At 66.3% G+C, this 57,671-nt stretch carries 52 protein-coding genes and 1 tRNA gene (1 of these 53 running past the window's edge); 17 read left to right on the forward strand and 36 right to left on the reverse strand.

The genetic code is table 11. The annotated features are described in order from the left end of the window. Positions 1-4: 4 nt before the first annotated feature. Positions 5-949, forward strand: coding sequence for a serine hydrolase (locus tag CW348_RS13370; protein ID WP_287463957.1), 945 nt, complete (start codon positions 5-7; stop codon positions 947-949). 52 nt (positions 950-1,001) lie between these two features. On the opposite strand, the gene CW348_RS13375 is transcribed toward CW348_RS13370, so the two are convergent. The 3 genes from CW348_RS13375 to CW348_RS13385 form a co-directional block, all read right to left on the reverse strand. Then, a complete protein-coding gene (locus CW348_RS13375) occupies positions 1,002-2,135 on the reverse strand; it encodes an acyl-CoA dehydrogenase family protein (protein ID WP_011292733.1) in 1,134 nt (377 codons plus the stop codon). Then, positions 2,132-3,367 (reverse strand): acyl-CoA dehydrogenase family protein, encoded by a 1,236-nt coding sequence (locus CW348_RS13380; RefSeq protein WP_104613046.1) that lies wholly within the window; start codon positions 3,365-3,367, stop codon positions 2,132-2,134. The genes CW348_RS13375 and CW348_RS13380 overlap by 4 nt, the downstream gene beginning before the upstream one ends. A 116-nt stretch (positions 3,368-3,483) precedes the next feature. Continuing rightward, complete coding sequence (locus CW348_RS13385) at positions 3,484-4,242, reverse strand: beta-ketoacyl-ACP reductase (protein WP_011292731.1); 759 nt, start codon at positions 4,240-4,242, stop codon at positions 3,484-3,486. Between the two features lie 593 nt (positions 4,243-4,835). On the opposite strand from CW348_RS13385, the gene CW348_RS13390 reads away from it, so the two are divergent. Beyond that, a complete protein-coding gene (locus CW348_RS13390) occupies positions 4,836-5,207 on the forward strand; it encodes an ATP-binding protein (RefSeq protein WP_258076924.1) in 372 nt (123 codons plus the stop codon). Between the two features lie 236 nt (positions 5,208-5,443). Next, complete coding sequence (locus tag CW348_RS13395) at positions 5,444-6,274, forward strand: helix-turn-helix transcriptional regulator (RefSeq protein ID WP_104613047.1); 831 nt, start codon at positions 5,444-5,446, stop codon at positions 6,272-6,274. A 208-nt stretch (positions 6,275-6,482) separates the two neighbouring features. On the opposite strand, the gene CW348_RS13400 is transcribed toward CW348_RS13395, so the two are convergent. The 6 genes from CW348_RS13400 to CW348_RS13425 all read right to left on the reverse strand — a co-directional run bounded on the left by CW348_RS13400 (position 6,483) and on the right by CW348_RS13425 (position 12,734). After that, a complete protein-coding gene (locus tag CW348_RS13400; protein WP_011292728.1) occupies positions 6,483-6,716 on the reverse strand; it encodes a DUF397 domain-containing protein in 234 nt (77 codons plus the stop codon). A gap of 298 nt (positions 6,717-7,014) precedes the next feature. Then, complete coding sequence (locus CW348_RS13405; RefSeq protein WP_016189074.1) at positions 7,015-7,950, reverse strand: zinc ABC transporter substrate-binding protein; 936 nt, start codon at positions 7,948-7,950, stop codon at positions 7,015-7,017. Between the two features lie 86 nt (positions 7,951-8,036). Further along, complete coding sequence (locus tag CW348_RS13410) at positions 8,037-8,705, reverse strand: TrkA family potassium uptake protein (RefSeq protein WP_011292726.1); 669 nt, start codon at positions 8,703-8,705, stop codon at positions 8,037-8,039. A 17-nt stretch (positions 8,706-8,722) separates the two neighbouring features. Then, positions 8,723-10,132, reverse strand: a complete 1,410-nt coding sequence (locus CW348_RS13415; protein ID WP_011292725.1) for a TrkH family potassium uptake protein — start codon at positions 10,130-10,132, stop codon at positions 8,723-8,725. A 142-nt stretch (positions 10,133-10,274) separates the two neighbouring features. Next, on the reverse strand, positions 10,275-11,519 hold the full coding sequence (gene nhaA, locus CW348_RS13420) for a Na+/H+ antiporter NhaA (RefSeq protein WP_016189072.1): 1,245 nt from the start codon (positions 11,517-11,519) through the stop codon (positions 10,275-10,277). A gap of 312 nt (positions 11,520-11,831) precedes the next feature. Continuing rightward, positions 11,832-12,734 carry a cation diffusion facilitator family transporter gene (locus tag CW348_RS13425; protein WP_011292723.1) on the reverse strand — a complete coding sequence of 301 codons (903 nt, stop codon included), beginning with the start codon at positions 12,732-12,734 and terminating at the stop codon, positions 11,832-11,834. Positions 12,735-12,835: 101 nt separating this feature from the next. Between CW348_RS13425 and CW348_RS13430 the strand changes: the two genes are divergently transcribed. After that, entirely contained in the window at positions 12,836-13,183 is a 348-nt protein-coding gene (locus CW348_RS13430) for a helix-turn-helix transcriptional regulator (RefSeq protein ID WP_011292722.1), read from the forward strand. Here CW348_RS13430 and CW348_RS13435 read toward each other — a convergent pair. Next, positions 13,180-13,992: a (2Fe-2S)-binding protein gene (locus CW348_RS13435; protein WP_041428143.1), complete on the reverse strand. Its 813-nt coding sequence runs from the start codon at positions 13,990-13,992 to the stop codon at positions 13,180-13,182. The two genes, CW348_RS13430 and CW348_RS13435, sit on opposite strands and share 4 nt — an antisense overlap. Continuing rightward, positions 13,993-14,475: a MarR family winged helix-turn-helix transcriptional regulator gene (locus tag CW348_RS13440; protein ID WP_011292720.1), complete on the reverse strand. Its 483-nt coding sequence runs from the start codon at positions 14,473-14,475 to the stop codon at positions 13,993-13,995. Between the two features lie 231 nt (positions 14,476-14,706). On the opposite strand from CW348_RS13440, the gene CW348_RS13445 reads away from it, so the two are divergent. After that, entirely contained in the window at positions 14,707-17,901 is a 3,195-nt protein-coding gene (locus CW348_RS13445) for an efflux RND transporter permease subunit (protein WP_104613048.1), read from the forward strand. Between the two features lie 217 nt (positions 17,902-18,118). Here the strand turns inward: CW348_RS13445 and CW348_RS13450 are convergent, their stop codons facing one another. Then, a complete protein-coding gene (locus CW348_RS13450) occupies positions 18,119-18,577 on the reverse strand; it encodes an ATP-binding protein (RefSeq protein WP_104613055.1) in 459 nt (152 codons plus the stop codon). Between the two features lie 582 nt (positions 18,578-19,159). Here CW348_RS13450 and CW348_RS13455 point away from each other — a divergent pair. The 4 genes from CW348_RS13455 to CW348_RS13470 all read left to right on the forward strand — a co-directional run bounded on the left by CW348_RS13455 (position 19,160) and on the right by CW348_RS13470 (position 25,696). Beyond that, a complete protein-coding gene (locus tag CW348_RS13455; RefSeq protein WP_104613049.1) occupies positions 19,160-21,229 on the forward strand; it encodes a PhoX family phosphatase in 2,070 nt (689 codons plus the stop codon). 275 nt (positions 21,230-21,504) lie between these two features. Then, positions 21,505-22,587 (forward strand): L-glyceraldehyde 3-phosphate reductase, encoded by a 1,083-nt coding sequence (mgrA, locus tag CW348_RS13460; protein WP_016189068.1) that lies wholly within the window; start codon positions 21,505-21,507, stop codon positions 22,585-22,587. Positions 22,588-22,639: 52 nt separating this feature from the next. Beyond that, entirely contained in the window at positions 22,640-23,530 is an 891-nt protein-coding gene (locus tag CW348_RS13465; RefSeq protein ID WP_104613050.1) for an ABC transporter permease, read from the forward strand. A gap of 36 nt (positions 23,531-23,566) precedes the next feature. Next, on the forward strand, positions 23,567-25,696 hold the full coding sequence (locus CW348_RS13470; RefSeq protein WP_394355904.1) for a dipeptide ABC transporter ATP-binding protein: 2,130 nt from the start codon (positions 23,567-23,569) through the stop codon (positions 25,694-25,696). Here the strand turns inward: CW348_RS13470 and CW348_RS13475 are convergent. The 3 genes from CW348_RS13475 to CW348_RS13485 all read right to left on the reverse strand — a co-directional run bounded on the left by CW348_RS13475 (position 25,693) and on the right by CW348_RS13485 (position 28,478). After that, positions 25,693-26,094, reverse strand: a complete 402-nt coding sequence (locus CW348_RS13475) for a hypothetical protein (RefSeq protein WP_011292713.1) — start codon at positions 26,092-26,094, stop codon at positions 25,693-25,695. The two genes, CW348_RS13470 and CW348_RS13475, sit on opposite strands and share 4 nt — an antisense overlap. A 15-nt stretch (positions 26,095-26,109) precedes the next feature. After that, positions 26,110-27,453, reverse strand: a complete 1,344-nt coding sequence (locus tag CW348_RS13480; RefSeq protein WP_038044037.1) for a hypothetical protein — start codon at positions 27,451-27,453, stop codon at positions 26,110-26,112. 92 nt (positions 27,454-27,545) lie between these two features. Then, positions 27,546-28,478: a MinD/ParA family protein gene (locus tag CW348_RS13485; RefSeq protein ID WP_146088121.1), complete on the reverse strand. Its 933-nt coding sequence runs from the start codon at positions 28,476-28,478 to the stop codon at positions 27,546-27,548. A gap of 370 nt (positions 28,479-28,848) precedes the next feature. Between CW348_RS13485 and CW348_RS13490 the strand changes: the two genes are divergently transcribed. From CW348_RS13490 to CW348_RS13500, 3 genes are read left to right on the forward strand one after another with little or no spacing between them, the layout of a single operon-like run. Next, positions 28,849-29,979 carry a hypothetical protein gene (locus CW348_RS13490; RefSeq protein ID WP_287463935.1) on the forward strand — a complete coding sequence of 377 codons (1,131 nt, stop codon included), beginning with the start codon at positions 28,849-28,851 and terminating at the stop codon, positions 29,977-29,979. Next, entirely contained in the window at positions 29,979-30,482 is a 504-nt protein-coding gene (locus tag CW348_RS13495) for a hypothetical protein (RefSeq protein WP_011292709.1), read from the forward strand. Before CW348_RS13490 ends, CW348_RS13495 begins: the two co-directional genes overlap by 1 nt. Before the next feature lie 11 nt (positions 30,483-30,493). Beyond that, the gene (locus tag CW348_RS13500) at positions 30,494-31,408 is read left to right on the forward strand and encodes an FKBP-type peptidyl-prolyl cis-trans isomerase (protein ID WP_155983551.1); all 915 of its coding nucleotides are present in this window, start codon (positions 30,494-30,496) and stop codon (positions 31,406-31,408) included. 65 nt (positions 31,409-31,473) lie between these two features. On the opposite strand, the gene CW348_RS13505 is transcribed toward CW348_RS13500, so the two are convergent. From CW348_RS13505 to CW348_RS13600, 20 genes are all read right to left on the reverse strand, one after another. Then, positions 31,474-32,250, reverse strand: coding sequence for a hypothetical protein (locus CW348_RS13505; RefSeq protein ID WP_104613053.1), 777 nt, complete (start codon positions 32,248-32,250; stop codon positions 31,474-31,476). 97 nt (positions 32,251-32,347) lie between these two features. Beyond that, a complete protein-coding gene (locus CW348_RS13510) occupies positions 32,348-33,016 on the reverse strand; it encodes a C40 family peptidase (protein WP_011292706.1) in 669 nt (222 codons plus the stop codon). A gap of 35 nt (positions 33,017-33,051) precedes the next feature. Then, positions 33,052-33,612, reverse strand: coding sequence for a hypothetical protein (locus CW348_RS13515; protein ID WP_159055972.1), 561 nt, complete (start codon positions 33,610-33,612; stop codon positions 33,052-33,054). A gap of 10 nt (positions 33,613-33,622) precedes the next feature. Continuing rightward, the gene (locus CW348_RS13520) at positions 33,623-34,402 is read right to left on the reverse strand and encodes an OmpA family protein (RefSeq protein ID WP_258076941.1); all 780 of its coding nucleotides are present in this window, start codon (positions 34,400-34,402) and stop codon (positions 33,623-33,625) included. A 412-nt stretch (positions 34,403-34,814) separates the two neighbouring features. Further along, positions 34,815-35,519, reverse strand: a complete 705-nt coding sequence (locus tag CW348_RS13525) for a pilus assembly protein TadG-related protein (RefSeq protein ID WP_104613142.1) — start codon at positions 35,517-35,519, stop codon at positions 34,815-34,817. Continuing rightward, positions 35,516-35,773 carry a hypothetical protein gene (locus CW348_RS13530; protein ID WP_287463943.1) on the reverse strand — a complete coding sequence of 86 codons (258 nt, stop codon included), beginning with the start codon at positions 35,771-35,773 and terminating at the stop codon, positions 35,516-35,518. The genes CW348_RS13525 and CW348_RS13530 overlap by 4 nt, the downstream gene beginning before the upstream one ends. 129 nt (positions 35,774-35,902) lie before the next feature. After that, positions 35,903-36,556, reverse strand: a complete 654-nt coding sequence (locus tag CW348_RS13535; RefSeq protein ID WP_104612621.1) for a response regulator transcription factor — start codon at positions 36,554-36,556, stop codon at positions 35,903-35,905. Positions 36,557-36,580: 24 nt separating this feature from the next. Continuing rightward, positions 36,581-37,792 carry a sensor histidine kinase gene (locus CW348_RS13540; protein WP_104612620.1) on the reverse strand — a complete coding sequence of 404 codons (1,212 nt, stop codon included), beginning with the start codon at positions 37,790-37,792 and terminating at the stop codon, positions 36,581-36,583. A 4-nt stretch (positions 37,793-37,796) separates the two neighbouring features. Next, positions 37,797-38,708: a type II secretion system F family protein gene (locus tag CW348_RS13545; protein WP_016189055.1), complete on the reverse strand. Its 912-nt coding sequence runs from the start codon at positions 38,706-38,708 to the stop codon at positions 37,797-37,799. A gap of 33 nt (positions 38,709-38,741) precedes the next feature. After that, complete coding sequence (locus CW348_RS13550; RefSeq protein ID WP_011292698.1) at positions 38,742-39,674, reverse strand: type II secretion system F family protein; 933 nt, start codon at positions 39,672-39,674, stop codon at positions 38,742-38,744. After that, a complete protein-coding gene (locus CW348_RS13555) occupies positions 39,671-41,011 on the reverse strand; it encodes a CpaF family protein (protein WP_011292697.1) in 1,341 nt (446 codons plus the stop codon). Before CW348_RS13555 ends, CW348_RS13550 begins: the two co-directional genes overlap by 4 nt. Positions 41,012-41,047: 36 nt before the next feature. Continuing rightward, on the reverse strand, positions 41,048-41,422 hold the full coding sequence (locus CW348_RS13560) for a TadE family protein (protein ID WP_016189054.1): 375 nt from the start codon (positions 41,420-41,422) through the stop codon (positions 41,048-41,050). A gap of 5 nt (positions 41,423-41,427) precedes the next feature. Next, on the reverse strand, positions 41,428-43,041 hold the full coding sequence (locus CW348_RS13565; protein WP_011292695.1) for an AAA family ATPase: 1,614 nt from the start codon (positions 43,039-43,041) through the stop codon (positions 41,428-41,430). Between the two features lie 44 nt (positions 43,042-43,085). After that, a complete protein-coding gene (gene cpaB / locus CW348_RS13570) occupies positions 43,086-43,862 on the reverse strand; it encodes a Flp pilus assembly protein CpaB (protein WP_011292694.1) in 777 nt (258 codons plus the stop codon). A 64-nt stretch (positions 43,863-43,926) separates the two neighbouring features. Beyond that, a complete protein-coding gene (locus CW348_RS13575; protein WP_104612619.1) occupies positions 43,927-45,045 on the reverse strand; it encodes a hypothetical protein in 1,119 nt (372 codons plus the stop codon). Positions 45,046-45,672: 627 nt separating this feature from the next. Beyond that, positions 45,673-45,745: transfer RNA gene (locus CW348_RS13580), tRNA-His, on the reverse strand. Positions 45,746-45,818: 73 nt separating this feature from the next. After that, a complete protein-coding gene (orn, locus tag CW348_RS13585; RefSeq protein ID WP_011292692.1) occupies positions 45,819-46,460 on the reverse strand; it encodes an oligoribonuclease in 642 nt (213 codons plus the stop codon). A gap of 97 nt (positions 46,461-46,557) precedes the next feature. Further along, the gene (locus CW348_RS13590; RefSeq protein ID WP_104612618.1) at positions 46,558-48,180 is read right to left on the reverse strand and encodes a DUF2510 domain-containing protein; all 1,623 of its coding nucleotides are present in this window, start codon (positions 48,178-48,180) and stop codon (positions 46,558-46,560) included. Positions 48,181-48,286: 106 nt separating this feature from the next. Continuing rightward, the gene (locus CW348_RS13595) at positions 48,287-48,805 is read right to left on the reverse strand and encodes a hypothetical protein (protein ID WP_227480912.1); all 519 of its coding nucleotides are present in this window, start codon (positions 48,803-48,805) and stop codon (positions 48,287-48,289) included. A gap of 256 nt (positions 48,806-49,061) precedes the next feature. After that, positions 49,062-50,852 carry a VWA domain-containing protein gene (locus CW348_RS13600; RefSeq protein WP_287463948.1) on the reverse strand — a complete coding sequence of 597 codons (1,791 nt, stop codon included), beginning with the start codon at positions 50,850-50,852 and terminating at the stop codon, positions 49,062-49,064. Positions 50,853-51,493: 641 nt separating this feature from the next. Here CW348_RS13600 and CW348_RS13605 point away from each other — a divergent pair. The 5 genes from CW348_RS13605 to CW348_RS13625 all read left to right on the forward strand — a co-directional run bounded on the left by CW348_RS13605 (position 51,494) and on the right by CW348_RS13625 (position 56,855). Continuing rightward, a complete protein-coding gene (locus CW348_RS13605) occupies positions 51,494-51,997 on the forward strand; it encodes a hypothetical protein (RefSeq protein ID WP_011292688.1) in 504 nt (167 codons plus the stop codon). 56 nt (positions 51,998-52,053) lie between these two features. Next, positions 52,054-52,860, forward strand: a complete 807-nt coding sequence (locus CW348_RS13610; protein WP_011292687.1) for an RNA methyltransferase — start codon at positions 52,054-52,056, stop codon at positions 52,858-52,860. A gap of 200 nt (positions 52,861-53,060) precedes the next feature. Next, complete coding sequence (locus CW348_RS13615; RefSeq protein ID WP_104612617.1) at positions 53,061-53,972, forward strand: 2-hydroxyacid dehydrogenase; 912 nt, start codon at positions 53,061-53,063, stop codon at positions 53,970-53,972. A 162-nt stretch (positions 53,973-54,134) separates the two neighbouring features. Next, a complete protein-coding gene (locus CW348_RS13620; protein ID WP_104612616.1) occupies positions 54,135-55,301 on the forward strand; it encodes a C40 family peptidase in 1,167 nt (388 codons plus the stop codon). Between the two features lie 534 nt (positions 55,302-55,835). Next, positions 55,836-56,855: a hypothetical protein gene (locus CW348_RS13625; protein ID WP_061783823.1), complete on the forward strand. Its 1,020-nt coding sequence runs from the start codon at positions 55,836-55,838 to the stop codon at positions 56,853-56,855. Between the two features lie 60 nt (positions 56,856-56,915). On the opposite strand, the gene CW348_RS13630 is transcribed toward CW348_RS13625, so the two are convergent. Beyond that, positions 56,916-57,671: the 3' portion of a hypothetical protein gene (locus tag CW348_RS13630; RefSeq protein ID WP_061783824.1), read on the reverse strand. 321 nt of this gene lie beyond the right edge of the window; only the last 756 of its 1,077 coding nucleotides appear in the window; the start codon falls outside the window, past its right edge; the stop codon is at positions 56,916-56,918.

Here is a 57,671-nt window from a genome sequence, read left to right on the forward strand (position 1 = left end):
GGAGATGTGTAAAAGGAACGGCCCCCACCTGCCCCCGGCGCCAGGGGCTTCCCCCCCCCCCTGGCCCTCCCTAGCCGCGGCCCCCGTCCCCGCGCTGCCCCCCCCGGGCCATGCCGGCGGCCCGCCCGCGCACCCCCCCGCCCCGGCCCGGCCCCCCCCCCCCCGGCGGGCCCCCCCCCCCCCCAAACCCCCGCAGCCCCCGCCGCTGAGCCCCGCCGAATACGACCGCCTCACCCGCGTCATCGACGACTACCTCGCCGGAGAGGACTGCCGGCTCTCCCTCGCCCTCCACGACCTGGCGAGCGGCGCCACCTACTCCTACCGGGCCGGGGAAACCTACACCACAGCGAGCCTGGTCAAGCTCAACATCCTCGTGCTGCTCCTGCTCCGCGCCGAAGATGAAGGCCGGGAACTGTCCGCTGAAGAGGAGCGGCTGGCTGCCGAGATGATCCGCTACAGCGACAACGACGCCACCAACGACCTCTATGCGCGGATCGGCTTCGACGCAGGGTTCGCCCGCGGCAACGAGCGGCTCGGCCTGCACGCCACCAGGCCCAGCGGGCGCGGTGTCTGGGGCGCTACCGAGACCACCGCCGCCGACCAGTTGCGGCTGCTCCGCATCGTCTTCACCGGGGACAGCCCGCTCTCCGAACGCAGCCGCGACTACGCCAGTCAACTGCTCGGCACCGTGGCACCGGAGCAAGCCTGGGGGATCTCCGCGGCGGCAAGCGAAGGCGACACCGTGGAACTGAAGAACGGCTGGGTGCCCCGGAGCAGCGACGGAGACCGGTGGGTGCTCACCAGCGCGGGCCGAGTCGCGGGGGCAGAACACGAATACCTGATCGTCGTGCTCTCCGACCGCCACCGCGACTACGCCGGCGGCATCGCCCGCATCGAACACGTCGTTGCCGAGGTGGCCGCCGCGCTCAGCGACGCAACGAGACAGTGACCCGGCCGAGGAAAAGTGCCGGGACCGCCCCCCTCAGGCCCCGGCACCCCCGTCACGGGGCGGGAGGAAGACCCACGAGATCCGCGATCCGCGCCCGGTGCCGGTCCGCCGTCCCCAGGCTGAGCGACGCGCTCTTGGCGCGCTTCAGGTACAGGTGGACCGGATGCTCCCAGGTGAAGCCGATCCCCCCGTGCAACTGCACTGCTTCCTCCGTGACCTTCACCGCGACCTCGGACACAAAGGCTTGAGCGAGCGCCGCAGCAAGCGGGAGGTCCTCCGAGTCAGCGGCGAGCGCACTCGCCGCATGCCGCACCACGGCTCTGGCTTGGGCGAGCAGTACCCACAGGTCGGCAACCCGATGCTTGAGCGCTTGGAAAGAACCGATCGGGCGGGCGAACTGCACGCGCTCCTTCAGGTAGGCCACGGTCGTGTCGAACGCCCACTCAGCAGTGCCGAGCTGCTCTGCGGCCAACAGGACCGCGCCGGTGAGCAGTGCGGCCTCCACTGCGTCGACCGCCTGCTGGCCGACGGCCACCCTGGTCGCTTCGGCACCGGTGAGGGTCACTTCGGCGAGCGGCCGGGTCTGGTCCAGGCTCACCACAGGACTCAGGGTCGCCTGGTCGGCGGGGAGCAGGTACAGGCCGGGTCCCTCCGCGCCGAGAGCGGGCACGACCAGCACGTCCGCGCTGAGCGCGTCCACCACGCCGGGAACCGTGCCCGTCAACTGGGAGCCGTCCGCGCGGACCTGGGAGGGGAAGCCAGACCCGGGGGCCGTGGGTAGCGGCACTACCAGTGTGGCGCAGCGCTGCCCGGCTGCCAGGTCCGTGAGCAGGGCGCGCACCTGCTCCTCTGCAGTGCCCAGCGCCACCAGGGCACCGGTGGCCAGCACGGCGCTGCCGAGGAACGGGACCGGGGCTACGGCCCGGCCCAGCTCTTCAGCGACGGACGACGCCTCCCGTGCCGTAGCGCCGGCGCCCCCGAGCGTTTCGGGAACGAAGAGGCCGAGGACGTCCAGCTCCGCCAGTTCCTGCCACAGGGCACGGTCGGTGACCTCTGCCGGAGCATGGTGCGAGACACGGTCGAGGACGGACTGCCATGGGCACCGGTGGGCCAGCAGCTCCCGGACGCTGGCGCGCAGCTCCTGCTCGATCTCGCTGTACAGCAGATTCAGCTCGGATTCGCTCAACGGGGCAGGTCCTTCCAGGCGAGGTCTTTGTCGGCCCGGGGTTCCGGGGGCAGTCCCAGGACGCGTTCGGCGATGATGGTGCGCAAGATCTCTGAGGTTCCGCCCTCGATCGAGTTGCCTTTGGCGCGCAGGTAGCGGAAGCCGGGGCCCCGACCCAGCAGGTCCGGTTTCTCCGGGCGGCGGAAGGTCCAGTCGTCGTAGGTGAGTCCTTCCACCCCGCGGAGCTCCAGTTCCAGACCGCTGATGCGCTGGTTGAGTTCAGCGAAGGAGAGTTTGGTCGCCGATCCTTCAGGGCCGGGCTGGCCCGCGGCGAGCTGCTGGCGCAGCCGCTCCTTGGTCAACCGGGCGGCTTCCGCGGCGACCCACAGCCGCAGAAGCTCCTCGTGGAGTCCACGGGTGCGCAGGTCGGGACGGCTCCGCCACAGGTCGCTGACTATGCCGATGAGCCCGCCTTCCCGGGGTTCGGGGCGGCCGCCGATGGAGACCCGCTCGTTCATCAGCGTGGTCTGCGCGACCTTCCACCCTTCCCCGACCCCGCCGAGCCGGAGGCTGTCGGGGATCCGCACCCCGTCCAGGTATACCTCGTTGAATTCGGCTTCCCCGGTCATCTGGCGCAGCGGGCGCACCGTGACCCCCGGGGCGGTCATATCGCAGAGGAAGTAGGTCAGGCCGCGGTGCTTCGGCACGTCCGGGTCGGTGCGGGCCAGCAGGATGGCCCACTGGGCCCGGTGCGCCAGCGAGGTCCACACTTTGTGGCCGTCGATCACCCAGTCTGTTCCGTCGCGGACCGCGCGGGTGCCGACGGCGGCCAGGTCTGATCCGGCTCCGGGCTCGCTGAACAACTGACACCAGACTTCTTCCCCGGTGTAGATCGGTTTGAGGAAGCGGTCACGCTGCTCCGGGGTGCCGAAGGCAGCGATGGTGGGGGCCGCCATGCCCAGGCCGATCACGAGGCCTTCCCGGTCGACGGGGACGAAACCGAAGCGTTCGAACTCCGCGTCGACGACGTTCTGCAACGCGCGGGGAGCGCCGAGCCCGCCCGCGCCTTTGGGGAAGTGCACCCAGGCAAGGCCCGCGTCGTACCGGGCGGCGAGGAACTCGGTCTGGTCGGTGGTGGCGGGGTCGTGTTCCGCGACGAATGCGGCGACGCGGGCGCGTAGTTCCGCGGCATCCGGTGGAGCCTCAGAGGACGGGGTCACGTCACAACCTTCCTGGAGGAGCGGGAGGGGCATTCCGCGCGGGAGGACCAGGGCCGTCCCGGTCCCCCGCGCGGCTCAAAACGGGAGGGGCAGCGGTACTGGCCGCGCGGGGGCGAAGCGGTCCGCGCTGCCGTCCTCCGCGGGCGGAACTAGTCCAGCGGGCCGCCGGCGACGTAGATCACCTGTCCGGAGATGTAGCCGGCTTCTTCACTGGCGAGGAAAGCCACGGTGGCGGCGATGTCCTCGGGCACACCGACCCGGCGCACCGGGATCTGGGCGGCGCGGGCCGCCTTGAATTCTTCGAAGTCCACGCCGATCCGCTGGGCGGTGGCCCGTGTCATGTCGGTGACGATGAATCCGGGAGCGACCGCGTTGGCGGTGACGCCGAATTTCCCGAGTTCGATCGCTAGCGTCTTGGTGAAGCCCTGCAGGCCGGCTTTGGCTGCGGAGTAGTTGGCCTGTCCGCGGTTGCCTAGCGCCGAGCTGCTGGACAGGTTGATGATGCGGCCCCAGCCTTGCTCGGTCATATAGGCCTGGGCTGCCCGCGACATGAGGAACGCACCGCGCAGGTGGACCCGCATCACGGTGTCCCAGTCATCGTCGGTCATCTTGAACAGCAGGTTGTCGCGGATCACCCCGGCGTTGTTCACCAGGATGGTCGGCGGGCCGAGCCGTTCTGCGGTCTCCTTGACCGCGGCTTCAACCTGCTGGGTGTCGCTGACGTCCGCACCGAGGGCGATCGCTTTGCCTCCGGCTTCGGTGATCGCGTCCACCGTGGCCTGCGCGCTCTCCTTGGTGAGGTCGAGTACTGCGACCGCGTGCCCTTCGGCGGCCAGGCGCTGCGCGGTGGCGGCGCCGATTCCACGGGCCGCACCCGTGACGATTGCGACACGAGGGGTCTGGGGCATGGTGTCTCCTCCAATGACAGTCGGTGAACCGGTCCGGACCCGGCCGTCCAGTGCACGGTTGAGGCGATCCTAACCAGTCGTACCGACTGGATGGTATGTCAGGGGTGGTTTCCTGTGCGCCTGCTGTGGGAACGCCCGCAAGGCGGGATGGGATACAGCATTCAGCGGAGCAGGCACCGCCGGCGCGGTGTGGGCCACGGGGTGGAGTCTTCCCAGTTCGTATTAGGTGGTGCCAGGAAAGTTCACTGCTGTCCTGGAAAGTGCGGCAGAATCGCAGCCTTTTTTGTTCGCTCTTCAACAGATAACCGGAGCGAATGTTCTAGGATGCCTTCCGAGAGGCACGTGCACGTGCATACGATCCTTGCATTTGCATAGTCCTCTTACCTGCGAGCGCTCGAGACGACGGCAAGGGGATCGCGGTGACCGGACATTCTTCCCAGAGGTTTGTCAAGAGGACGCCCGGACAGGAAGCGGCGCCAACACCAACTCTTGTCGCGGCAGAGCGCGCTTGGTGGCTTACCCCGCTGCGCAATGGGCTGTCACGGTGGAACTCCTACCCGGGGACAGCCAGCTACGACAGCCTGCTGTGGAGCTTGGCCCCGGATTACGGTGCCGTGAAGCTCGCCCGCGAACTCGCTATGGCAGCCCTGCGTGAGTGGGGAATGGTCCGGTACGCCAGCGACGTCGAGCTCGTGGTCTCCGAACTCGTCACCAATGCGCTGCGACACGCCGTCCCCCGGATCGGGAAAGAGCAGGAGAACATCATCCAGCTCAGCGTGATGCGCCGCGGAGCAGAATTCATCTGCGCGGTCCGCGATAGCAGCGACTTAATACCGCAGCGCAGAGAACCGGACTTTATGGCAGAAACTGGGCGAGGGCTCCAGCTCATCTCCTGTTTCAGCCGCCGCTGGGGCGTGGTCCCGACCGTGGCGGGCGGCAAGTTCGTCTGGGCGCTTTTCGGGTGACCCAGGGGAGTGAGCCGGAGAAACCGCAGCCTTCCGGTCCGTGGGGCTTTTTCAGGTGATTGCGGCATAGAACCACGGAAAACCCGGACTCTTAGGCGATATCGTGTAACCATTAGAACAACGTGGTACGGGAGAGAGTCCCGCGGGAATGGGTTTTTGACGAGCCACTGGGTGGGGAGGAAGCAGCGGTGAATGTGGCTCAGCCAGAGCCGGGGAGCGGCCCGACAGTACGGCGCATGCTGCTCGGTTCCCAGCTCCGCCGGCTGCGGGAAGCCAAAGGGATCTCCCGAGCTGACGCCGCGTACAAAATCCGCGGTTCCGAATCCAAGATCAGCCGCATCGAGCTGGGCCGCGTCGGTTTCAAAACCCGTGACGTCGAGGACCTGCTGACGTTCTACGGAGTGGAGGACGAGGCGGTTCGCGACTCATTCCTCAAGCTGGCGCGCGAAGCCAACGAGCCTGGCTGGTGGCAGCAGTACGGCGACTCCCTGCCGAGCTGGTTCCAGTCCTACGTGGGCATGGAGGAAGCCGCCACCCAACTGCGGGTCTATGAGACCCAGTTCGTCCCAGGGCTTTTGCAGACCGAGGACTACGCCCGCGCGGTGGTGACCCGCGGCGGTAGGAAGAAGCTGGACGATACGGCCCGGCACCGGATCGCCACACGCATGCGCCGGCAGGAGCGCATCCGGAAGAACCACAATGTCAAGCTGTGGGTGATCATCGATGAGCCCGCGGTGCGGCGACCGGTGGGCACGCCTGAGGTGATGCGCGCCCAGTTGGAGCACCTGTATGACCTCAGCATGGCCCCCAACATCACGCTGCAGATCGTCCCCTTCCACCAGGGCGTGTTCGCGGCGGAGACCGGGTCGTTCACGATCCTGCGCTACCCGGAGTACGACCTGCCCGACGTGGTCTACGTGGAGCAGTTGACGAGCTGTCTCTTCCAGGAGAAGCGCGCTGACGTCGAGCAGTACACCATGACTCTGGAGTGGCTGGCGGTGGTTGCGGAGCGCCCGGACCAGACACGCAAGATGCTCCAGAAGATGATCAAGGAGCTCGAGGAGTAAAGCGGTCCGTACGCCCGGGGCCGCGGGAGGCATGACCGCGTCCCGCGGGCCAGCAAGCTGAGCTGTCCTCGGGCGGGGACCGCAGCGCCGTGTGCAGCCCGCCCGCGCGGACCGATTGCGCCGCGGGTGCGCCGGCAGGCTGTGCTGCAGGTCAAGCGCAGAACAGCAAAAGCCCCGGCGCTTTCACGCCGGGGCCGATGCCCGTCGTCTAGCCGAGCAGGTTGTCGAAGTCACCGTCCTTGATGCCCAGGATCAGGGCGTTGATCTCGGCTTGGGTGTAAATCAGGGCGGGGCCGTCGGGGAAGCGGGAGTTGCGCACGGCAATAGAGCCGTCGGCCAGCCTGGCCATCTCCACACAGTTGCCGATCGAGTTGCTGCGGCGGCTCTTCTGCCAGGTGACATCGCCCAGTTCAGCGGCGGAAATGCCATTGTAAGCGTTCACTGCACGCTCCCTCTGTCAGCGTTCGTGCGGGAATACACCCGTTCGTATGCACCGCCAAATGCACGTGCACGCGCATTGGATTTCGTTCAGGATAGCGCATGAGTATGAGAGTTCTCCGAGAAATTGCTGAGATGATGGCGCCTCCCGCCGGGAGGAAAGAGCGGATGCGTGCCCGAAATTTTCGGATTTTAGGCGTGTAAAGCTGACAAAAGGGATGAAAGATTGGGTGGCTGTGGCGCGATCGTTATCTTTCCGGAAAAGGGGCGGGAGGGCGCGGAAGGCAGCAGCGGAACAAGGGTCAGGAGCAGCCCAAGGCGGAGACCAGAGCGTCGAGGTTGGCCCGCATCACCGAGAGGTAATCGGTACCTGGGGAGTCGTCGGTGAGGCTTTCGAGGGGGTCCAGGAGCGCGATCTCAGCCCCGGTCTCTGACGCAATCGTCTCAGCGATCGCGGGGTCGGCGAGCGGAGAAGTGAACACCGTGGTGACGCCGTGCTCGTCGATTTCGCGCACGACCGCAGCGATCCGGGCGGGGGAGGGGTCCTCGTGGTGGGAGTCGATCCCCGTAACGCTGATCTGCTCCAAGTCGTGCATCTCAGCCAGGTAGCCGAAGGCGGCGTGGGTGACCACGATCTCGCGCCGGGCGCAGGTGTCCAGGCTTTCGGTGTAGGCGGCGCTCAGGTCGCTCAACTCTCCGGCGACCGCCTCATGGTTTTCCTGGTAGGCCGCTGCATGGTCGGGGTCGATGTCGCTCAGCCGGTCGGCGAGCGCTGCGGAGACCTCGGCTAACCGCTCCGGGTCCAGCCACAGGTGCGGGTCCTTTCCACCGTGGCTGTGGGAGTCGGCTCCGCTGTGCTGCTCCTCGGCATGGCCGTCGTGCTCGTGGTCTGCGCTGGATACCGGAAGCAGGTCCACCACGTCCGCTGGGTCCAGGAAGCGGTCTGCGGCGTGCTGGTCCACTGCGTCGTCGACTGCAGGCTGCAACCCCCGGATGTGGAGGACGAGGTCGGCGTCGGCGACCGTACCGATCTGGCGCGGGCTCAGCTCTACTTCGTGCGGGTCGGCTCCGGCCTCGGTGAGGTTGGTGACCGTGACAGCGTCGCCGCCGACCTGGGAGGCCAGCCACTCTAGGGGGTAGACGCTGGTGACGATGTGGACCCCGGAGCCGCTCGCGCTGCCGCTTCCGCACGCGGTGAGGCTGGCGAGCAGTGTCCCCGCGACCCCTGCCGTGAGCACTTTTGTCGGTATCCCAGAATGCATGAAAACATTGTCGTGAAAGTGAAAATCATTGTCAATCTCGGGGTTTGTCTGCTTTGCCGGGACTACTGCAGCTCGGCGAACCGCTCCACGTCCTCGGTCCTCCCGGCGACGATGATGATGTCCCCCTTCTGCGGGACGGTGTCCGCGGTGGCATAGGTGAACGACCCGCCATGCCGCTTGATCGACACCACGGTGATGCCGTGGCTGGACCGCACCCCACTCTCCCCGAGCCTGCGGCCGACGATCTCCATCGGAGCCCGGGTCTTCCCCAACGCGAAGTTCTCTTCAATCTCCACGTAGTCGAGCATCCGCCCCGACAGCAGGTGGGCTACCCGCTCTCCCATGTCGTGCTCGGGCAAGACGACGTGGTGGGCGCCGATCTGCTGGAGGATGCGGCCGTGGCGCCGACTGACGGCCTTCGCCCAGATATGGGGCACCCCCATGTCCACCAGCAAGGACGTGGTGAGAATGCTCTCCTCGAGATGGCTGCCGATCGCCACCACTGCCCGGGAGAACTCGTGCGCGCCGATCTGGCGCAGCGTCTCGTCGTCCGTGGTGTCAGCGACCACGGTGTGCGTGAGGATGTCGGCATAGGACTGCACGCGGCGGGGATTGTTGTCCACGCCCAGCACTTCCCAGCCGTGAGACACCAGTGCCTCGGACAATGAACCACCGAACCGGCCAAGACCGATGACAAGCACCCGCCGGTCGTCTGCTGAACTGCGTGGCACTACCGCTCCTCGTGGTGTCAGCCGATGACAGGACGGCCCTCAGGCAGGTCGTAGCGCCGAGTGCGCTCCCGCAGCGCGAGGGCAGACGCAAAAGTAATCGGACCGAGCCGTCCCGCGAACATCAGTATGACCAACAGGACCTGGCCGTGCTGGGGCAGTCCGGCAGCGACCCCCGTCGACAGGCCGACCACCCCGAAAGCCGAGACCACGTCGAACAGGACCTCCTGGGAAGAGAAAGGGGAGACCGCGGTCAAATAGACCGTCGCAAGAGCGATCACCGTCATCGACAGGAACGTGAGGCTCAGCGCCTGGCGGATCGCCCCGGCAGACAGCCTGCGGCCGAACGCGTGCACCTGCGGGTGGCCCCGGATCTCCGCCCACACCACGAGCCAGATCACCGCGAACGTGCTGACCTTGATCCCGCCGGCGGTCCCCGCGCTTCCCCCGCCCACGAACATCAGCATGATCGTGACGAGGAGGGTGTGGGACTCCATCGCGTCCACCGGCACCACGTTGAACCCGCCGCTGCGCGGCATCACCCCGTGGAACGCGCCGTCGAGCAGCTTGTGCGGCCAGGGAAGCGGCCCCAGGGTTGCGGGGTTCCCCCACTCCAAGGCGGTCACCACGACCATGCCACCGACAAAGAGGAGGAGCGACGTCCACACCGTCATCTTCGTGTGCAGGCTCCACCGCCGCGGGGTGCGCAGATGCTTGCGCAGCTCCAAAAGGACCGGGAACCCCAGGCCGCCGAGCACTGTGGCCGCCATGATGGGGACTAAGACCAGCGGGTCCCCCGCAAACCGGGTGAGGCTGTCGGGGTAGAGGGACAGGCCAGCGTTGTTGAAGGCCGACACAGAGTGGAAGACACCGCTGTAGACCGCCTCCGGCAATGGCAGCCCGTGGCCTAGCCACATCCGGGGGATGAGGAGAAGCGCGAGGACAGCCTCGCAGATCACGCTGGTCGCAGCAATACGCCACACGACTTCGCGGGTGCCACCCACGTTCAGCGTGCGCTGCTCGCTCTGCACCGACAACTGCATGCGCAGCCCGAAGCGGCGGATCACCACCATCCCCAGGAGCGAGGCCAGGGTCATGATGCCGATGCCGCCGACCTGGATCAGCCCGAGGATGACCAGTTGCCCGAAGAACGACCAGTCGTGAGCAGGATCGGTGATGCTCAGCCCGGCCACACACAGCGCACTGGTCGCGGTGAACAGGGCTTCCACGGGGGAGACCTGGGTCTGCTGCGCTACCGGGAGCAGGAGCAGCCCGGTACCGAGCAGGATCACCGCGCCGAACAGGGACGCCAGGATCCGGGCGGGCTTGCCCCACAGGATGCGGGAAGCACGGGGGAAGAGCACCCCGAACGGGAGGCGGTGCGACAGGCGTACCGCCTTGCTGCGCAGACCCCGTAGTCGTTCCCCCATCCTTGGCCTGCCGTTTCCACCTCAGTGATTGCCGACTATGGCCGGTCCGTGACGTTCCAACCTAGCGCTGCGCCTCCAGTGGGGCGAGCCGACGTGCGCTTGCGCAGGGGAGAGGAGCCCTCTTGGGCTAGCACGGCCGTCGTCATTGCGGGGAAACCGCCTGGCGCAGCTTCCGGTAGTGGGCGTTGCGCACGGCCAGCACCACGGCCCCCAGCACGGTGGCCAGCAGCGAGGCCAACAGCACCCCGGCTTTCGCGTGCACCAGCGCCTCCGGATAGTCGGGGAAAGACAGGTCGGTAATCAGCAGGGAGACGGTGAACCCGATCCCCGCCAGCAGGGCCATGCCGGTGATGTCGATCCAACGCAGCGCCGGGCTCAGTTCCGCGGCAGTGAGTTTGGTGGTCACCCAGGAGCCGCCGGCGATACCCACTGTTTTCCCGACGACGAGACCGGCGATGATGCCGAGCGCGGCCGTGTCGTCGAGTACCGCGCCGAGCCCGCCCGCAAAAACGACGCCTGCGGACATCACCGCGAACACCGGAAGCACCAGCCCGGACGACCACGGGCCGAGAAGGTGGGCGAGACGGTGGCTGGGGGACTCTTTTTCTCCGGCGAGCGGCACCGTGCGCATGAGCAGCCCCATGGCGACCCCGGCGATCGTGGCGTGCACTCCGCTGGCGTGGACGAGGGCCCAGATCACGCCGGCGAGCGGAAGGTAGACCACCCAGTTGGGCAGGGCCGCGGAGTTGAGGCGGGCCGCCACGCCCCGCCCGCGCTGCAGGTAGCCGAAGACCGCGAGCAGCATCCCCGCACCGATCAGGGGCAGGAAGGAGAGGGAAGCGGTGTAGAAGACCGCGATGACGATGATTGCACCGAGGTCGTCCACGATGGCCAAGGTGAGCAGGAATGTGCGGAGCGGGGAGGGCAGGTGGCGGCCGACCACCGCCAGGATCGCGACTGCGAAGGCGATGTCGGTGGCCATCGGGATTCCCCACCCGGGGAGGCGGGCCGGATTACCGGCGTTGAAGGCCGCGTAGATCAGGGCAGGAACCGCCATCCCGCACACGGCAGCGACGATAGGGAGCATCGCCCGGCGGGGGTTGCGCAGCTCTCCGTGGACGAACTCTTGTTTGAGCTCGTTGCCGACGACGAAGAAGAAGATGGCGAGCAGACCGTCGGCAACCCACGCTTCGACGGTGAGGTGCAGGTGGAGTGCTTCCGGTCCGAAGGAGAAGCTCCGCAGGGCCTCATAGACGTGCCCGAACGGGGAATTGGCCCAGATCAGCGCGGTAAGCGCGCCTCCGATGAGGAGAAAGCCGCCCACCACGTCGGAGCGGAGCAGTTGAGCAAGCGAGTGCAGCCCGCTGCGGGCCGGGCGCGTGGGCATGGCTGTCCCCCCAAGGTTGATTGACCACCACGCCGACCAGACTTCCCGGCACACCCATGCCGAGGCTACAGCCGTGCTGCCTCGGGCTGGGACGGAACTATGCCAGGACTGTGGCCGGGCTGTCCAGAATGATGCCGGTCTGGCCCGCAGGCTGTGGACCGTCCCCCCGGAAATACGAGGTCTTCAAAGTCCGGGGTGTGCGCCGCAGCGGAGCCGGGCTGCTCCGGCTGTCCCTGTCCGAGCGTGCCATTGTGCGAGCCTTTCCGGTGGGTGCGCTGCTGCGGCGGGGCGCTGCGCTCGGGCAGCAGGGGCTCAGGCGCGGCAGGCGTTCTCGTGGTGGGCGTGCCCCACCGGCTCCACTTGGATGGTGGAGTGGTCGATGGAGAAGTGCGTCGACAGGCAGTCGTGGAGCCGGGCCAGGAGGCGTCCGCTGTCGGCCAGAGCGGAATCCTCGACTACGACGTGGGCGGAGAGCACCGGCATGCCCGAGGTGATGGTCCACGCGTGAAGGTCGTGGACGTCGACCACATTGGGGTGGGTCTGCAAGTGGCGGCGGACTTCGCTGAGGTCGAGGCCGCGGGGGGTTGCTTCCAACAGAATGCGAAGGGCCTCGTTGAGCAGATGCCAGGCTCGCGGCGCGATGAACAGGGCGATAGCGATCGACACCACAGAGTCCGCCCAGTGCCACCCGGTGAGCCAGATGATGAGGGCGGTGACGACGACACCCGCTGAGGAGAGGAGGTCGCCCAGCACTTCCAGGTAGGCACCGCGCAAGTTCAGGCTCTCGGCCTGGCCGCGTCGCAGCAGCCCGAGGGCGATGAGATTGGCGAGGAGGCCGACGGTCGAGAAAACCACCATCGTGGAGGCGCTCACCGGTTGGGGGTCCAGGAGTCGGCGGACAGCCTCGTAGCCGATGAAGCCGCAGAGCGCGAACAAGAGGAGGGCGTTGAGCGCGGCCGCGAGGATTTCCGCCCGTTTCAGACCGAACGTGCGTTCGTCGGTGGACGGCTGGTTGGCGATCCAGATCGCGAACAGCGCTACCAAGATCCCGAAGGCGTCGACCGCCATGTGCCCGGCATCACCGAGCAGTGCCAGGCTGCCCGCAGCGAGGCCCCCGACGACCTGGAACGCCATGACGCTGAGGGTCAGCGCGAGGACCAGCAGGAGACGCCCGCGGTGGGCGCCCGCGGCGGTGTGATGGTGGTGGTGACCCATACCTTCCCTTTCGTTCCGGTCTGGTGGGGCCGAAGCGGCAGCGATAGTTCAGCCATCACTGTTTATACAGTCTGCACTGTCTATACAGTAAAGAGTGTAATATGGTGATTATGCTGACATCCGACCAGCGTCTCTCCGCGATCCGGCGCCTGGGACGGGCACTCGCCGATCCCACGCGATGTCGCCTGCTGCTGGTCCTGCTCGACGGTCCCGCATACCCTGCACAACTCGCCGAGCAACTAGGACTCACCCGGCAGAACGTCTCCAACCACCTGTCGTGCCTGCGGGAATGCGGACTAGTCCGGGCAAGCTCCCAAGGAAGGCAGACCCGCTACTCCCTGGTGGACGACTCCCTGCGCCACGCCCTCGAAGATCTGCTGCGCGTGGTCTGGGGCGTCGCCGTCGCCCACGTCCCCCCAGGCGAGACGGTTCCCGTGCCGATCGACTAGGCCTGTGCGGAGCCTTCCCCCGCGGACAGGATCTCCTGCCACTGGCGGGCCCGGGTGTCCTCATCCAGCAAGGCACAGTCCCCGCACTTGCTGCCGCCCGGTGCCCGGTAGTACAAGCAGCACGAGCGGCGCACAAAAAACCGGTGCGGCCGCCCCGCGTCGGGTTGGACGAGCCGCCCCAAACCCGCCAGCGGCGGCCGTTCGAGAAGCGCTGCGGCAACAGCAGCGGCACGGTCCGCCCACTCTGGACGGTGCAGCGAGATCATCATCACAGCGCCGCCGACCGCCGCGGCCACATTGCCCCACAGCAGGCGAGGGGAGATCCGGGTCCTGTCGCGCACGGCCGCACCGAGCGGAACCAAGTGGCGTTCGAGCAGAGTCCCCGCCAACGCTTGAGCGACCTCCGCCGCTGCTGCCGGAGCAGCCGCGAAACGGTAGGGGCCGGACAACCACGAGGTGACCTGCTCGGTGTTCGGCTCCCACAGCAGCGAGGCCGGTGGGATGTCCACCACTACCCCGGCACAGGCCGCGGCCAGCGCTGGGGAGACGAGACGGGCAGCGAAACCCAAGTGGGTCACTGAAGCGGCCACCCGCGGTTCCACCGGACCGAACCGGTCCGCCACCCACGCCATCCGGGCCGCCACCACGTCGGGGCAGTCATACAGTTCGGCAAAAGAGCGCAAGCCGGCGGGGGCTGCATCCGCGGTAAGGAGACGCAGGTCGAAGTAGCCGCCCAGCGCGGCCAGTGCGGCGAGCACCTCCTGTTCCCGCGCCTGTGCGGCCGACTGCTCTCCGGGGGACACCCTCACTCACCTCTCCCAGCCGGCTGACGTGCTCGGAGAAGACCGTAGCAGCGCCGCATACAGCGCCTCTGCCCCGCGGACGAGACTGCGCAGCGTCTCCACGTCCAACGTCTGCAACGCCTCGGACATGCGCTTATGGCTCGCACCCCACATGTCATTCACGAGGGCTCGGCCCTCCTCGGTGAGATCCACCCGGCGCACCCGCCGGTCCGCGGGATCCTCGCGGCGGAACACCAAAGAGCGCGCCGCCAGCCGGTCCACGATTCCCGTGAGTGTGGCAACACTCACACCGACCCGTTCGGCCAATTCGTGGGTCGGCGTGTTGCCGTCGATGGCCAAAGCCACCAGAACTTTGAGCTGCTGGATCGTCAACGTGGTGCTCAGCAGCGGCAACGAACGGTCCCGCAGAAACAACTTGAGCTGACGTATTTCTAAGTCCCGCAGCCGGTCAATCAACTCGCGTTTAGTGTCTGACGCGCCGCTGTCCATTCAGGTTCCCGCTTCCAGCCCTGATCGGCTCCCGATCAATCCCTGACATATCCCCGATTTGTATCACTCTGGCATGATTTTCAATGCCACGCGAAGTATCGTGGAACCGCGTGCCCGGCTACAGCCCCCGCGTGCCTCCGTACAGCGGCGCGGGACGGATCATCAACGACCGCTCATCCCAGCGGTGTTCCCATCCGACGTGAAACCATCCTGGTTGAGGAGCCCCTACTCATGTCTCACTTGGCCAAGCTCAGCCTTGGCAACCGGGCGCTGATCCTGCTGGTCACCCTCAGCGCACTGATCTTCGGTGCGATCTCAGCAGGGTCCATGAAGCGCGAACTCATGCCGTCATTCGACGTGCCCATGGCCGTCGTCGGCGCCCAGTACCAAGGAGCCTCGCCGCAAGTCGTCGAGAACGACGTCACCCAAGTCCTGGAACAGGCGGTCAAAGGCGTCCCCGGGGTGACGAGCTACACCTCCACCTCGAGTACCGGAACCGCCCAGATCATTGCGGAGTTCGACTACGGCGACTCCACCGACGACGTCGTCCGCTCCCTGCAAAAAGCCGTCGACCAGGTCGAACCGTTCCTGCCGGAGGACGTCGACCCCTACGTCATGGCTTTCGGCATGGACGACATCCCGGTGGTCATGCTCGCCGTCGGAACCAGCGACGACGACGCCCAGAAACTCGCCGAACCCATCGAAGACCTGCTCGTCCCCGAACTGGAGTCCATCAGCGGGGTGCGCGCCGTCCAAGTCACCGGGATCCGCGAGTCCACCGTGGTCGTCACCCCCGACGAGGACAAGCTGGAGAAGGCCGGCTACACCGTCGCCGACCTCACTACCGCGCTGCAAGCCAGTGGACGCCTTCTACCCGGTGGGCAGATCACTGAAGACGACCGCACGCTCACCGTCACCACCGGCGGCCGGTTGGAGTCGCTCGAGGACGTGGAGAACATCTGGCTGACGCCCAGCGGCGCAGCCGCAGCAGCGATCCCCGGCATGCCGGGAGCCCGGGCCCCGGAACCCGTGCAGCTCTCCGAGGTCGCCGACGTTGAACTGGTGCTCGACGAAGCCACCAGCATCACCCGGACCAACGGCGAACCGAGCCTCGGCATCCTGGTCACCAAGACCCCCGACGGCAACACCGTCGAAGTCTCCGAAAAGGTTCAGGAGCGCGCCACCGACATCGCCGACCAGCTCGGTGACGACATCAGCATCACCGTGGTGTTCGACCAGGCGCCGTTCATCAACGACTCCATCGCCGCCATGGCGGAGGAAGGCCTCCTGGGCCTCGGATTCGCGGTCCTCATCATCCTGGTCTTCCTGCTGTCGGTCCGCTCCACCATCGTCACCGCGGTCTCCATCCCGGTGTCGCTCCTCATCGCGATCCTGGGCATGTGGAGCTTCGACTACACGCTCAACCTGCTCACCCTGGGCGGGTTGACCGTGGCCGTGGGGCGTGTGGTGGACGACTCCATCGTCGTCCTGGAGAACATCAAACGCCACCTGAGCTACGGCGAAGACAAGCACACCGCCGTGCTCACCGGGGTGCGCGAGGTGGCGGTGGCCATCACCTCGGCCACGCTGACCACCATCGCGGTGTTCCTGCCCATCGGATTCGTCAGCGGAGAAGTAGGCGAACTGTTCCGGCCGTTCGCGGTGACCGTCAGCATCGCGCTCGCTGCGTCCCTGCTGGTCTCCCTCACGATCATTCCGGTCCTCGCCTACTGGTTCATGAAGCCCAAAGTCGTTCCGCCCGAGGAGCTGGAACGCATCAAGGCAGAGGAGTACCAGCGGGAACTGCGCTCCCCGCTGCAGCGCAGCTACCTGCCGGTGATCCGCTGGGCCACCAAGTACCGCTGGACCACGCTGCTGGCCGCCGGCGTGATCTTCCTCGGCACGCTGGGGATGACCCCGTTCATCAAGACGAACTTCCTGGAAGACCAGGGACAGAACACGGTCAGCGTCGTCCAGGAGCTTCCGGTGGGCACCTCCCTGGAGGCTGCCGACGCCGAAGCAGCCAAAGTCGAAGAAGCATTGGAGAAAGTCGCCTGGATCGAGTCCTACCAGGCGACCTTCGGCGGCGGGGGGATGTTCGGCGGCCTGTTCGGCGGCGCGGACAGCATCACCTACACCATCACCACCAACCCCGACGGGGACCAGCTCGCCTACCGCGAGCAGCTGCGCGAGATCCTCGAGGAGATCGACACCGAGGCGGAAGCCCGGATCGACGCCACCGGCGGCTTCGGCTCCGTGCTGGAAGTGGTCGTCAAGGCCGACGACGCCGAGACACTCGCCGAAGCGACCGAACTCGTCGAGGAGACTGTCCGCGACATCCCCGGGGCGGCTGACGTGCGCAGCAGCATCGCTGCCGTCCAGCCCGCCTTCGAAATCCACGTCGACGGCGAGAAAGCCGCGAAGAAGGGACTCACCGAAGGCCAGATCGGCCAGGCGGTGACCGCTGCCTTCCAAGGCACCAAGGTCGGCACGGTGACCGTGGAGGACGTCCAGCACGACATGGTGCTGCGCGTGGACGAGGCCCCTGCCACCGTCAAGGAACTCGAAAACCTGCGGATCACCACTCCCACCGGCAGCGAGGTCAAACTCTCCTCGGTCGCCGAAGTGGAAGAAGTGCTCCAGGCGCCCGAGCTGAGCCGCAGCGACGGCTTCCGCTCCGCCACGGTCACGGCTACGCCCACCGCCGACGACCTCGGCCGGGTCACCAGCGAACTGTATGTGGCGCTGGCCGACCTCGACCTGCCTGACGGAGCGACCGCGGAAATCGGCGGGGTCAGCGAAGACCAGAACGAGGCGTTCGCCCAGATGGGTGTCGCCATGCTGGTCGCGGTCGTGATCGTCTACCTGATCATGGTGGCGACCTTCAAGAGCCTGCGCCAGCCGCTGGTGCTGCTCGTCTCCATCCCGTTCGCGGCCACCGGGGCGCTGGGCCTCCTCTTGGTGACCGGAACCCCGCTGAGCCTGCCCGCGCTCATCGGCATGCTCATGCTCATCGGCATCGTGGTCACCAACGCGATCGTGCTCATCGACCTGGTCAACCAGTACCGTGCCAAGGGGATGGAGCTGCGGGAGGCCGTTGTCGAAGGCTCGCGGCACCGGCTGCGGCCAGTGCTCATGACCGCGCTCGCCACGATCGGCGCGCTCACCCCCATGGCTTTGGGGATCACCGGTGGCGGGGCGTTCATCTCCCAGCCGCTGGCGATCGTGGTCATCGGCGGACTGATCAGCTCCACGCTGCTCACCCTGATCCTGGTCCCCGTGCTCTACACCATGACCGAAGCGGCCAAGGAGCGCAGGCTCGCACGTCGGAAGGCCCGCCGGGAGGCGGAGCTCGCCGCGGCCCGGGCCGCAGCGGGACAGTCGGAGCCCGCTCCGGCCGAAGCGAAGGAGGACGCCACGAACTGACCTGTCGGGGCGTTGTCCCACCGCCGTGACACTCTGGGGCCGTCGCATGACCGCGGCGGCCCCACGCCTATTCCCGGCCACCACTCTGCAAGGCGTGCCGAGAAGTACGGGCATGCCGCGGGAAGCCTTGTCACCAGCCACGCGCCGCGCGCAGCCCTTTTGCCCGCTGCTGCCGTCCTGCGCTACCGCGTCCGCACCCCGCGGCCGGGTGCGCTGGTCAGCGGTCCGTGGGGGAGGTCTTCGCGGTGCTATCCCAGACCACTTCGAACCAGACGGTGCGCCCTAGCCCGTCGGCGCGGGACTCGACCCCCCACTTGGCAGCGAGGGCTTCCACGAGATCCAAGCCGCGGCCGTACTCGCTCACGTCATAGGGGTCTCGGTGCTGCGGACAGGGGAGCTGCGTACCGCCCAAGTCTCGGACTTCCACTCGAGCCCAGCCTTCAGCGGCGTGGACTACCACCTCGAATTTTCCGCCAGGGGATCCCGAGGAACTGTGGCGTACCGCGTTCGTGGCGATCTCGCTCGTCAGCAGCGTGACCGTGGAGAGCTCGGGACAGTCGCCGAGCTGGCGTGCCACGAACCGGCGGGCGTGTCTGATCTGGCTCGCCAGGCCAGGAAAGCGGCGTCGGATAGGAAAACCGCGCGCGTTGGAGTGGGGAAGAGAGCGCTCGTGCATAGGCTTCGCCGGTGCTTCGGAGGGCAGGGGGACAACAGGACCGGTACGTTGGCGGGGCACCAGGGAAGACGACCGGATCGTGGACCGCACTGTCGGGACGTCGTACATGTGATCACTCCCCGGGCACGGGGTGCCCCGTGCCATCGTGAGGGCCGCGAGACTGCGCTAGTGGGGCGGTGCCACGGTGGGGGTCGTCCATGCCCGGCAGGGTCACGGCGCGAGCGTGGCCATCCCAAGCGGCCCCGCGGTGTCAGGGTGAGCGTCAAGTAGGTCTGGACTTCTCTTCACAAAAAGGATACGTGGAGCAATCGCCACGAAACACTGTGGGGGTGCACAAAAAGGAATTGGCAGAAAACTCCATGTGACCGCTGGCGCAAGAAGAGAATTGCGAAGCACGCAGAACCCTCCTCACCGCAGGCGATGCCAGCAAAATTGGGGTGCGGTTCACGGCAGATTCACGAATTCGACCAGCGTTTCCGGGACGGTGGTCTCAGACCGGTGATCCCTTCCCCGCCACACCCACCGCGCGCCTCTCCGCGCCATTGGGGGAGGGCCGCTTTTCGCCCACGACCAGGAGGACATGTGACCGAAAACGTCCCCCGCCGACTGCTGCCGCTCCTCGGCGTCCGTGGCGGACGCTCCCGGGTGACCTGCCGGTTCCGCTGCGGTGACGCCTGCTACCACGAAGCGCCGAACACCAGCAGCAACCCCTACTTCGGAGACATCTACACCGCGGTGCTGTCCCGCCGTGGCATGCTGCAGGCTGGCGCGGTCAGCATCGGAATCTCCGCCCTGGCAGTGAGCGAAGCCGACCCGGCACTCGCGGGACCCGGGCACGCCCACGGCCACCACGGCGGACCGCACCCCCACCCCCACTCCCGCCTCGACTTCACCCCGGTGCGGCCCAACACCGACGACACCGTCACCGTGCCCCGCAACTACGCCCACCGGGTAGTCGTGCGGTGGGGCGACCCGGTAGTCCCCGGCGCACCCGAATTCGACTTCGCCAACCAGAGCGCAGAAGCCCAAGAAAAACAATTCGGCTACAACTGCGACTACGTCAGCTTCTTCCCCATTGACTCGCGGCGAGCCCTGCTCTGGGTGAACCACGAATACACCAACGAAAACCTCATGTTCGCCGGATACACCGACGGCTCTACCGCCGACCTGGAGCAGATCAAGATCTCCATGGCCGCACACGGCGGATCCGTCGTCGAAATCGAACGGGTCGGCACCACTGGGGAATGGCGTCTCGTCACCAAAGGACGGCGCCCCTACAATCGCCGCATCACCGCCACCACCCCCATGAAACTCACGGGGCCCGCGGCCGGGCACCCGCTGCTGCGCACCGCAGCCGACCCGTCAGGAACCAGAGTCCTGGGCATGCTCAACAACTGCGGTGGCGGCATCACCCCCTGGGGCACGGTGCTGACCGCCGAAGAAAACTTCAACCAGTACTTCGTCGGCGGAGAAGGCGCACCCGAAGAAACCAAACCCGCTCTGCGCCGCTACGGCATCGCCACCTCCGGCGACACCCGCCGCGGCAACCGGAGGTTCGACCGGGTCGACGAACGCTTCGACCTGTCCAAACACCCCAACGAAGCCAACCGGTTCGGCTACATCGTCGAAATCGACCCGTTCCACCCCCACGAGCAGCCGCGGAAACGCACCATGCTCGGCCGGTTCAAACACGAAGCCGCCACCATCCGGCTCACCAAAGACCGGCGGGTCGCCGTCTACATGGGCGACGACGAACGATTCGACTACATCTACAAGTTCGTCAGCGACAAGAAGTACCGTCCAGGATCCCGCCGCCACAATGACACCCTGCTCGACTCAGGAACCCTGTACGTGGCCCGGTTCACCGGAAACAGCCCTGCCGACCAGATCGACGGCTCGGGACGCCTGCCCGACGACGGCGCATTCGACGGCACCGGCGAGTGGATCCCGCTGTGCGATGCACAACGCAGCTACGTCGACGGGTTCACCGTCGCAGAAGTCCTCATCCACACTCGGCTCGCCGCTGACGCGGTCGGCGCCACCAAGATGGACCGGCCAGAAGACATCGAAGCCAGCCCTGCCACCGGCAAGGTGTACTGCGCCCTCACCAACAACTCTGCCCGCCGCCCCGACCAAGTCGACGAAGCCAACCCGCGCGCCGCCAACAAATACGGCCACATCCTGGAAATCACCGAACACCGCAACGACTCCGGGGCCACCACCTTCACCTGGACCGTGGTACTCGTCTGCGGCAACCCCGAAGACCCGGACACCTACTACGCCGGATACGACAAGTCCAAAGTCGCCGCGATCTCCTCACCCGACAACATCGCCTTCGACAAGAGCGGGAACCTGTGGATCGCCACCGACGGACAGCCCGGCACCCTCGGCGTCAACGACGCCCTCCACGTGATGCCCGTAAAAGGCTGCCACCGCGGGGAACTCAAAACCTTCGCTACCGTCCCCGTCGGCGCGGAATGCTGCGGCCCGTTCATCACCCCCGACGACAAGACCGTCTTCATCGCACCCCAGCACCCCGGGGAAGACGGCACCGTGGAAAACCCCACCAGCACCTGGCCTGACGGGGACTTCCCCCGCCCCTCCGTCGTCGCGATCTGGCACACCCGAGGCAAGAAAGTGGGCTCAGCCTAACCACGTTCCCCCGGGCCGCGCCCCGCATCCGGTGCCGCGGCCCCCGCAGGGGGGCGGGGCCCACCCGAAGCCGCCCCGCCCCCCTGCGGGAAACACCACCGGCCCGCCAACCCCTGCCGCCTCGCCCGCCGCCCCAGGGACACCACCCCTGGCTCCCGGACGCACTACCCCGCAGGCCCCGCCTCGGTCAAGCCCACCCCAAACACTCCTCGAAAGGCCCCAACCCTGCGGGAACGGGGTATCCAGCACAACCCCGACATGGCAGGATCGTCCCCATGGTGCATAGAGGCGACATTCCCCGAAACGACGTTCCCCCCGCCGGCGTCTACCGCGCGGACCCGGAACGCTACAACGGCCGCATGCCCTACCGCAGGACCGGGCGCAGCGGACTTGACCTGCCCGCCATCTCCCTCGGCCTCTGGCACAACTTCGGCGACAACCGCCCGCTGGAAACCCAGCGCGCCATCCTGCGCCGCGCCTTCGACCTGGGCGTGACCCACTTCGACCTGGCCAACAACTACGGACCGCCGCCCGGCGCCGCCGAACTCAACTTCGGCCGCATCCTGCGGGAAGACTTCCGTCCCTACCGCGACGAACTCGTGATCTCCACCAAAGCCGGATGGGACATGTGGCCCGGCCCCTACGGCAGCGGCAGCTCCCGCAAATACCTCCTGGCCAGCCTCGACCAGTCCCTGGCCCGCCTAGGACTCGACCACGTCGACATCTTCTACAGCCACCGCTACGACCCCTCCACCCCCCTAGAGGAGACCATGGCGGCCCTCGACGCCGCAGTGCGCTCCGGCAAAGCCCTCTACGTAGGCATCTCCTCCTACTCTCCCCAGCACACCGTCGAAGCCGCGACCATCCTGCGGCAGATGGGCACCCCGCTGCTCATCCACCAACCCTCCTACTCCATGGTCAACCGGTGGATCGAAGACGACGGCCTCCTCGACACGCTGGAAGCCGAAGGAGTCGGCTGCATCGCCTTCTCCCCGCTAGCGCAAGGCATGCTCACCGACAAATACCTCAACGGCATCCCCGCCAACTCGCGGGCCGCCGCAGGCACCTCGCTCTCCCCGGACTGGCTCACCGAAGCCAACCTCGCCCGCATCCGCGCCCTCAACGACATTGCGGCCCGACGCGGCCAAAGCCTGGCCCAAATGGCGATCTCCTGGGTGCTGCGCGACCCCCGAGTCACCTCGGCACTCATCGGGGTGAGCAGCGTGCAGCAACTCGAGGAGAACCTTGCCGCAGTGCACGCCCCGGAATTCACCGACGCGGAACTCGCCGAAATCGACCGGCACGCCACCGACCTCGGCGTCAACCTGTGGCAGAGGTCAAGCCGGCCCCGCACGTGACCGGACACCCGGCCGGCCAGGCCCGCCGGAACCCAGCGACCAAGGAGACACCATGCCCCCATCGGGCCCCGCCACCAGCGCGCCGCGGCCCCCCGCACCGCCCTCCGCCCGCTGGCCAGCCGGGCTCCGCCACCCCCGCATCCTGGTGGGAGCCGGGCTACTGATCCTGCTCACCCTGCTCGCCTGGCTCGGCCCGCTCGCCGCACCATGGGGCTTCACCGAACGCGACTACACAAGCTTCCTGCAACCACCCTCCGCACGCCACTGGTTCGGAACCGACGGCAGCGGCCGAGACCTGTACGTCATCACCCTGGTCGGCCTCCGCAAATCCCTCCTCATCGGACTGCTCGTCGCCGTCCTCACCACCGCGCTCGCCGCCGTAGTCGGCGCCATCACCGGATACTTCCCCGGCCTCCCCGACCGCCTCCTCACCTGGCTCACCGACCTCGCCCTCGTCGTACCACCCCTCCTCGTCCTCGCTGTCCTCTTCCCCATCGTCGACAAAGGCGGCTGGGTAGCCCTGATCCTGCTGCTCGCCGCGTTCGGCTGGATGGTCACCGCCCGCATGGTCCGCGCCGCCACCCGCTCCCTGCGGCACCACGAATACATCCGCGCCGCCCGCTACCTGGGTGCCTCCCCCACCACGATCATCATCCGCCACCTGCTGCCCAACCTGTCCGGCCTGCTCGTCGTAGACGTCACCGTCAACGTCAGCGCCGCGATCCTCGCCGAGACCGGACTGTCCTACGTCGGACTCGGCGTCCAACCCCCCGACGTGTCCCTCGGCACCCTGATCGCCCACGGCACCCGGTACGCCACCACCCACCCGTGGATGTTCGGCTTCTGCACGGGGCTGCTCGTCCTCCTCGTCACCGCCGTGCACCTCCTCGGCGAAGGACTCCGCGACGCCCTCACCCGCGGCATCCCCGTCCACCGCGCCTGACCACGCCCCGTCCCCGCCAGCCGTCCACCACCTAGGATGCACACCGTGACTGGAACCGAGACTCACCCCGGGCCGGCGTCCTCCCCCCACACCACCAGACCGCACCCCGCAGTCGAACCCGTGCTGTGCGTCGACAACCTCCACGTCACCTTCCCCGCCACACCGCACAGCCAGCCCGTCCCCGCGGTACGCGGCCTCAGCTACCAGCTCCACCGCGGAGAAATCCTCGGTATCGTCGGCGAGTCCGGGTCCGGAAAAACAGCGGCCCTCCTCGCCGTGCTCGGCCTCCTCCCCGACCGCACGCGCATCACCGGATCCATCCGACTCCACGGGCGAGAACTCCTCGGCCTCACCGAACGGGAACTCGCCGCGATCCGCGGAGCCACTGTCGCCACCGTGTCCCAAGACCCGCTAGCCGCCCTCACCCCCGTCCACACCGTCGGCTTCCACCTGGCAGAAGCCCTCCGCCTCCACCAGCCCCGACTCTCCCGCGCCCAAGTCAAAGACCGCATAGTCGCCCTCCTCCGCCGGGTCGGCATCCCCGACGCGGAACGCCTCCCCGACGCCTACCCCCACGAACTCTCCGGCGGAATGCGTCAACGCGTCATGATCGCCATGGCGATCGCCAACAACCCCGACGTCATCCTCTGCGACGAACCCACCACAGCACTCGACCCCACCGTCCAAATCCAGATCCTCGACCTCCTCGCCACCATCCGCCGCGATACCGGCGCTGCCATCGTCCTCGTCACCCACGATCTCGGCGTTGTCGCGGAAATCGCCGACCGCGTTCTCGTCATGTACGCCGGACAGCCCGTAGAAACGGGAACCGTGGCAGAGGTGTACCGGCATCCCCGCACGCCCTACACCATGGGCCTCCTCGCCGCCCTGCCCCGCGTCGACACCACCGACCCCGCGCCTCCCGCGCCCATCAGCGGCACCGCGCCCCCACCCACCGCCCCGCCCCGCGGGTGCCCCTTCGCACCGCGCTGCCCCATCGCACTCCCCGCCTGCACGGCTGAACCCCCCCCCCTGCAACCGGTGGACCCCACCGCACCCGCCGGCCACCGTGCAGCCTGCCACCGCCTTGCCGACATCACCGCCCACCAGTGGACCGCGGCCGACCTCTACCCCCAGCCCGCACCCGCGTCCCCGACCCGGCCGCCCCGAGACCAGCGGTCCACCGTGCTCGCTGTCGACAGCCTCGTCAAACACCACCCGCTGTACCGGGGCAGCCTTTTCCGCCGCCGGGCCGGGGCGATCCACGCCCTCGACGGGGTCAGCTTCGACCTCCGCGAACACGAAACCCTGGCCCTCGTCGGCGAGTCAGGAGCAGGAAAATCCACCCTTCTCACGGAAATCCTCGAACTCGCCCGCCCCGCCCACGGCCGGATCACCGTCCTCGGCCACGACACGGCCACCCTCACCCCGCAACAGCGGTTCGCGCTCCGCCGCGACCTCCAAGTGGTCTTCCAAGACTCCTCGTCCGCCCTCGACCCGCGGATGACCGTCGCCCAAATCGTGGCGGAACCCTTGCAGATCCACCGCTACCCGCGCCGCGACATCCCCCACCGCGTGCGCGAAGTCCTCTCCCTCGTCGGCCTCGACAGCTCCTTCACCCAGCGCCGCCCCGCCCAGCTTTCCGGTGGCGAACGCCAACGAGTCGGCATCGCCCGAGCCCTCGCCCTCAACCCGAAACTGCTGCTGCTGGACGAACCCGTATCAGCGCTCGACGTCTCCGTGCAGGCAGGCATCCTCGCCCTGCTCACAGAACTCCAAGCCCGCCTGGGACTGTCCTGCCTGCTCGTCACCCACGACCTGGCGGTCGTCCGCCACGTCGCCGACCGGGTCGCCGTCATGCACCTGGGGGTGATCGTCGAAATCGGCGCCACCGAACCGGTCCTCACCGCGCCCCGCCACCCCTACACCCAGGCGCTCCTGTCTGCCCTTCCCGTCCCCGACCCGGACGCGGCACACCGCAACCGCACCGTGCTCTCCGGAGACCTGCCCAGCCCTACCGACCCGCCGGTGGGCTGCCGGTTCCAGACCCGCTGCCCCAAATTCCGCACCCTCACCGACGCGGAGCGGCGTATCTGCACCAGCCAGCCGCCCCCGCTGCGGCCACTCGGCGACACCGACCACCAGGTCGCCTGCCACCACGGTTAACCGCCAAGACGCGATCCAGGGGAAGGCCGCAGCGCCCGCCCCAACTGCCACCCGGCTACCGCACCGGCCAGCGACAACACCGTGGTGACCAGGAAGCCACCCCAGTCGGTAGCAGGCTGGAGCCCCGCAAGCACAGCATTAGCGACAAGAGCAGCCACCGGCCCGCCCAGGGACGCCACAGCATCCCGGCCCCAACGGTCCCGGTGCGGACCACGGTGCGCCAGCGCCGCCACCGCGGCAGCGAGCAGCGCGCACAAGAAACCGGAAGAGCCGTACCACAGCACCACCCCGTCGAACGAGGACAACTGTTCAACCGAGGCAGTGTGCACGATCACGCCCGCCGCCACCGTGGTGCAGACCAGCCACGCCACCACACCGACCAGCCAACAGACCACCATGACCACACATCTCCTTCAGGAACAGGCTTCGTAGGGGATATAGGAGCGGACGCCGTCCGTGGGAGCGCCCAGATATTCGGCGCCGGTGACGTGCAACGATTCGTCACCCCACGTGCCGCCCAACCCCAGGCTCACCCCGAGCTTGACGCTGCCGCTCACCTCGTGGATGTTGTCGGAGCTGCCGTAATGCACCCGCGACGTGCGCCCCTCGGTGAAAAGCCACCGTTCGAACGGACCCGCATCGTCCGCCAGCTCGGTGGGGGCCAGAGCATCCCACGTCAGCGGAAGCACCCGGCCGTAGGCGAGCCAGCCCATCCACTCCTCGGCCATGGCGCGCTCCGCCGCGGTCTCCACTGCCAGCTCGGTAGTGGTCACCGTGACCCGGTCCCCGCTCGCCGCGACCTGGGTCAGCGTGAGCTGCGTGATCTGCCCCGCGCGGTCTCTCGTGACCGTCAAGGTGCCTGAGCGCTCCCCGCTCGGTGTCCAGCCACCGACCACCCAGTCCGCGCCGATGCTCGCCGTACCGCCGAGCGAATACGTGGTGGAGACACTGCCATCCCGTCGGTCCGTGGACTGGCTGAGCGCCGCCGTCACCCCGATCGCGCCCTCCACTTGGAGCTTCGGGTTGATCCCCCACTCCTCAACGCCACCGTGGCCTCCGTCTCCGCCCTTCTGGCGTTCGTTGCCGAAACCAGCCCCGGCGGAGCCGTCCACACCGAGCTCGCCTTCCCACCCCTCCCGCACAATGTCCGGCTCGGGAATGTCAGGACCCCACACCAACTCAGCCACCCACCCGGCGAGCGGGCTGACGCTTCTGGTGAAGTCGATCCGCTGCCGGGTCCGCAGGTCGTCCATGAACTGTGCGGCCTCTTCCGGGCTGCTGAACACCCAGGTGCTGCCGTTAGGCAGGCTCAAACCGGCCCCCACGTTGATCTCCGCGCCGAGCTGGAACGCTTTCGTCACGTTGAGACTGGCGCCCGCCCCCAGCGAAGCCTCCAGTTTCTCGGTGTCCACCAGCGTCACATGGGTTTCCCCGGTGGAGAACGACTCTTGGATGAACGAGAACTGGGTGCCGAAGGTGATCACCACCTCAACCTGGTATCCCGCAATGTCCGTCTGCCGACTGAGCAGGCAGCGCTCGGGTTCGTACTCGGCGTCAGCAGCCTCCTCGACACTCCCGGACAGTCCGTCACAGTCATCGAGCTGCAGGATCACGCAGACAGCACGGGCAGCTCCGTCAGCGACCGGCTGGGGGAGCACGAACGCCACCACGACGGCCACGGCGGCGCAGACAAGCACCAGAACGGCGACGTATTCGACAAAAGCGCCGCCGCGGTCACTTCGAGGCCAGCAGCACATGGCAGCGCACTGTAGGAAACAGTGCACCGGGGCGGATAGCAGCCCAGGCCCTAATTTCCCGTGGGCCCGCAGGCCCACCGCCCGGGGAGCGGTCAGCGGAAGACCGCGGCAACCTCAGCAGCCAATTCCAGATAGGCCAGGTGGGTGGCGGGACGCAGCCGGGCAAGGTCAACCGGCCCGCCCTCCTCCAAATGGGGGTCCTCGGGGATGCGCAGCACCCGCCGGCAGCGGTCCGAAAAATGCCGCTCCAACTGGTCGAGGTCGATACTGGGGGACTTCGCCACCCGGGACAGCACGGTGACACAGGAGCGGGCAAGCGCCGCATACCCGTTGGTTTCCAACCAGTCCACCGTGGCCAAGGCGGAACGTGCCCCGTCCACCGAAGTGGGGCAGACCACGATGACCTGGTCGGCCAGGTCCAAAATCGCCCGCATCGCGGGATGCAGCATGCCAGTGCCGCAGTCGGTGATGCAGATGGAGTAGAAGCGCTCCACAATCCGGGCGAGATGACGGTAGTCGCCGTCGCTCAGAGCCGGATACCCCTCCGGATCAGTCCCCGAAGCGAGAAACTCCAACCGGGACGGCGCCTGCCCCGTAAAAGCGCGCACATCCGAGTACCTTTTCACGGTTTCCCGGCGAGCCAGCAGGTCACGGGCATGGCGCTGCGGGCGCAGGGGAGTGGGCAGCCGGTCCAGCAGCGTGCCCCCATGGGGGGCAGCATCCACCGCGATCACCCGGTCACCACGCTCTTCAGCGAGCACAGCACCGAGTCCGACCGCTGTCGTGGTCTTGCCGACCCCGCCCTTCATGCTGAGTACGACGATCCGGTGGTGGTCGCTCACCGCAGGACCGCGCACAAGGGCGCACAACTCCCGGCGGTGCCGCTCCGCCCGGGACTCACCCGGATTGATGAGGCCCCGGCTCACGGTGAACAAGGCACGCCGCCACCCTTCGCGGGGCGGACGCCGCACAGGGCGCAGCAGCGACTCAGAAGTCAGATCCGCGGACGTTCCCGGGCGCGGCACATCCGCGGGATGCTGGCGGGCGTGGGCGTACCGGTGGCCGTCGGCTGGCTCCGGTCGGGATGAAAAAGCAGGAGGCACGGTGCAGCGCTTTCTGCCACCGCGGCTCACGGCCGCGAACCTTAGTTAAGGGAACGCGCTCGCATTTTACGCATTCCGATCGTTGAAGCACAGATCTGCAGTGGCCGTAAGAGTTGGGCCCTCGGTCCTAGCCGCCCTCGGGATCCCCGGGAATTACTTAGGACCAGCCGGGAAGGAATTGATGCCTGGGGCTCTAGCTGCCCGACCATTTTCCTGCCTACGATCTCGCCGTTCCACGAACCTGTGCCGCAGGCAGGATTGGGCCGTTCCGATAACGCGAGGTGATCGCACCGTGCGCTTGAGACCGCCGCCTCCGCAAGAGGACACCGGCGCTGGATATGTAGAGTACGGCGGGGTCGTGGCGCTGATCGCGGTGATTGCCACCGTGCTCTTTTTTGCGTGGGGAGGAATTGCGGCCACGGTCCGCGACGGAGCAACCGGGGCAGTGTGCCGGATCCTTGATTCAGCGGACTGCGAGACCGAGACAGCGGGACACACGACGTCCGGAAGTGAGGCGCCGCTCTACTCAACGGTTCAAGCCAACGGTCCCGGCGCGGGCATCACCCCGCTCCAGGATTCCCCGCCACAGGACTGCGCCCCCGGCGGACTGGGGGTAGACCACGACCGCCGGGACACGGCTCGGGACGCCCGGAGGGCGGACAACGACCGCGAGCGGCGCAACGGCAGTCCAGAGGAAACCACAGGCACCTGCGGGCCTTCCCCCCACCAGCCCAGCGGTTTAGGCGACCCAGTACCGGGCGAACAGGCCCCGGTCCCTGAGCCTCCCGCCTGGGAGCCAGTCGATGAAGGAGCCGGGGAATGGGGGTCGGAAGACTCCCTCGCCAGCCAAGCAAAGGCGCGCTTGATGCGCGCACTGGCGGAGAGCGCCGCCAATGCGATGGCCGGAAAGTGGCCGAACGCCTCCCGCAACCTGCTGCATTTCCTTAGCAACAGCGGCGAACCCTTGGAACAGGACGTGGACCAGATGCTGAATGACGTCCCACAATTCCGTGATGAGGTCGACACCACGCTAGAGAACCTCGCGGCTACCGCTATCGCCCAGGCCCAAGCCGAAGGGGTTGACGGTCCCGTCACTTTTCCTGTCAACACCGCGTGGACAGGTTTCTACATCACCCCCTCGTACTCGCGAGACTGGTTCTTTGCGCTGGGGGGAATCCAGTACAACGTCACAGGACAGATCACCGTCTATCCTCCGAGTGAACCCGGCGGTGAATGGCGTTACGAGAGCAGGACCCGGGTCAATATCCGCGACCAGTACAACTGGGATGGCGGAAAAAGCACCCAGATCGGACCCTTTACCGTGAGCGACGAGACTTTGGCTGAGATGCACCGGGTCGGGATTGCCCGGGAGTACCTGGCCTACGGGCAGTCCCAGGAAGAGATTCGGGAAGGAACCTTCTGATGAAGCGCACGGTCCTGCAGGCGACGCTTGCCGCCTGCGTCGTGCTCGCCGCCACCGCCTGCGGAAGTGACGAGGGCAGCGGAGCAACGGACAGGGGAGGGCAGGTGGAGCAGAGCCCGACCAGTACCCCGGAGGCCTCCGCGGAGGCGTTCCACGAGTTCTCCGGAGTGCATCTGCCTGACGGAGCCGAAAACCCGGAGATCACGGTGGAACTCGACGACCGGGGAAGCCCGGTCTACTGGGTCTCCTTCGGCGGCCCGCGAGCCGCAGCTGACCAGCTCTGCGAACAGGTCGGCAACTACCTGATCCAAGCGCGAGGAGTGAGCGACGAACAGGCAGAAACGTTGCGTATCCCCGAATCCGACCTTGCAGCCGCCAACGAACCCGTCTGGGGATGCTCTGCCGTCATCCAGTCCACCGGAGCCGACATCGAAGCCGTGGTCTTGCCGATGGACGACGACACTGCCCGGGTCTACCTGCGCGCCGAGGCGTTCCGCACATGAGGGGAGGCCTCGTGGCCGCTCGTGGTGTCTTCCGCTCAGCCCTCCTGTTGCCGCTCTCCGCGCTGCTGCTGGCCACGGCCTGTGCCGGGGAGGGCGGTGAACTCCCGGAAGTAACCGGGGATTTCGGGAGCGAGCCCCGCGTCGTGTTCACTGGGCCGCTCCCCGCAGAACCGCAATACCAGACCATCCTGCCCGGCAAAGGACTGCCAGCAGGCAAGGATGCGCTGCTCGTGGTGCGGATGGCGCAGTACGTGTGGAACGGCTCCCAGGGGGTCGGCGAACCGGTCTTCTCCAACTTCTCGGACGGGGCGGACGTGCTGCTCACCGTCGACGACCTCGGTGCAGGCGAACTTTTCGACGATGCCGGACCAGGATGGGAGCAAGGCAGCCGGACCGTGCTGTCCCTGCCGGAGGATCCGTCGGCAGGCCAGGAGACTGCAGCGGCCACCGCTTATGTCATCGACGTCGTCGACCACTATGTGGCAGGCGAAACAGTTCCCGGAGAGCAGGAGGAAACCACCGAGCCGCCACTGGGAATCGACGTCTCCAACCACCGGCATCCGCGGGTCGTATCGCCGACTACCCCTCCCCCGGAACAACTGGAGAAAATCACCTTGATCGAAGGTGAAGGTGATCCGGTCCAGGAAGGCGACCGGGTGGTGATCCAGTTCGCGGGAGTGGCCTGGCACAGCGGCGAAGTGTTCGACAGCACGTGGGAGTGGAACGGCCGTCCCAGCGCCTACACCGTCGGTATCGGCCAGCTCATCCCCGGATTAGATGAGGCTCTTCCCGGCACTCCCACCGGGAGTCGGATCCTTGTCGTGGTCCCACCGCAGCTCGCCTTCGGCAGCAGAGGAAACCCGGAGATCGGCATCCCTGAAGAAGAGACCGTCATCTACACCATCGACATTCTGGGCCGCCACTGAACAGGTTGCTCCGCAAGATGCGGGAAACCCGCCCGGCTGACGCTGCAGAGGGGTGGGGCGGTGAACTACCCCTCTGCTTCCCAAGGCAGCTCTCCACTGCTGAATTCGTAGCAGGGGGCCTCGTGCATGGGCACCGGCTCCGGATAGGTGACGCCTCCGTCAGTGCTTTCAGCACAGCGCCACGGATAGTAGGCTCCGCTGTCCGGGTCGAACCGGTGGAAGAATTTCACGTATCTTTCAGCCCAATCAGGGTTGTCATCTCCGAGATAGCCCACGATTTCTACGGATCCGTCACCGTCGAGGTCCGCGGTTTCCACGTCGCGCTGTCCAGCGGTGAGCGGGCCGGTGAGGCTGAACTGGGTGACGCTTTCCGGAAGGTCGGGGCGCATCCAGGAGATCTGCTGGAGCCCGGCCACCCCGCGGTATTTGGTCAGCAGCAGGAACGTGCCGTCTTCTGCGATAGTCCAACTGTCGTCGAAGTCAGCGGGAGGCAGTGGGACGAACCCGGTGGGGGGTTCGTTCAGGTTGCTGGCGACGAGTTCGTCGTCCTCGTCTAGCAGGAAGATCCGAGTGGTGTGGGTTGCCCCGGTCACCGGGTGCGGCTCCAGTTCTGCTGCGGCGATCAGCGCACGCACGGGCGTGTCCTGGTAGGTCAGCCCAGAAACCGTGTGAACGTCGGGCGAACAGCTAGTGCAGCCCAGCTCCTGGACAAGCTGCGCCTCGGCGGAAAGGGGCTCGCTGGAGGGTGCTGCAGCCGGGGCGCTGGAAGAAACACACCCGGTCCCAGAGATGAGCAGCACCGCGGCAGCGGCAACAGCGGTGCGGCGCTGAAGGGAGAACATCACCGTCCCTGACCGTGCGGGTGGGCTGTTGCAGGAAACGCGCCACACAAACCGGATAGTGGGCGCGGCGTACCGAGAAGCCTGAGAAGAGGCATGATCACCCGGACCGCTGGGGGACCCGTGCTGCGCTCACCCAGCGGGACTCCCAGTAAGGGTTGCCGAATACCTGGGTGACGTTGACCGGGTTTCCAGCGTGCACCATTTTGCCGTCGCCAATGTACATGCCGACGTGGGTCGGGGGCGGGTAGTTGCTCATGGTGTGGAAGAAGATCAGGTCACCCGGTTGAAGCTGGTCTCTGCTCACCGGCGGTAGAGCAGCCCGCTGTTCCCAGGTGGTCCGGGGGATTTGTACGCCTGCGGCTCGCCAGGCTCCTTGAACCAGCCCGGAACAGTCGTATCCGTGCGGTCCGGTGCCGCCCCACACATACGGCAGACCCTGTTTGGACAGGGCCCATTCGATAGCGACCCGGGCGTCTCCTTCACCGATGACGGGGCCGTTGTAGTAGCCGATGGGGAAGGTGAAGACGTACTCTTCGGGTTCTTCCGGCCGCTGGATCTCCGTCCACGTCTCACCCCCGCACTCGGGTCCGTCAACGAGACAGACCATTTCGCGAACGTTGTCGTGGAGCACTTCCCCGACCGGGGATTGGAGGACAGCGGTGATGACCCCCACCGCGACCAGGGTGACCACCCCCATCTCCACGAAGGAGGAGCCGCGGTCGTCTCTGGCCGAGGAACGGGGAGGAGTGGCAGGTGATCTCACCACCGGAGAGCTCCTTTAGCAGCAGGATTCAGCGGAAATCAGCTAATAGGAACGTCTTTGACCGGATGGAAACCGGGGATTTCGATAGTGACCTTCTTGGTTTCTTTGGGGATTTGATAAGAGGCCCAGTAGGTGTTGTAACGTCCCGGATTAGTTTTTGAATTGAAAGAAAGATAGTCGTTGTCTGTTCCAGCGCAAAGACACCCTCCCTCTGAATCGATATAAGTGTTGAACCGGATTCCTCTCTCTTCATCGATGAGAACTAGGCCGTTACCAGATGCTCCTGAGGGGTAGAGATAAACTGAGTTTTTGAATTGGTGGATCATAATTACTTCGTTACTGTTGTTATAAAGGGTCCATGTGAGTGAGGTGTACTGGCCAGTGGTAGAGCGTTTAAGCTCATTGATTTCGATTCGAGCGCCTTCCCAGGCTGAGTGTGCAGCGGTGGTGGAACCGATGGAGGGGAGGGCTTGCGACGAAGAGGGGGCAGTCTCGGTAGAGTTCTGAGCGTGAGCAGTGGGTGTAACCAGTACTAGCGCGATAGCGAGTAAACCAGAACTCAGAAGGGGAAGAGAGCGTAGTCTGGGCAGTTTCTTCACGTTTTCCTCACTATTTGGCGAAGGTGATCGTGACGCGCCGGTTTTTCGCCCGGCCCTCTTCAGTATCGTTGTCAGCGACTGGCTCAGAGGAGCCATGCCCAGCCACCTCGAAGGTAATTCCACCCCGTGTAATGAGCTCTTTGAGTCTCTTCTCCACTGCCTTAGCGCGATCCAAGGAAAGAGGATTGTTGATGGCGTCGTTACCCGTGTTATCGGTGTGACCGTCGATCTGCACGATGGTGGCAGAAGAAGCGTCGATCTCTTCAGCGACTGCCCTCAGAGTCTCATCAGCAGCATCAGTGAGAGCGGACTCGTTTAGTTCGAAGAGCACATCAGAGGAGAGCATGATGCTGGTCGTGTCGCCTGTCTCGCTTCGAGAGCTACCTCCGTCAATATCGTCCTGGAAGGCCCAGAAGTCGAGAACGCGTGGCTCAGCAACGGGGGTGTCTACGATAGCGGGGTCAGGAGACTCCGCATCAGTAATGGGAATGTCTAGGAAGTCGGGCGTGACCGGTGTCATCACTGCCATGAGCTCAACATCTCTAGGAGGAGCAGGATAGGCTGCCCAGATCTCAATGCTTTCTCCAGGAGGGAGATTTTCCTGTCCTTTCCAGTTGGAGCAGTGGCAGGTTTTCTCATCGGTCAGTTTAAGCGGCATATACCGCTTGTGGTTTTGCATGTCGATGAGAGAAACTCCATTAGGAGTAGTGGGTTCTCCTCCCTTATCTCCAAACTCAGAGAGTGTGTAGTTAAGCTTTGTGCTCTCCTGGCCGATATTGGTGACGCCCATCGTCAATACGAGGACTTCCGAACTATGGCGCTCCAATGAGTAAATGTCGAATCTGAGATTTCTTCCTCCCGCTGCTGCATTCGTGAGTGCAGTAGCGATGGGAGAGCGGCCGTCCCGGTTTTCAGAAGTTCCGTTTCCTCCGTTGGGCTCTGTGTCTCCTGCGTTCTGCTCAGAGCTGCCAGAACTGTTCGGTGTAGAGACACAAGAAGAAAGCAGAACCGTGCTTAGCGCTGCTACCAGTAGCAAGCGGGATGCTCGGAGGAGGCTAGATACGGTGATTGGTCGGTTCACGGAACGACCTTCCAGTCGGGAGCGGAGCGATCGACCAGATTATCTAACAAAGACGAAGGCAAGGCTATGTGAATAGAAGAACGTAGAAAGACTGCTGTGAGCACCAATCACAAGAAGAATTTTACGGTTGGGACTCTTCCTCCTCACCATCCTCTAGGGAAGGCACGCCGAACGGCTTGTAGAGATACTGTCCCTCCTTGGACACAAGACGGATGTCAATGAGCTGTCGGGCGTGCTGCTTACTCTGGATTATCTGTCCTTCACAGGAGACACCGATGATCTGGTGGTTGATCCCAAAGATGTAGTTGCAGTTGGGAATGACCATTTCAGCGATGGCTGCGGCGTTGCCGATATGGACAAGCCCTTCCTCATCCTCTGGTTCGGTACCGTCGCAGACGGAGTCTGACCAGCCGCGGCTCCGGTCTTCTAACAGTTCCTTACGGCAGTTCGCACCCCGGATCTCGACTCGGACGAAGTTGCCAACCTGGCCCATATGGTTGTCACTAGCCCGGATATCCTCCAGGATTGCTCCGTTCTTCTGGGCGTATTTCTCCGCCTGGGCCCGGCCACGGGAGGGATCATAGAGCCGGTAGTACGGAATCTGACCCCTGGCCAGCATGGCAGCTGCATTGTCGCGCGCAACCGTGACGGCGGCCAGTGCAGCGGCATCCGCCGCAGTCTGCGCTCGGCTGCGCAATTGGTTAGCGTCACCGAGACGGATGAAGAGCAGCATTAGTGCCAGGAGAGACAGCATCAGGCCGACAAGCAGGAGCAGGCTGGCCTGCCCTTGCTCATCGGCCGATGGAGACCTGTAGACGAGTCTCATGGGGTCTCGGTCGGGATAGGGGTTCCCCCGTCTCCGCCACCAAAGATGTCAGTCAACGCATTGTTAACAGCCGTCTGGACCGCGTTGCCGATGGGGTTGTTGGTGATCAGAAGGGTCGCGATCGCGGCCACCAGGACGAGGACACCCGCGTACTCCACGAATCCGGCGCCTCGATCATCGCGCCGCTTCATGAGGTTGAGGTGGTTGGCAAAAGCCATCCGGGCCTTGAGGTAGAGGGAAAGGATCGGCGTCACTATGGGAACTCCTTTGTCGGACGTTCCTTGGGGCTGTTGTTGACGGTCACTAATGTAGAGAGTGGGCCATTGGGTGCCTAGAGCCCGCGGGCCTAAATATCAGGTCCCAAGAAGGCCCAGGTCCGCGCGTCAAGGTCTGGGACCTGCATGGCCGTTCCACCGGGCGATCGCCGCTGCTCGGGTACTCACCCCCAACTTCCGAAAAATTCGGTTGATGTGGTTTTTCACGGTTTTTTCGGAAAGGAAGAGTTCTTTCGCGATCTCAGCATTGGACAGACCACGCGCCGCTGCTTCAAGCACTTCAGCTTCCCGTTCGGTGAGGCCTAACGCCGCAGGGGCGACTGGGACCGGAGTAGGGGGAGCGGCACGCAGCGAGGAGACCAAAGCCGTCGCAGCCACTGGGGAGAGCGGACTCCCAGTGCCGTGCACTACTTCACGCAGTGCCCGGTTCAACTCGTCTAGCGTGAAGTTGCCGTGCACGAGATAGCCGGAGGCGCCGCGGCGCAGCGACGTCTGGATCACCTGCGGGTCTTCGGTGTGGGTGAGCATGACGACTTTGGTGAACTCGGCGAGTTCTTCCACCACGCTGACCCCGTCGCGTACCGGCATGCGCACGTCGAGCAGGACGACGTCGGGCCGGAGCTCTTGGGCTTTCGTCACAGCCTCGGCGCCGTCGCTCGCCTCGCCGACCACCTGAATGTCATCGGAGGCCTCCAGCAGAGCGACCAGGCCTGCACGCACGACAATGTTGTCGTCCACCGTGAGAACGGTGATCGGGGACATGATGAGGACCTCCTCCAAAAGGGGTTACTGGGACAGGTCGCTGTTCTCGCAGGACGGCGCCAGCGGGAGTCTCACGGTGAGGGTGGTCCCTTCTCCTGGGGCTGAGTCGATGACGAGGTGACCTCCCGCGCGGATCGCGCGTTCCTGCATCCCAACCAGCCCGTAGTGGCCAGGGGCGGGCACCTCGGGGTCGAAACCCTGACCGTCGTCGTGGATCGTCATGACCAGGTGGCTTGCCTCAGCGGTCAGCTCCACGGTGACGGTGGCAGCGTGGGCGTGCCGGTGGACGTTCGTGAGCGCCTCACGCAGTATCGCAATGGTTTCGTGACGTGCAGTCACCATCAACGGCAGGGGAGAGTCGCAAGATCGCAGCTGGGTGCGCACCCCGGTCCGGGCAGACCACTCCCGCAACACTTCGGCTATCTGGTCTGCGATCGGAGTGTCGGAAGTTTCCTCACGCAGGTCGGAGATGAGTTGCCGGGCTTCGCGCGCCGCGGTCTCTGCGGCTTTCACCACCTGGGCCGCGGTGGCCTCGGCGCGTTCCGGATCCTTGCGCAACCACACCGGGAGGGCTTGGGCAGCGAGTGCGGCGCCGTGCAGGGTTTTCGCCACCGAATCGTGCATGTCCCGAGCTAGCCGGGCGCGCTCTTCTGCTGCTGCGGCGGCGCGTTCAGCTGCGCGACGCCGCTCTTGCTCCGCGGCCAGCTCTTCGAACAGGCCGCGGAGCCGCAGCCCGATGTATCCAGCGGTCGGATAGAGCAGCGGCTGGATGACGATGGCCTGGACGGTGACCCACAGCGTCACCGTTGGCGTGGACAAGCCGCCCAGGTAGGTGAACAAGGCGGCGAGATAGCCGAGGATCTGCAGTGCAGAGATTCCCGCCACACCCCGGACCCCGTAGAGCACCCCTGCGGTGGCGCTGGTGAGTACGGTGGCGAGGAAGAAGGCTCCCGACAGGCCGGACATGGCCAGGATCGCTGAAGAGACCAGAATGTCGGCGACGGTCAGCACCGGGTAGCGCACGACGTGGGCGGAAAACCGCCCCCAGTAGCGGGACAGGAGCCAGGACAATACCGCGTAGCTGATCAGGGCGAGGGCAACACCAGCGGAGATCTGCTGCGGGGGGAGGAGCAGCAGAGCGACGCCGGTGAGGAGGAACCGCAGTTGGATGAGGAGCCGAGCGAGCGCGGCTAACCGTTCCCGTGGGGTTTCTTTCTGATCTGCTGCGGTGCCCATGGCATCACCCGAAGATGGCGGAGAGGTCTACTTCGGAGCCGAGGAGCATGCCACCGCCGATGATGAGCAGCAGACCAGGCAGCATGGTGGCGGCGGTTACCGCGGTGACTCTGGGGTTGAGATGCTGCGCTTTGCGCCGCAGGAATTGGGCGTCTTCGCGGCGCATGTCGGTGCTGAGCGCGTGCAGGGTCTGGGAGAGTGGGGCTCCCAGCTCTTCAGCCTGCTGCAGCGCGGTGATGAAACGGCCCAGGGCCTCGTTGGAGTTGCGTTCCCGCAGTGCGGCGAAAGCGTCCCGCCTACTGGTGCCGAGTTCCATCTGGCGCAGCGCCAGTTGGAACTCCGAAGCCAGCACCCCCGGCATGGCGTCAGCCACGCGGGCCAGAGCTTGACGGAACGAGAGCCCGGCACTCACCGTGACGGCAAGGACGTCGAGGAAATCGGGCAGCTGCTTTTGAATCTCTTCCTGGCGTTTGCGCTTCTCGGAGTAGAGCGAGAGGTCGGTGAGCGTGCCGAAGGCCAGGACGACGAGGGCCAGAGTGGTCGAGCCTTGAAGGAACAGGAAAACAGCGAGGGTGCCGTAGAGCAGCACTTCACCGGCTTTGCGTTGCGCATAGCGGCGTACGGTGAGGCCTTCGGGGCGGCCAGCCGCATCGATCCGCGCCTGGATTTTCGCCTGCTGTTCTTCACCGAGCCATTCCAGGAGTGTGGTGGCGAACGGCCGTCCGATCAGTTCGGTGATGCGGTGCAGGATGAAGGTTTCGTCGGACTTCTTCTTTTTCGGCGCTGCGGTGATGAAGTCGCTCGTGACCTCGCTTGTCCGGGTCATCAAATGGAAACCCCACGTGAACAAGACCACGCAGAGCGCACCGGAGAGGCCTAGCAGCAGGCTTGTCGAGGGGGTCAGCGCGATGGACATGGGGTCGGGCTCCGTGTGTGGGTGGGGGCGAGCTTAGAAGTCGATACGGGACATGCGGCGGATCACTACGAACCCGATGGTGAAGAGGGTCAGGGCGGCCCCCAGGACAACGAGGCCGGCGAAGCTTTCCGTCATTCGGGCGACAGTGCCGGGCATGAGCGCGTTGAGCAGGAACAGCGAGCCCACGCCCATGAGGAGCAGCGTCCACGCTGTGCTGGTGGTCTCGCTGAGGATGGTGCGGACCTCGCGCCGGGTCTCCTTGCGGTTCTCCAGGGTTTCGGAGATGTTGCGGAGCGCAGTGACGAGAGCACCACCGGACCGAGCCGACACCAGCAAAGTGGAGATCAGCACCCCGATCTCCCGGGACGGCATGCGCTTCCTCAAATCGTTGAGGGCTTCTTCAAAGGGTTGGCCGACTTTGATCGATTCCGCGACGTGCCGTAGCTCTGCTCCGGCCGGGTCGGCGAGTTCGTCGGCAGCCATGTCGATCGCGGTGGGGAGCGCGAGACCCGCTTGGGTGGCGTTGGACAGCACCCGGGCGAGTTCGGGAAGCTGCGCGGTGAACGCTTCCCGGCGTTTCTCTTCCTGCCGGTTGAGATAGGCGAGGAACAGGTAGCCCACGAGGGCGGCGGCACACAAGCCCAAAAGCGGAGCGAGGACGTGCCAGACGATGACGATCGCGGCGACAGCGCAGGCCGCCACCAGCAGGGCGAAGGAGGAGACCTTCATCTGCACGCCTGCCCGGTCCAGGCGGGTTCGGATCTGGCGGCCCAGCTCGGTGCGGCGCAGCCGAACGTCGAGGCGGGCCATCGGGCTGTTGGCGCGCCGCTCCACTTCGGCGAGCACGCTGCGTGCTGCCAGCATGCGGCGCTGCGCCACCCCGTCCAGGAAGACGACGACACCCCACACCGCGATGACCAGCGTGATGATCGTGATGAGCAGGATGAGCAGGGGATAGTGGTTCACAGTGCGCCTCCGGAGAAGGGGGAGCCGTGGTCGGCGGGGCGGCGGATCCCGAAGGTGGCCGGGATGCTTTCCCCAGCGGTGTAGAGCCGTTCGGCGATGTGCCGGGGCAGCGGGAAGTGGTGGAATTCTCCGGTGACTCGGCGCTGGGCTTCGTAGCGGTCCGCGTGGAATCTCAGGAGCGGTTCCAACCGGAATTCCTCGTGCCTTCGGGAGGCCACCACCGACACTTCGGCGACCCGCCGTGAGCCGTCCGGGTAGCGGGACAGGTGCACGATCACGTCGATGGCCGCGTTGATCTGGTCGCGCAACGCCTCGAAGGGGATCTTGACTTCGCTCATGGACGCCAGGGTCAGGAGGCGGTGCACGGCGTCGTCCGCGGAGTTGGCGTGCACGGTGGCTAGGGACCCGTCGTGACCGGTGTTCATCGCCTGCAGCATGTCGAGGGTTTCCGCGCCGCGGACCTCGCCGACGATGATGCGGTCCGGTCGCATACGCAGCGAGTTGCGGACGAGGTCGCGGATGGTGACGGCTCCTTGGCCTTCGATGTTGGGGGGACGTGCTTCGAGGCGCAGCACGTGCTCCTGCTGGAGCTGGAGTTCCGCGGAGTCTTCGATGGTGATGATGCGTTCGTGGGAGGGCACGAACGCGGAGAGTGCGTTGAGGAACGTGGTTTTTCCGGTGCCGGTACCCCCCGAGATGATCACGTTGAACCGGGCGCGGATCATGGAGGCCAGCAGGATGCCGGTCGCTTCGTCAAGGCTGCCCATAGAGATGAGCTGTTCAATGGTGAACGGCTTGGGGAAGCGACGGATGGTGACGATCGGCCCCGACAGCGACAGCGGCGGAATGATCACGTTGACGCGTTCCCCGGTGGGGAGGCGTGCGTCAACCATAGGGCTGGATTCGTCGACACGGCGGTTGACCGTGGAAACGATGCGGTCGATGGTCTGGTAGAGCTGTTCTTCGCTGGCGAATGTGGTCTCGATCCGCTGGACCCGGCCGTTGCGTTCTATGAAGATGTTGTCCGGGCCGTTGACCATGATCTCGGTGATGCTCTCGTCGGCGAGCAACGGTTCGAGCACTCCGAGCCCCAGGGCCTCGTCCACGACCCGGCGGATCATGTTGGCGCGCTCCCGGTCGGAGAGCACAGGGCCTTCCCGGGAGAGCAGGTGCCCGACGACCTTCTCCAAGCGGATGCGGCGCTGCTCCATGCTGAGCATGGCCAGGTCGTCGAGGTTGATCTCGGAGAGCAGACGTTTTCGCCAGTGGGCGACGCTGCCCCGGTCCGAGTGCTGGGCGGAGAGGCGGCCTTCGTTGAGCCGGTCTTTCAGAGCCATGAGTCGTACCTGTGCAGAACGGGCGGTGCGGGAACGTTAGAAAGCCATGTCCACGCGGCGGACCACGGTGTATTCGAGACCCCCGATGGGGAAGACCACGGGGATGCTGAACTCCACTTCGGCGTAGACACCGCGGTCGTCGGTGCGGCCGGTGCGGATCTTGGCGTCGTCCATCCAGTCGGGGAGCGCCTGCCGGGCTTCCGTTGCCCCGCTGATCGGCCCGGTGCGTTCTACCGCCCGGGCGCCGATCCGCGCCGCGTTCTCCGCCTGCTCCACGGCAACGAACAGGGCGAACACTTCGAACACTACGGTCGCCACCAAGAGGAACAGCGGCAGGTAGACGGCGAACTCCACGAGCTGGGAGCCGCGGTCGTCACGGCGGGGGCGGCGGAAACGGGAGGGCAGGAGCACCGGGGTCACCTTTCCGGAAAGACCATGGAACGGCTGCTGATCTCCCACGGGCTGTCCAGCCCGGGCAGGACCATCGGCATAGCGATCGTCACTTCGACATATTCCCGGCCTTCCACGGTGATCCGCTCGAGATGGAAAGTTCCCTCCTCGTCCCAGGGGGAACGCACCCGCCGCGTGGCCTCCTCCAGGATCAGCTCCGGGTCGTCCGGGGTGATCGCTGCTTGGCGGGCGCCTTCGTTGGCCGCGTGCGCGGCGTACATTCCCGTCAGACCGATCAGCACGAGCTGCCAGGTGAGCAGGAACGCGAGACCGAGAAGCGGGATGAGCGCGGCGAATTCCACCATGGAGGCGCCGGTGTCGCTGCGGCCGTGGAATTGACGGCTGCGGGCCAGCATCGCTTCGGCGGCATCCGCGGTGCTCGTGACCCCGGTGGGAGGCTCCGCAGCGGACTCTTCAGCGGATTCCAGGAGGCCCAGTTCTCTGGCGATCTTCCCGAACGCTTTGAGCAGGCTCTCGTCAGTGAGTCGGGAAGGGTCGCCGGTGTTGGACGCTTCTTCCAAAGCCCGGTAGGCGGCGGGGATGACTGTGCGCAGCATGGGAGCGCGCAGCAGTTTGCGAGCGAACTCGGGTTGGATCTCGTTTTTACGGCTGTGCCGGACGAGCAGCGAAGTCACGTTCTTGGGGTCGCGGACTTGGAGCCGTTCCCACATCGCGATGAGCCGCTGCGCGGCGCGGAGGGCCGGAAGGTCGGGAGTGATGAGGATGAGCGCGGTGTCGGACAGTTCCACGGCCACCGCGGTGGCGTCGTCGACAGCGGAGCCGCAGTCCACGATCACCATGTCGTAGCGGGATCGCAGGGCGCCGAGGATCTGCCGGGCGGCGTGCGCGGTGACGTCTTCCCCGTTTTCGCCGTGGACGGGGGCGAGCAGGATGTGGGGGCCGTCGGGGTGCACGTAGACGGTTTCGGCGAGCATCGCGGCGCTGATGTCGTCGGCGGCGTCAACGAGGTCGACGATGCTGCGACGGTGTTTGAGGTCGTAGTAGCCGGGGATGTCGCCGGACTGGAGGTCGAGGTCGACGAGGCAGACCGCCTGGCCGTTCCTGGCCGCGATCCGGGCGAGGTGGATCGCTGTCGTGGTGGTGCCCACCCCGCCTTTGGCGCCGGTCAGGCTGATGATCCGGCCGCGCCGCCCCCCGATAGGAAGGTCCAGGGACGCTGCTTCCAGGTGGCGGCGCAGGGTCCGGGACCATTCGGCTGCGCTGGAGACACGGGTTTCGAGTTCTTCGATTGTGGCGTCGCTGTGCAGCAGGCCGCGCGCCCCCGCCTCGACCGCGCTGGTGAAGAGGTCGGGGGACATCTCGTCGGAGACGAGGATGACCGCGAGTTGGGGACGGTTGCGGGAGATGTCACGGATGAGGTCGAGCACCGGCAGGGGACCGAGGTCCTCGTGGATCAGGACGACGTCGAGTGAGGGGAAGTGGGTGAGCGCGTCCGTGATGTCGTGGGAGGAGCGGTAGACGCTCACCACTTCAATGTCGCTGATCTCCGCGAGCCGTGCGAGAAGGGCGTTCTCCAGGTCGTCGCTGGGAACACCGATCATGACCTGGTAGGCGTTCATCCGTTCTCACCTCTGGAGCGGTCGGGGCTGGGTGGTGCGCGCTATTAGTTGCCAGCCGGGCCGGTGGGGTTCTGCTCGTCGTCGTTGCGCTGCTGTTCGAGGGCAGCGAGCTGGTCGTCAGAGCAGAACTCCATGTCTCCTGGAGTGCCCGCTCCGCGTGCGCTGACCAGAGCCAGCCGGACCTTGGAGGCGAAGGATTCCGCGTAGGTGAGCTGCAGGGCTTGCTGGGGGGTCAACCGGAACGTGACAGGGACGACCGTGTTGGTTCCGCCGGTCTGCGCGTCGATCTGGGAGCCGATGTCACCGACGTCGAGGACTTCCACGTTGGTCAGCACTCGGATAGCGCAGGCGGGGGACTGTTCGTTGGCTTGGAAGGAGGCGTAGACGTCGACGCGGGACTGGCGGGACACCTTGCCGGCCACACCGGTCTCCGCGTTGATCATGATCGCGATTTCGCGCTCTCCGTTCTCCAGGGCGGGCGCTGGGATCACCATGCTTTTCTGCAGTAGTGTGCCGGCATGCAGGAAGGTGGCGGAGACGGGTTCACTGCCGGGCTGGCTGAGGGCCTCGTCTGCGCTGGCCAGGTCGGACAGGAAGAGGTCTTCGTCGAAGAATTTGGCGGGAACCTCGTAGGGTTCGACCATGTCTTCGGTGATCGGCTGGTAGGGGTCGACGTCCTGGGTGAGCCGAAGAACCGTCCGGTAGGTGCCGAGTTCCCGGTTGAGCGTGTTGACGTACGAGACGATCGTGAGGAACACGGCGATCGCGCCGAATGCGGCGACGATCATGAGCAGAACGCCGCGTCGTTGACGGGGGTTCATGACGCTCCGTTTCTAGTTCTGGCCAGTCGGTGTGGGCAGGAGGGCAGGAGTGGTCGCAGGCGCGTCACCGCGCCGGACGGTACTCGGGAAGTGAGCCGGGGGACGGGGGAGTCGGCGGTGCGGAGTGGGGATGGCGGCCGGTGGTTTCCGGGCGGACCGGTGGGCTCGGTCCAGTAGGGGGCCCGATCGGGGCGTGGTGGCCTGTCCCGGGGCCGGGGAGGTGCGGACCGGTCGGAGGGGGCGGGCCGGGAATCCGTGGGCCGGCGGGTGCCGGCGGCGGTGTCTGCGGACGCATGTGGGCATGGGGTGCGGCGGTGGGCCGTCGCGCCGGGGTCCGGTTGACCGCGCCGCAGAATCGGCAGTAGGAGCTGACGACTCGTTCCCGGCACCAGCCGCAGGCGGTAGAGCGCAGGGTCCGCACCGGGTGCGTCAACGCGTCCTGGTGGGCGCTGAAAACCACGAATTCCACGTATTTCGTGGTACCCCAATAGGTGGGGCCGAGCGGCTGTTCTGGCATTTCGTGGACTGCTGTCGCACCGATCACGGGAAGGAACTGCTGCTCAAACGCGGTTCGGTCAGCGTCCCTTCCTGCGGAAACAAGGATTTGCGTCGGGTTGAGCGGCCGGAACGGAATATTCTGCTCGGGGTTGGCCTTCTTGACGCGGCCTACGCGTTTGACGGGGGCGCAGAAGGCTAGGAAGACCACTCCTGGAGCAAAGGACCCCATGTGCTGTTTGACAGTGATGGGAATAGTCGAGAGATTAGCTACGCTGCGCAGCCAGCCTCCGGCGAGAACGTGGGCGGCGAGGGTGTCGCCTAGTTCCGCAATGAGCCCGGAAGGCAGGTAGGGGGCGAGGTAGGCCAGTTGGTCAGCGAGGAGCGACAGCGCGAGCGGGGAGACGTCCAAGGGGACCGCGGCGATGTGGTCGGTGCGTAGCGCGCCTCGGGCGAACCTGATCGCGCGTTCGGCGCGGCCGCTGCGCCAGCGCGGGTAGAGCGCAACGACTTTTCTGCCCTGGTTGACGTGGTGGAAGGCGAAATCGAGGAATTCGCCGGTTTGGGTGGCGAGATCGTCGCCGTCCAGGGAGAAACGTTGCGCTCGAGCATTACCGAGATGACCCGTGCTCGGTATGTCGGCGAGCAGGGCTACGACGCTTGTGGACCTCGAACGGCCGCTGGACAAGGTACAAGCTCCAAGAGAATGAGGCGCGTGGTTACGGGTGCCGTCGGTATTGGGGTGGTCGAACGCCCCGCGGGACTATCGTAACGAAGCGGGATCAGTCTCCCGAGGCTGATTCGATTAAGAACCGTTATTCACACCAAGCTCTACCGTGCGTTATGCGACCGAGAAAAAGCAAGTCCTGGAATGAGGCTTGGGGATAACCGGCCCTCTTCGGACACTTTGGTCCAGGTCGCGACGGTACCCGGAAAACAGCAGGCGAGAGGAGCTACGAACAGCCTGGTCGGGGATGAGCGCGGGGGAACCACGGCGCGCGCCACCAGCAGATCTCACGGCGAAGCCGACGCTGGCTGCCTCCCGGCTGGGCACGCCTTTGCCGACGTGCGGCACACTCCGCCACTGGAAGGGACCGCCTGGCCGCACAGGGCCCGAGCCGCCTAGTCCTGGCGATGCCCCGAAAGACGCTGCTGCCCGCATGTGGCGGACACGGGGCCGTGCAGCGTGCTGCACGGGCTGGAGGACCCAGTCCTGAAAGCCCGGGGCAGTGCAGTGCCTGAGACAGCGGAAAAAAGGGGGATACGCACAAGGCCCGGACTTTCCGCGGAAAGTCCGGGCCTTGTGCGTGATCAGGGTGAGTGACGGGATTTGAACCCGCGACAACCTGGACCACAACCAGGTGCTCTGCCAGCTGAGCTACACCCACCATGGGCGCGGTGCCGAACTGTGGTCGGCATCTGCGTTCAGCAGAATACTACCTGGTTTTTGGAGTACTCTGCTCACTCCTGTTCCGTGGGGGTTCCCACACTCACGTTGAACCCGTTGCCGCCAGCGATGATGTCAGCGGCGATGGCCTTGGCCGTGGCACTGTCCGGTCCAGGCGGGGGCACGAACGCGGCCGCGCGGAAGTAACGCAGTTCCCGGATGCTTTCGGTGATGTCGGCCAGCGCCCGGTGGCCGCCGTGCTTTTCCGGGCTGGCGAAGTACACCCGGGGATACCAGCGGCGCAGCAGTTCTTTGACGCTGGAGACGTCCACCATGCGGTAGTGCAGGTGCTCATCGACGCGGGGCATGTCCCGGGCGAGGAAAGCGCGGTCGGTCGCAATGGAGTTCCCGCACAGCGGGACCTTTTTCGGCTCGGGGATGTAGCGCCGGATGTGGTCCAAGACGAGCTGCTCGGCCTCGGCCAGAGTCACCCCGTTCTCGAGTTCCGCCAACAGCCCGGATGTGGTGTGCATCTGGGTGACGAACTCGCCCATCTGATCCAAGGCTTCCTGCGGCGGTTTGATCACTACATTGATGCCTTCATCGAGCTGGTTGAGTTCGCCGTCTGTGATGAGGCAGGCCACTTCGATCAACGCGTCTTTCTTCAGATCGAGACCTGTCATCTCACAGTCGATCCACACCAGGCTGTCGTTCATAAGAGACAGCTTAGAACTTTTCCCCAGTGTTCAGATGACGGGTGTGACTGCCCGTCCGCGCTCCCGTATGACCGGAAAGCGCGGACGGGGACGCGGGTCACAGGCCTACCAGGCTTGGCGGACCGAAGATCGCGACCATCAACGGGTTCTCTTGCAACCACAGGTAGGTGCAGATTCCGCTGACCAGCACGATGAGGATGAGGGTGATGCACCCGCAGCCGCAGCAGCCGCCCTTCTTTTTCTGCGGGGCAGGGGGAGGGGCCGGGTAGGGGCTGCCCTGGCCGGGGCCCCACGAGGGCTGCCCTGGAAGCGGAGGCCGTCCAGGCGTGCCCGGTGCCCCCGCGGTCGGCGAGGTGCCGCGGGCGTAGGGGGCCAAGGGAGGGCGCTGCGGTTGGCTGGGGGAGACCGCCGGAGGGTTGGGAGCGTTCCGCGGCGGGGTGCCCTTGCCGGGGGGTGCTGGGGGCGGGGCCGGGGGAGACTGCGGGTAAGCCCTTGCTCCGTGCTGGGCGCCGGTGGACGGCGCGTAGGGGTACTGCTGCGGTGAAGCGGGGTAGGGAGAGGGCTGGGCCGGCGGATAGCCGGGATTCGGCCCGGAAGGAGCGTAGCCCGGGTTCGGGCCAGACGGGGCATAACCGGGATTCGGTCCAGAGGGAGAGTGGCTGGGGTGTGCCCCCGACGGGGTACGGCCTGAGCCGGCCCCGGAACCCTCAGCGGGAGTGGGAGGAGCCCCTGGCCCGGGAGGGACCGGGGGCCACTGGGCCTGCCCTGCGTGCCGTTGCGCTTCTGCTGCCCGCTTCTTCTGCTCTTCCGCTTCCTGGGCAGCTCGCTCGGCACGCCGCTTGGCCTCCTCTTCTGCCTTGCGGCGCTGTTCCTCTTGGCGTTTCTTGCGCTCCTCGGCGAGCTCGGCGCGGTACTCCTGGATGCCTTCCTTCAGGTTGCCGAGAAGCTTGTTGAACTTGCTGCCTTTCTCCTCAGCGCCGTCCCCTACCGCTTCCTGGGCCAGCGCCGGGTCGTCCGGGTTGAGCACCGCGGTCTTGGGCGCATCTACAGGTCCGAGGACAGCGGTCTTGGGGATGTTATCCGAGCCGAGGACAGCGGTCTTGGGTGCATCATCCGCTTCCTCGGGGTCGAGGCGCATCGTGGCGTCGGCCTGGCTTGGGGTGTTGCCGAGGTTGATGGTGGCCTGGTCTGCGGGGGAGTCCCCGAGGTTGATGGTGGCCTGGTCTGCGGGGGAGCTCCCGAGGTTGATGGTGGCCTGGTCGGCGTCAGGTTCAGGGCTGGGGGACGTTGCCGGGTCGAGGCGCATCGTGGCGTCGGCCTGGCTTGGGGTGTTGCCGAGGTTGATGGTGGCCTGGTCTGCGGGGGAGTCCCCGAGGTTGACAGTGGTCTGGTCCGCGCTGTCACCCGCAGGAGAGTTCGGGGTGAGGTCGGCGGTGGGGTCGTTGTCCGGGGAGGGGGCGGCCGCGGGGTCGAGGCGCACGGTGGCGTCAACGGGTGATGGGCCGCCGCCGCTCAGATCAATGGTCTCTTCAGACGAGGCCCCTTGGTCCGCCCCGGTCGTGTGTTGAGTAGCCGCCGATTCTTCGGCGGCGTGCTGTTCTGAGGTGAACTCGGACAGCGGGCGGACGTGGTGTGTCCACTCACTGCCGTTCCACCAACGGAGCTGGCCCGGAGCCCCTTCAGGGTCTGCGTACCAGCCTGGCTCGATCGATCCACCCATGGGCGACAGACTAAGGGCTCTTCGCCCCTGACGGGACCACAAGGCCCCGCTCCTCGCGAGACGGGAAAACGTCCGATCAGCACACGAAGGCGGGGCACGCTGCTGCTTAGGGGCGGGGAAGCCCGGCGGGTGACAGTTGCGGGTGTTCGTGGCGCGGGCTGGGCAGCCAGTCGCCGCGCAGCCGCTTCACGTCGATCGCCCCCGGACATTCGGCTGTGGCGCCGGGAACCTGGGAGTGCCCGAAATGTCCGCCGAGGGCCCACCAGTGTTCCTGGACTGCGGGGTTGGGGGGTGTGCCGGGGTGGGGAGGGCCCGCCGGCCAGAACCGGGGAATCCCCCAAGAGTCCAGCCACGTGAGGATGGCGTCGAGACCGTTGAGCGGTCCGTCAGTGAACGGTGTTGTGGAGCGGGCGACGACCTGGATGACGATGCAGACGCGTCCTTCCGCGGCCCGGTCGATCCGGTTGTCGGGAGTGAGCTGGCCTGTCGCGGCCATAGTGGCGGGAAGGAGCTGCACGACGTCGCCGTTCACCGGGTTCCACACCAAGTGCGCGGCACGGCCGGCTTTCTCAAGGTCGTGTGCGGCTGTGGATGCGGAGCACTGGCCGGGGTCGGATTCGTTCACGCACCACACGGCACGCGGTGCGCCGCCTCCGGGGCGTCCTCCGCGGAAGCTGCTGGTCACTCGTCCTGCTGCGGGCATCCAAGCGTTGGCCATGGCGGCCGCCTCTCAGTGAGTCCACGTATTCCACACCACATCACTGCGTATGCGAATACGTGCGACAAGTCCAGAAAAGGTATCTCCCCGGACAGCAGGGTCTATCCGTCCGGTCACCTTCAATTGCTGAAAGTGACCGGACGGATACGGGAATGCGGCAGGTTTACTCTTCCTCTTCGTCGGCCGAGGTGCCGGAGATGCGGAGCGCGAAGGCACTGAGGAAGATCTCGCCGATCTCCGTGGGGTCCTCTGTGGTGTAGGCGGCGCCGCGGGTGACTTCGGCGATCCGCTCAAGGGGTTCGGGGTCCACGTCGGGGCCGAAGGAGATGGCGATGATGCTCACCGGACGGTCCGGCTGGTAGGCCTCGCCCAGTTCTTTCAGGAGTTCTTCCAGGGTGATGCTGTCGTAGTCGTCGTTGTTGCCGTCGGTGAGGACCAGCAGGGTGTTGACGCGGTCCGGTGCGTAGGTCTCCGTCAGCTCCTGGTAGGCGGCCAGGATCGTGTCGTACAGTCCGGTGTCCCCGTCGGGCTTGGGGGCCAACTGGGCGAGGGCCGCGGTCAGCGTTTCGTGCTGGGTGGCGCCGTTGACGTCGGCGTCCAGCGGGCGGATGGGGACGAGTTCCCGGTAGTCGCGGCCTTCGTCAAGGTCGACGGAGAACTCCCACAGGCCCACTTCGGCGTTGCCGGGGAACAAGGTGAGGCCTTGCGTGGCGGCCATGGTGGTGACCTGCATCCGGGTGAGTCCGGTGCCGGGCACGAGTTCGGCCATGGAACCGGAGATGTCGATCACGGTGAGCAGGCGGGTGCCGAGTTTGAGCTGGTTCCAGGCTTGGATGAGGGATTTGGCGGCTTGTTCGCCGGGGGCAGGGAGTTCACCGGGGTGTTCGGGGCGGAAACCGTGCTCCTCGGTGAGGACAGCGGGGTCGATGGAGTCGTCCGCGGAGCGGAATCCGTCAGCGCGGATGACTTCCTGAGCGGTCCTGCTGGTGAGGAAGGCGCGGAAGTCTTCTGCGGCCAGTTGCACTTCGGGGTCGTTGGTGCGCAGCACGTAGGGGTAGTCCAGGGTGTAGGTGCCGTCCTCGGGGTAGATGACGTAGACCGTGGAGCCGGTGCGGGTGCTGTGGCGCCAGGCGGCCTGTTCGCTGAGGACCAGCAGGGGCGCTGCGCTTTCCCCGTCAGCGGCTTCGCTGAGCAGGGTGAAGGCGGCTTCCTCATCGGGGGCGATCGATTTCTGCAGGTTCTGCAGGGCGGCGATGAACCGGGTCTGGGCGCCTTCCTCGCGGTTGACCATGTTGCTGACGAGCGCGAGCGTGGCGAGCCCGGCGGAGCTGTGGACCGGGTCGATCACGTGGACCTGGTAGGGAGCCGTCTCCTGGCTGGAGATCGCCTCGGTGGGGACCAGGTCGCTCCAGGACAGCGGTGCGTCCTCGGATTCGGCGTCGCTGACGGCATCCTTGGTGGTCACGAGGACGAGGGGAGAGCGGGCCACGGATGTGCCGGTGCTGACGATGGTGTCGTCGTCTCCCGCGTCGCGTTGCACGGTTTTGACCCACAGGGTGGAGTCGGGAATCCACACCTGGGAGTCGGTGCCGCCCATGGTCGGTCCGGCGCCGGTGATGCTGTAGGCGACGTCGGCCGAGTCGGCGCCGCGGACTTCCACGGTGACGCACCGGTCTTTAGCGGTGTCGCTGGCGTTGAAGTCTTCGGCTAGCCGGGTGAGGACCGGGGCGATCTCTGGAGCCGCGGCGACGTGGAGGGAACGGGAGGAGCTGGTGCAGCCGAAACGGCCGTCCAGCACGAAGTAGCCGGTGACCCCGAGGCCGATGAGGAGAGCGAGTGCCGCGGCGAACGCGGCGAGGGCACGCCCGGTGCCGCGGCGACGCCGCCGCCGGTTCGCGCGGCGGCGAGAATCGAGGGCGTAGTCGTCTGCGTTGCTTCCGCGATGGCGTCCCAAGGTGACCTCACGGGGTTTGTTACCAACAGGTTTAAGGAGGAACGGTACTCAAGGTGACGATGGGGGCAAAGGGGAAGTGGGGTGCAGTGATGTTGCACAAGGGAGGAAAAGTCCGTGAATCCCGGTAGTTTGCACCCGTTTTCGGGTATCCGTAACTAATTCGTTGCTTTTCAGAGACATGCAAGCAAGCGCCGAGAATGTTGCCAAAGTGTGATTATTGGGGAGAGGGAGACGGGAGAAACAGCACGATCCGTGCTCGCTGTGACCTTGATCTCGGCCGAGACGGGAAGTGAGCGCAGAGGATCTCTTCTGGCCAGGATATGAATCCCGTTGCCGCGCGGCGGAACACCGCCGTCGGCCTCTTCCACAGGCCGCCCACTGTCCGTAGCCGGAACTCTGGTTTTCGGGCTACGGTGAGGAGACGGCAGGGGTGCCGCCGTACGCAAGGCGGGCTAGGATGACGAACCGCTCGCGCCAGGTGATTTCTGGGGTTCGCGCTGGATGCGCACGGACGGGGAAGGGTACGGGGGCGCCATGACCCGCCCCGCCGATCCAGCAGCGGTGGGGGTCGCGAGACGAAACGGCTGCGGTCCTGGGGCTCACCGCAGTCATCGAATCGCTCGACTTCTAAGAGGATGGCCATGTCCAAGCTGGGCGTTCGTGGAAACTCCCTCACAACAGTCGGCACCGCGGTACTCGGCTCGCTCTGTCTGGGTGGAGCGGTCGTCTACACCGCCGTGGTGGGAGCATCCTTCGCCGCGGAGTCCGGGATCCGGACCGAAGCGGCCGCCCAGACGATGAGCGGGCTTTCCGAGCTTCCGGAACCGCCCGTGGCGACCCTGGAAGTCCGGGTGGACGACGGCGAGGAGATCTACGAGCAGCAGCTCCACTGCTCCGGGGACCCCCTCACCGACCCGGAGGCCTGCGCCCAGCTCGCCGCCAACAGTGAAGAGGACGACAAGGCAGGACCTTTTGAAGAGGTCGCCCCGGGAGCGATCTGCGCCGACACCGTCTACGGCCCGGAGACCGCTGTGATCAGCGGCGTCTGGAACGGGGTGGCCATCGACACCGAGGTGACCCGCGTCGACTCCTGCGAAGAGGCCCGCTGGCAGCGCCTCAAACCGCTTGTGGAACCGCAGGAATAGCAAGCCGGGACCTTCTCGTCTCCGCCAAGCCCTCGCAAGCCGACCACAATGGGTCTGTGAACGTCATCGAAGTAGCCGACCCGGCCGATGAGCGGCTAGCCGACTATGTGCGGCTGCGCGATACGAACCTGCGCCGCAGCCTGGAGGCGAAGCACGGGCTGTTCCTCGCCGAAGGCGAGAAAGTAGTGCGCCGAGCCCTGCGCGCCGGATACCAGCCCCGGTCGCTGCTGCTCACCCGCCGTCGCCGCCGGGTGCTCGACGATGTGCTCGACACCTTCCAGGCACCGGTGTACGTGGTCGACGACGCGGTCGCCGAGCAGCTGGTCGGTTTCCACATCCACCGCGGGATTCTCGCCTCTTTCCACCGCAAGCCGCTCCCTACGGTGCCCGAGGTCGTTGCGTCCGCGCGCCGCATCGTGGTCCTTGAAGACATCGTCGACCACACCAATGTGGGGGCTATCTTCCGCAGCGCTGCCGGATTGGGGGTGGACGCAGCGGTGCTCGCCCCACGCTGCGCGGATCCGCTGTACCGGCGGGCCGTCAAAGTATCGATGGGCGCGGTCTTCACCCTCCCCTATGCGCGGCTCACCGACTGGGCCAGCGGACTGGAAGACCTGCGGCGGTCCGGGTTCACCCTGGTGGCGCTCACCCCGGCCGCGGACGCGGTGCCGCTGCCGGAAGCGGTACACCGCGACGGCAAGTACGCCTTGCTTTTCGGCTCGGAAGGGGACGGGCTGTCCAGCCGGTGGCTCGACCAAGCCGACGTCCGGGCCCGTATCCCCATGGCTGTCCGCGATGTGGACTCCCTCAACGTCACCGCTGCCGCGGCGATCGCCTGCTACGAGTTGATGCGTTCCGCGTGAGGGCATGTTTTCGGGACACCGTATCCCTGATAGCAGGACTGCTCGTGCGGGTAGTAACAAAGAGTAGGAAAGCCGCCACGGTGCGGAAGATTCGCGGGTAGACGCCCGAGAACGACCGCAAGCAGGGACAGGAGCCCTGCTAGTGTCGATAAGCCGTGGACTGGCGCAAACAGGGACTACCGCGACATAGAGGAGCAGGGGTGGACGGGCGAATCCTGGTGCCCTGGGAGCAGAACCGGGACAATGCCCCGGCCTCGTTGACCGTGGAGGTCTTCGACGGCCACGGCGATCCCCCGCCGGACGTCCTCGACGACGTCGTCTTCTACGTCGTCCCCTACGGTCGCGACCAGCGTGTGGACCTCATCCCGCGGATGCCCCGACTGCGCGCGGTCCAACTGCTGACCGCGGGCTACGAACACGCCCTGCCGTACCTGCCCGCCGGGGTGCGGCTGTACAACGGGCGCGGACTCCACGATGCGAGCACCGCCGAACACGCGGTGGCGCTCATCCTCGCGGCCCAGCGGGACCTGTTCCGCTGGGCGGAAGACCAGCGGAGCCACGTGTGGCAGCCGCACTACACGCGCTCCCTCGCGGACTCTCGAGTGCTCATCGTGGGATACGGCAGTATCGGCGCGGCCATCGAGGAGCGGCTGCGGCCTTTCGGAGTGACCGTGGTGCGGTTGGCGCGGCGGGCCCGTCCCGCCGAGCAGGTGCACGGTGTCGACGAGCTCCACCGTCTCCTGCCCACCACGGACATCGTGGTGGTGGTCACCCCGTGCACCCCGGAGACCGAAGGACTGATCGGTGCCGCTGAACTCGCGGCGCTGCCGGACGACGCTCTCGTGGTGAACGTGGGCCGCGGCCCGGTGGTCGACACTGAGGCGCTGCTGGCCGAGCGCGGGCGGATCCGTGCCGCGTTGGATGTCACCGACCCGGAACCGCTCCCGCCCGACCACCCGCTGTGGGACGCTCCGGGCGTGCTCATCACCCCGCACGTGGCGGGGGGATCCGCTGCCTTCTACCCCCGTGCCCGGAGGTTCGTCGATGAGCAACTGCAGCGCTGGGCAGCAGGCGAGCCGCTCGTCAACGAGGTCGCCCAGGGCTCCGGGTGAGCGGCCCGGAAATCCCCTTCGTTGACTCTGCGAGATGTGTCGTTTACATACCGTTTGTTGTGATGGCTTGAAACGATTTCCTTCTGCCCGCATCCTGGTACGGAACAACAGACACAACCCGTATATCCGAAAGGCACAAGTGTGTCGGCACGGCGACGGCTGATGGCTGGTACGAGCACCACCGCGGTGTTCGTCGCAGCTCTCGGTGCTTTGAGCTCCCCTGCATGGGCTGAGCCTCATCCTGATGTGGCGGACCGGCCCCCCGTCACCGCTCCGTTCTCCCCCCGAGCAGCCACTCCTTCGGGATCCGGCACCTATCCTTCCCCTCCTGTCGCCGACGCGGACCGGCTCGAGCGCACGATCCGGGTCGCGCCGTTCGACGAACCGCGCTCTCGGGAGTACTTCGCGGTCTCCGCTGTGTCTCTGGACCGCGAACTCATCGACAAGGTTCGAGAGATCGACGGGGTACGGTCTGTCGAAGTGGTGGATGCCGCACGGATCAAGGTCGACGGCGTGACCATGTCCGTACTGGGCGTGAACCCCTCCACTTTCCGCAACTATGCTCCGCTCCCTTCCGCCAAGTCCGACGAGATCTGGCAGGGCATCGCTGAAGGGCGGATCGCGCTTTCCAACGACGCGGGCACCCAGCGGGACCTGAAACTGGGCAGCACGGTGGCCATGGCCGGTGCGCAGGGGACGGTGGACAAGGAAGTGTGGACCCACGCCACCTCGGGGGTGGCTGGGATCGACGCGCTCATCTCCCGTGCCTCTGCCGCGGAACTGGGATTCCCTCGGGGGAACGGGCTGATCGTATCGGCCCCCGGCGCAGACTTGTGGCAGCTCCGCGAGGATTTGAGGAAGGTCCTCGGCCCGGACATCAGCCTGCAGGTGCTGGCTGAGGAGGATCCCGGACCGCGGAGGTACGACGCGGAAGGGGTCCCGGTCAGCGAAGAGGTCATCGAGAGGATGATCGCTGCGGCCGAGAGTCAGTTGGGTGTGCCCTACGTGTGGGGCGGCACCACTCCGGGGAAGGGTTTTGACTGCTCTGGCCTGGTGCAGTGGGCTTTCCGCCAGGCAGGGGTGGAGATCCCCCGCGTCACCCACGACCAGTGGTGGACGGGTGAGCACCTCGACTACTCCGAGGCCCGCCGCGGTGACCTGCTCTTTTGGCGCACTGACCCGACAGCTCCCGACTACATCTCCCACGTAGCGATCTACTTGGGGAACGGGAAGATGCTGGAGGCGCCGCGGACCGGCGACGTTGTCAAGATCACCGACGTCCGTTTGGACAAGATGGCCGGAGTGGTCCGCGTCCACGTGGCTGAGTAGCGGGAAGAGACGCGAACAAGAAACGGGGAAGGGGACCACGCCGCGCCGGCATGGTCCCCTTCGTCCTCCTGCCGAAGGCAACCGGGAGGGGAAGGCTGGCTCGGCAGGAGGGGAGGCAGGGAACTCTCATCGGGGAGGGGGCGTCCAATGAGGTCGTCCCTGCGAAGTATGCGGTTGGCTGGTTGTGGTCTTCGGTGTGGACAGTGCTCGTGACGCTCAGGCCAAGCGCAAACATAAGGTGCGCATCACCTTTTGGCAAGAGCGTCACAGAACGCCGTCACCAATCCCAAAATAGCGGAAACCGTAGTGTCCCACAGGCAATACTCGGGAATTTCTCCGAGTGAACCGAGACAGGCCGCGCAGCACCGGGCTGCGGACGCCCGAGCTGGTAGAAGGGAAAGCGGTATCCCGGCAGTTTCCGTCCGTAACCGCGTAGAAGCGCATTAGAAGCGACTCAAGATCACCATTGCTACTTTTATAGAAAAATGGGGTTTTCCGGTGCGGGGATATCGACGAGGCAGGGAGGATGACCGGATGTCTCCAACGGAGCGGGGACCCCAGACGCCTGCCGCGGCAGCAGACACGAAGAGCGGGGCCCGGGAGGACCACCCGCACCGCGCTCCCGCCGTGCCCCGCGGGAACAGCAAGGCGCTCGCAATCCTCCTGCACGGCCTCATCGACGACGGCGGCCTGTTCCCGCCCGCGCCCCTGCCGATGCGCCAGGCCGTGGAGAGGTACCGGGCGGATCGGACCGTCGGGCACCCCATGCACACCGGGCGGCTGCTGTGCCCCAGAAAAGCGCTCCCCGAGCTGTATGCTCACCTCGGCGCTGACGAACAGATCGCCGTGGGACTGGTCGAAGAACAGGTGGAGGAGATCGCCCACGCAGCCCCGGTCGATCCGCGGGTGCACATCACCCACTACGAGATCCGCGCCTCCTGGTCCGAAGTAGGCAAAACCGTCCGCTATCTGCGCGCGATGACCTTCCCCACGGCGGGCAGGCGACGGCTCTGGGGCCGCAGGGCCCGCACGGGTGGAGAGGCAGCCCACGTCCGGCCGATCTTCATCGAGTTCGACCGGAGCAGGGAAGGGCTGGACAGCATCGCTGGACTAGCCGGAGTGCCCCATGCGGGGGCGCGGCTCCGCTGCAGTGGCGCAACCGAGGACGACTTCCCGCGTCCCGAAGAGGTGGCCGAGTTCCTCGTCAGATGCTTCGACCACGATGTTCCGTTCCGGTTGAGCGCCGGCCCGCACCACGCGGTCCGACACACCGACCCGCTCAGCGGGTTCGCCCACCTCGGCTACCTCAACCTGCTCGCTGGTGCCGCGGTGGCCGCACACGGCGGCGGCCCCAACAAAGTGCTCCGCGCCCTGGTCATCACCGATCTGCAACGCCTACTCGAGCGGATCTACGCCATCGGTGAGGAGACTGCGCTCCGCATCCGGGAACTGTTCCGCGGATATGGAGCACGCAGCACCCGGGACCCGGTGGTGGAGGCCGAACAGCTCGGCCTGGTCACCCCGCCCGCGGCAGGGGCAGGCTGGACGGCCTGAACACGACACGGCTGCGGACAGGCGCACTGGCCTGCCCGCAGCGATACGGTCCCGCAAGGTTCAGGAGGAGAGCACCAGCGGCAGCAAGGAGCTCACGACTGGCAAGCCCTCCTTAGCGGACTGGCCTGCGTCGACGCTGGCGCGGTCGACAGAATTCTCCGAAGCAGCGGGGGAAGGAGATGCCGGGGCCGAACCGAACTCCCGCTGCTGACCAGAGTCCGAGGAGTCTTCGGCTAGCCCGGCGCACTGCGCGACGGCGGCCTGGTTGGCGGGTGTGGGCACCAGCGCCCACAGCCCGGAGTTCCAGCTTGCACTCCCCCAGGGGCCGCTGACCTTGCCCTCGGTGGGGAACTCTTCAGAGGACTTTCCCGCCTCCTCACTCAGGCAGGTGAGGAATTCCACCTCTGGGGAGTTCGCGAAGGAGGAAGGGTAGAGCGGGGCGTCGGCAGGTGCAGGGAGAAGGCGCGGCTGTCCCTCCTCGGACTCCTGCGCGGCATCAGGCTCTGCGGTGCTGGCCGAGGCCATAAGCCAGGAACGTTCCGCCGCGGAGCCCGGAACAAAGTCAGCCACCGACTCTCGGGCTTCGTGGCGAACGGACAGGTTGGACTCCGCGTCCTCGCGCGGTCGGATTCCTCGCGCGACCCGCAAGAGTTCGTCGGTGGACCACCGCGCGGGGTGCAGGAACACGGAGAGGATCACATCCTGGCCGTCCACCCAGAACACCGTGCCGTCAGCGGCGGAGAGGTATGCCGGCTGCCCGTTGACCGTGGTCCAGCGCAGCGCCGTGAGCTCGCTGTAGTAGGTGTCGCGGACCTC

Source organism: Thermobifida sp. (assembly GCF_017577275.1).
GTDB classification, from domain to species: Bacteria; Actinomycetota; Actinomycetes; order Streptosporangiales; family Streptosporangiaceae; genus Thermobifida; species Thermobifida fusca.

Bases quoted from the DNA above. Each gene is read 5' to 3' on its own strand.
- CW348_RS13370 (WP_287463957.1), top strand. From the start codon at position 5: ATGTGTAAAAGGAACGGCCCCCACCTGCCCCCGGCGCCAGGGGCTTCC.
- CW348_RS13380 (WP_104613046.1), bottom strand. From the start codon at position 3,367: ATGCCCCTCCCGCTCCTCCAGGAAGGTTGTGACGTGACCCCGTCCTCT.
- CW348_RS13385 (WP_011292731.1), bottom strand. From the start codon at position 4,242: ATGCCCCAGACCCCTCGTGTCGCAATCGTCACGGGTGCGGCCCGTGGA.
- CW348_RS13395 (WP_104613047.1), top strand. From the start codon at position 5,444: ATGCTGCTCGGTTCCCAGCTCCGCCGGCTGCGGGAAGCCAAAGGGATC.
- CW348_RS13415 (WP_011292725.1), bottom strand. From the start codon at position 10,132: ATGGGGGAACGACTACGGGGTCTGCGCAGCAAGGCGGTACGCCTGTCG.
- nhaA (WP_016189072.1), bottom strand. From the start codon at position 11,519: ATGCCCACGCGCCCGGCCCGCAGCGGGCTGCACTCGCTTGCTCAACTG.
- CW348_RS13425 (WP_011292723.1), bottom strand. From the start codon at position 12,734: ATGGGTCACCACCACCATCACACCGCCGCGGGCGCCCACCGCGGGCGT.
- CW348_RS13430 (WP_011292722.1), top strand. From the start codon at position 12,836: ATGGTGATTATGCTGACATCCGACCAGCGTCTCTCCGCGATCCGGCGC.
- CW348_RS13440 (WP_011292720.1), bottom strand. From the start codon at position 14,475: ATGGACAGCGGCGCGTCAGACACTAAACGCGAGTTGATTGACCGGCTG.
- CW348_RS13445 (WP_104613048.1), top strand. From the start codon at position 14,707: ATGTCTCACTTGGCCAAGCTCAGCCTTGGCAACCGGGCGCTGATCCTG.
- CW348_RS13450 (WP_104613055.1), bottom strand. From the start codon at position 18,577: ATGCACGAGCGCTCTCTTCCCCACTCCAACGCGCGCGGTTTTCCTATC.
- mgrA (WP_016189068.1), top strand. From the start codon at position 21,505: ATGGTGCATAGAGGCGACATTCCCCGAAACGACGTTCCCCCCGCCGGC.
- CW348_RS13465 (WP_104613050.1), top strand. From the start codon at position 22,640: ATGCCCCCATCGGGCCCCGCCACCAGCGCGCCGCGGCCCCCCGCACCG.
- CW348_RS13470 (WP_394355904.1), top strand. From the start codon at position 23,567: ATGCACACCGTGACTGGAACCGAGACTCACCCCGGGCCGGCGTCCTCC.
- CW348_RS13475 (WP_011292713.1), bottom strand. From the start codon at position 26,094: ATGGTGGTCTGTTGGCTGGTCGGTGTGGTGGCGTGGCTGGTCTGCACC.
- CW348_RS13480 (WP_038044037.1), bottom strand. From the start codon at position 27,453: ATGTGCTGCTGGCCTCGAAGTGACCGCGGCGGCGCTTTTGTCGAATAC.
- CW348_RS13495 (WP_011292709.1), top strand. From the start codon at position 29,979: ATGAAGCGCACGGTCCTGCAGGCGACGCTTGCCGCCTGCGTCGTGCTC.
- CW348_RS13505 (WP_104613053.1), bottom strand. From the start codon at position 32,250: ATGTTCTCCCTTCAGCGCCGCACCGCTGTTGCCGCTGCCGCGGTGCTG.
- CW348_RS13520 (WP_258076941.1), bottom strand. From the start codon at position 34,402: ATGGGCGTCACCAATATCGGCCAGGAGAGCACAAAGCTTAACTACACA.
- CW348_RS13525 (WP_104613142.1), bottom strand. From the start codon at position 35,519: ATGAGACTCGTCTACAGGTCTCCATCGGCCGATGAGCAAGGGCAGGCC.
- CW348_RS13535 (WP_104612621.1), bottom strand. From the start codon at position 36,556: ATGTCCCCGATCACCGTTCTCACGGTGGACGACAACATTGTCGTGCGT.
- CW348_RS13540 (WP_104612620.1), bottom strand. From the start codon at position 37,792: ATGGGCACCGCAGCAGATCAGAAAGAAACCCCACGGGAACGGTTAGCC.
- CW348_RS13545 (WP_016189055.1), bottom strand. From the start codon at position 38,708: ATGTCCATCGCGCTGACCCCCTCGACAAGCCTGCTGCTAGGCCTCTCC.
- CW348_RS13555 (WP_011292697.1), bottom strand. From the start codon at position 41,011: ATGGCTCTGAAAGACCGGCTCAACGAAGGCCGCCTCTCCGCCCAGCAC.
- CW348_RS13565 (WP_011292695.1), bottom strand. From the start codon at position 43,041: ATGAACGCCTACCAGGTCATGATCGGTGTTCCCAGCGACGACCTGGAG.
- cpaB (WP_011292694.1), bottom strand. From the start codon at position 43,862: ATGAACCCCCGTCAACGACGCGGCGTTCTGCTCATGATCGTCGCCGCA.
- orn (WP_011292692.1), bottom strand. From the start codon at position 46,460: ATGAACGACAGCCTGGTGTGGATCGACTGTGAGATGACAGGTCTCGAT.
- CW348_RS13590 (WP_104612618.1), bottom strand. From the start codon at position 48,180: ATGGGTGGATCGATCGAGCCAGGCTGGTACGCAGACCCTGAAGGGGCT.
- CW348_RS13605 (WP_011292688.1), top strand. From the start codon at position 51,494: ATGTCCAAGCTGGGCGTTCGTGGAAACTCCCTCACAACAGTCGGCACC.
- CW348_RS13620 (WP_104612616.1), top strand. From the start codon at position 54,135: ATGGCTGGTACGAGCACCACCGCGGTGTTCGTCGCAGCTCTCGGTGCT.
- CW348_RS13625 (WP_061783823.1), top strand. From the start codon at position 55,836: ATGTCTCCAACGGAGCGGGGACCCCAGACGCCTGCCGCGGCAGCAGAC.